The organism is Streptomyces sp. NPDC030820 (assembly GCF_055572075.1).
In genome coordinates this window covers 1-55,366 of sequence record NZ_JBVIEB010000018.1, presented here as the reverse complement: position 1 = coordinate 55,366, position 55,366 = coordinate 1, and the positions used below count along the sequence as shown (strand labels likewise).

Annotated in this window: 51 protein-coding genes and 2 pseudogenes (1 of these 53 cut by a window edge); 25 read left to right on the top strand and 28 right to left on the bottom strand. The window is 72.8% G+C overall.

The annotated features are described in order from the left end of the window. Positions 1 to 1,117: the 5' portion of a glycoside hydrolase family 15 protein gene (locus ACZ418_RS36695; protein WP_468371582.1), read on the bottom strand. 734 nt of this gene lie to the left of the window's left edge; only the first 1,117 of its 1,851 coding nucleotides appear in the window; its start codon is at positions 1,115 to 1,117; the stop codon falls past the left edge of the window. A gap of 153 nt (positions 1,118 to 1,270) precedes the next feature. Here ACZ418_RS36695 and ACZ418_RS36690 point away from each other — a divergent pair, with 153 nt between their 5' ends. After that, on the top strand, positions 1,271 to 1,477 hold the full coding sequence (locus tag ACZ418_RS36690) for a hypothetical protein (RefSeq protein WP_388625588.1): 207 nt from the start codon (positions 1,271 to 1,273) through the stop codon (positions 1,475 to 1,477). Positions 1,478 to 1,576: 99 nt separating this feature from the next. On the opposite strand, the gene ACZ418_RS36685 is transcribed toward ACZ418_RS36690, so the two are convergent. After that, a complete protein-coding gene (locus ACZ418_RS36685) occupies positions 1,577 to 2,710 on the bottom strand; it encodes a molybdopterin-dependent oxidoreductase (protein WP_468371580.1) in 1,134 nt (377 codons plus the stop codon). 133 nt (positions 2,711 to 2,843) lie between these two features. Here ACZ418_RS36685 and sthA point away from each other — a divergent pair, with 133 nt between their 5' ends. Beyond that, the gene (gene sthA / locus ACZ418_RS36680) at positions 2,844 to 4,250 is read left to right on the top strand and encodes a Si-specific NAD(P)(+) transhydrogenase (RefSeq protein ID WP_468371578.1); all 1,407 of its coding nucleotides are present in this window, start codon (positions 2,844 to 2,846) and stop codon (positions 4,248 to 4,250) included. A 127-nt stretch (positions 4,251 to 4,377) separates the two neighbouring features. Here sthA and ACZ418_RS36675 read toward each other — a convergent pair whose 3' ends face one another. The 4 genes from ACZ418_RS36675 to efeU form a co-directional block, all read right to left on the bottom strand. After that, positions 4,378 to 4,854, bottom strand: coding sequence for a DUF5709 domain-containing protein (locus ACZ418_RS36675; RefSeq protein ID WP_468371577.1), 477 nt, complete (start codon positions 4,852 to 4,854; stop codon positions 4,378 to 4,380). Between the two features lie 70 nt (positions 4,855 to 4,924). After that, on the bottom strand, positions 4,925 to 6,082 hold the full coding sequence (nicT, locus tag ACZ418_RS36670; RefSeq protein WP_468371575.1) for a Nickel transporter NicT: 1,158 nt from the start codon (positions 6,080 to 6,082) through the stop codon (positions 4,925 to 4,927). A 103-nt stretch (positions 6,083 to 6,185) separates the two neighbouring features. Continuing rightward, positions 6,186 to 7,457, bottom strand: a complete 1,272-nt coding sequence (gene efeB / locus ACZ418_RS36665) for an iron uptake transporter deferrochelatase/peroxidase subunit (RefSeq protein WP_468371574.1) — start codon at positions 7,455 to 7,457, stop codon at positions 6,186 to 6,188. 56 nt (positions 7,458 to 7,513) lie between these two features. Next, positions 7,514 to 9,544 (bottom strand): iron uptake transporter permease EfeU, encoded by a 2,031-nt coding sequence (efeU, locus tag ACZ418_RS36660; protein ID WP_468371573.1) that lies wholly within the window; start codon positions 9,542 to 9,544, stop codon positions 7,514 to 7,516. Positions 9,545 to 9,792: 248 nt separating this feature from the next. On the opposite strand from efeU, the gene ACZ418_RS36655 reads away from it, so the two are divergent. Genes ACZ418_RS36655 through ACZ418_RS36640 form a run of 4 tightly spaced genes read left to right on the top strand, consistent with a single transcriptional unit; the run spans position 9,793 to position 12,125 of the window. Then, entirely contained in the window at positions 9,793 to 10,452 is a 660-nt protein-coding gene (locus ACZ418_RS36655) for a DedA family protein (protein WP_468371571.1), read from the top strand. After that, entirely contained in the window at positions 10,452 to 10,751 is a 300-nt protein-coding gene (locus tag ACZ418_RS36650; RefSeq protein ID WP_468371570.1) for a hypothetical protein, read from the top strand. The genes ACZ418_RS36655 and ACZ418_RS36650 overlap by 1 nt, the downstream gene beginning before the upstream one ends. Then, positions 10,748 to 11,503 carry a phosphatase PAP2 family protein gene (locus ACZ418_RS36645; RefSeq protein WP_468371569.1) on the top strand — a complete coding sequence of 252 codons (756 nt, stop codon included), beginning with the start codon at positions 10,748 to 10,750 and terminating at the stop codon, positions 11,501 to 11,503. The genes ACZ418_RS36650 and ACZ418_RS36645 overlap by 4 nt, the downstream gene beginning before the upstream one ends. Then, on the top strand, positions 11,457 to 12,125 hold the full coding sequence (locus ACZ418_RS36640) for a response regulator transcription factor (RefSeq protein ID WP_468371568.1): 669 nt from the start codon (positions 11,457 to 11,459) through the stop codon (positions 12,123 to 12,125). The genes ACZ418_RS36645 and ACZ418_RS36640 overlap by 47 nt, the downstream gene beginning before the upstream one ends. A 379-nt stretch (positions 12,126 to 12,504) precedes the next feature. Here the strand turns inward: ACZ418_RS36640 and ACZ418_RS36635 are convergent, their stop codons facing one another. Then, entirely contained in the window at positions 12,505 to 13,452 is a 948-nt protein-coding gene (locus tag ACZ418_RS36635; RefSeq protein WP_468371566.1) for a lysylphosphatidylglycerol synthase domain-containing protein, read from the bottom strand. Between the two features lie 29 nt (positions 13,453 to 13,481). Continuing rightward, positions 13,482 to 14,969 (bottom strand): hypothetical protein, encoded by a 1,488-nt coding sequence (locus tag ACZ418_RS36630; protein WP_468371714.1) that lies wholly within the window; start codon positions 14,967 to 14,969, stop codon positions 13,482 to 13,484. A gap of 168 nt (positions 14,970 to 15,137) precedes the next feature. Between ACZ418_RS36630 and ACZ418_RS36625 the strand changes: the two genes are divergently transcribed. Beyond that, positions 15,138 to 15,521 carry a BlaI/MecI/CopY family transcriptional regulator gene (locus ACZ418_RS36625; protein ID WP_468371565.1) on the top strand — a complete coding sequence of 128 codons (384 nt, stop codon included), beginning with the start codon at positions 15,138 to 15,140 and terminating at the stop codon, positions 15,519 to 15,521. After that, a complete protein-coding gene (locus ACZ418_RS36620; RefSeq protein ID WP_468371563.1) occupies positions 15,518 to 16,411 on the top strand; it encodes a M48 family metalloprotease in 894 nt (297 codons plus the stop codon). Before ACZ418_RS36625 ends, ACZ418_RS36620 begins: the two co-directional genes overlap by 4 nt. Before the next feature lie 103 nt (positions 16,412 to 16,514). Here ACZ418_RS36620 and ACZ418_RS36615 read toward each other — a convergent pair whose 3' ends face one another. Then, positions 16,515 to 18,878: a glycoside hydrolase family 65 protein gene (locus ACZ418_RS36615; RefSeq protein WP_468371562.1), complete on the bottom strand. Its 2,364-nt coding sequence runs from the start codon at positions 18,876 to 18,878 to the stop codon at positions 16,515 to 16,517. Continuing rightward, on the bottom strand, positions 18,875 to 19,615 hold the full coding sequence (locus tag ACZ418_RS36610) for an HAD family hydrolase (RefSeq protein ID WP_468371561.1): 741 nt from the start codon (positions 19,613 to 19,615) through the stop codon (positions 18,875 to 18,877). Before ACZ418_RS36610 ends, ACZ418_RS36615 begins: the two co-directional genes overlap by 4 nt. Positions 19,616 to 19,700: 85 nt before the next feature. Between ACZ418_RS36610 and ACZ418_RS36605 the strand changes: the two genes are divergently transcribed. Next, positions 19,701 to 20,363 (top strand): nucleoside/nucleotide kinase family protein, encoded by a 663-nt coding sequence (locus tag ACZ418_RS36605; RefSeq protein ID WP_468371559.1) that lies wholly within the window; start codon positions 19,701 to 19,703, stop codon positions 20,361 to 20,363. A 6-nt stretch (positions 20,364 to 20,369) separates the two neighbouring features. Here ACZ418_RS36605 and ACZ418_RS36600 read toward each other — a convergent pair whose 3' ends face one another. After that, complete coding sequence (locus ACZ418_RS36600) at positions 20,370 to 22,199, bottom strand: hypothetical protein (RefSeq protein WP_468371558.1); 1,830 nt, start codon at positions 22,197 to 22,199, stop codon at positions 20,370 to 20,372. Between the two features lie 5 nt (positions 22,200 to 22,204). Next, positions 22,205 to 22,354 carry a hypothetical protein gene (locus ACZ418_RS36595; protein WP_468371557.1) on the bottom strand — a complete coding sequence of 50 codons (150 nt, stop codon included), beginning with the start codon at positions 22,352 to 22,354 and terminating at the stop codon, positions 22,205 to 22,207. Between the two features lie 138 nt (positions 22,355 to 22,492). Between ACZ418_RS36595 and ACZ418_RS36590 the strand changes: the two genes are divergently transcribed. The 5 genes from ACZ418_RS36590 to ACZ418_RS36570 all read left to right on the top strand — a co-directional run bounded on the left by ACZ418_RS36590 (position 22,493) and on the right by ACZ418_RS36570 (position 30,825). Then, positions 22,493 to 24,400: a phosphatase PAP2 family protein gene (locus ACZ418_RS36590; protein WP_468371556.1), complete on the top strand. Its 1,908-nt coding sequence runs from the start codon at positions 22,493 to 22,495 to the stop codon at positions 24,398 to 24,400. 92 nt (positions 24,401 to 24,492) lie between these two features. Then, a complete protein-coding gene (locus ACZ418_RS36585; protein WP_468371554.1) occupies positions 24,493 to 26,412 on the top strand; it encodes an ArnT family glycosyltransferase in 1,920 nt (639 codons plus the stop codon). 78 nt (positions 26,413 to 26,490) lie between these two features. Beyond that, positions 26,491 to 27,408, top strand: coding sequence for a MurR/RpiR family transcriptional regulator (locus ACZ418_RS36580; protein ID WP_468371552.1), 918 nt, complete (start codon positions 26,491 to 26,493; stop codon positions 27,406 to 27,408). Between the two features lie 450 nt (positions 27,409 to 27,858). Then, on the top strand, positions 27,859 to 28,233 hold the full coding sequence (locus ACZ418_RS36575; protein ID WP_451003076.1) for a hypothetical protein: 375 nt from the start codon (positions 27,859 to 27,861) through the stop codon (positions 28,231 to 28,233). Positions 28,234 to 28,395: 162 nt separating this feature from the next. Beyond that, positions 28,396 to 30,825, top strand: a complete 2,430-nt coding sequence (locus ACZ418_RS36570; RefSeq protein WP_468371550.1) for a SpoIIE family protein phosphatase — start codon at positions 28,396 to 28,398, stop codon at positions 30,823 to 30,825. Positions 30,826 to 31,125: 300 nt separating this feature from the next. Here the strand turns inward: ACZ418_RS36570 and ACZ418_RS36565 are convergent, their stop codons facing one another. Together ACZ418_RS36565 and ACZ418_RS36560 are read right to left on the bottom strand one after the other, a co-directional pair. Continuing rightward, the gene (locus tag ACZ418_RS36565) at positions 31,126 to 31,599 is read right to left on the bottom strand and encodes a flavin reductase family protein (protein WP_468371711.1); all 474 of its coding nucleotides are present in this window, start codon (positions 31,597 to 31,599) and stop codon (positions 31,126 to 31,128) included. Positions 31,600 to 31,855: 256 nt separating this feature from the next. Beyond that, complete coding sequence (locus tag ACZ418_RS36560; RefSeq protein WP_468371549.1) at positions 31,856 to 32,506, bottom strand: peptidoglycan-binding protein; 651 nt, start codon at positions 32,504 to 32,506, stop codon at positions 31,856 to 31,858. A gap of 148 nt (positions 32,507 to 32,654) precedes the next feature. Between ACZ418_RS36560 and ACZ418_RS36555 the strand changes: the two genes are divergently transcribed. Then, entirely contained in the window at positions 32,655 to 35,072 is a 2,418-nt protein-coding gene (locus ACZ418_RS36555) for a polysaccharide lyase 8 family protein (protein ID WP_468371548.1), read from the top strand. Here ACZ418_RS36555 and ACZ418_RS36550 read toward each other — a convergent pair. Continuing rightward, on the bottom strand, positions 35,059 to 35,901 hold the full coding sequence (locus tag ACZ418_RS36550; protein WP_468371546.1) for an ATP-grasp domain-containing protein: 843 nt from the start codon (positions 35,899 to 35,901) through the stop codon (positions 35,059 to 35,061). The genes ACZ418_RS36555 and ACZ418_RS36550 overlap by 14 nt on opposite strands. A 216-nt stretch (positions 35,902 to 36,117) precedes the next feature. On the opposite strand from ACZ418_RS36550, the gene ACZ418_RS36545 reads away from it, so the two are divergent. The 3 genes from ACZ418_RS36545 to ACZ418_RS36535 all read left to right on the top strand — a co-directional run bounded on the left by ACZ418_RS36545 (position 36,118) and on the right by ACZ418_RS36535 (position 37,942). Next, the gene (locus ACZ418_RS36545) at positions 36,118 to 36,288 is read left to right on the top strand and encodes a hypothetical protein (protein WP_468371544.1); all 171 of its coding nucleotides are present in this window, start codon (positions 36,118 to 36,120) and stop codon (positions 36,286 to 36,288) included. Between the two features lie 329 nt (positions 36,289 to 36,617). Then, positions 36,618 to 37,364, top strand: coding sequence for a TetR family transcriptional regulator (locus ACZ418_RS36540; protein ID WP_468371543.1), 747 nt, complete (start codon positions 36,618 to 36,620; stop codon positions 37,362 to 37,364). 158 nt (positions 37,365 to 37,522) lie between these two features. Then, a complete protein-coding gene (locus ACZ418_RS36535; protein ID WP_468371542.1) occupies positions 37,523 to 37,942 on the top strand; it encodes a Zn-ribbon domain-containing OB-fold protein in 420 nt (139 codons plus the stop codon). Between the two features lie 176 nt (positions 37,943 to 38,118). Here ACZ418_RS36535 and ACZ418_RS36530 read toward each other — a convergent pair whose 3' ends face one another. After that, a complete protein-coding gene (locus ACZ418_RS36530; RefSeq protein ID WP_388625503.1) occupies positions 38,119 to 38,505 on the bottom strand; it encodes a PPOX class F420-dependent oxidoreductase in 387 nt (128 codons plus the stop codon). Between the two features lie 43 nt (positions 38,506 to 38,548). After that, a complete protein-coding gene (locus ACZ418_RS36525; protein ID WP_468371541.1) occupies positions 38,549 to 39,727 on the bottom strand; it encodes a MalY/PatB family protein in 1,179 nt (392 codons plus the stop codon). Between the two features lie 144 nt (positions 39,728 to 39,871). Between ACZ418_RS36525 and ACZ418_RS36520 the strand changes: the two genes are divergently transcribed. Together ACZ418_RS36520 and ACZ418_RS36515 are read left to right on the top strand one after the other, a co-directional pair. Further along, positions 39,872 to 40,702 carry an SAM-dependent methyltransferase gene (locus tag ACZ418_RS36520; protein ID WP_468371709.1) on the top strand — a complete coding sequence of 277 codons (831 nt, stop codon included), beginning with the start codon at positions 39,872 to 39,874 and terminating at the stop codon, positions 40,700 to 40,702. 132 nt (positions 40,703 to 40,834) lie between these two features. Further along, positions 40,835 to 42,229, top strand: a complete 1,395-nt coding sequence (locus ACZ418_RS36515) for a S1 family peptidase (RefSeq protein ID WP_468371540.1) — start codon at positions 40,835 to 40,837, stop codon at positions 42,227 to 42,229. Positions 42,230 to 42,328: 99 nt separating this feature from the next. On the opposite strand, the gene ACZ418_RS36510 is transcribed toward ACZ418_RS36515, so the two are convergent. Then, positions 42,329 to 42,514, bottom strand: coding sequence for a hypothetical protein (locus ACZ418_RS36510; protein ID WP_153537178.1), 186 nt, complete (start codon positions 42,512 to 42,514; stop codon positions 42,329 to 42,331). Positions 42,515 to 42,613: 99 nt separating this feature from the next. Beyond that, positions 42,614 to 43,762 (bottom strand): ROK family protein, encoded by a 1,149-nt coding sequence (locus ACZ418_RS36505; RefSeq protein ID WP_468371538.1) that lies wholly within the window; start codon positions 43,760 to 43,762, stop codon positions 42,614 to 42,616. 127 nt (positions 43,763 to 43,889) lie between these two features. On the opposite strand from ACZ418_RS36505, the gene ACZ418_RS36500 reads away from it, so the two are divergent. Continuing rightward, positions 43,890 to 45,092 (top strand): Gfo/Idh/MocA family protein, encoded by a 1,203-nt coding sequence (locus ACZ418_RS36500; protein ID WP_468371536.1) that lies wholly within the window; start codon positions 43,890 to 43,892, stop codon positions 45,090 to 45,092. 42 nt (positions 45,093 to 45,134) lie between these two features. On the opposite strand, the gene ACZ418_RS36495 is transcribed toward ACZ418_RS36500, so the two are convergent. Beyond that, positions 45,135 to 45,830 (bottom strand): L,D-transpeptidase family protein, encoded by a 696-nt coding sequence (locus tag ACZ418_RS36495; RefSeq protein WP_468371535.1) that lies wholly within the window; start codon positions 45,828 to 45,830, stop codon positions 45,135 to 45,137. Between the two features lie 241 nt (positions 45,831 to 46,071). Between ACZ418_RS36495 and ACZ418_RS36490 the strand changes: the two genes are divergently transcribed. Further along, positions 46,072 to 47,460 (top strand): pyridoxal phosphate-dependent decarboxylase family protein, encoded by a 1,389-nt coding sequence (locus ACZ418_RS36490; protein ID WP_468371533.1) that lies wholly within the window; start codon positions 46,072 to 46,074, stop codon positions 47,458 to 47,460. 13 nt (positions 47,461 to 47,473) lie between these two features. Here the strand turns inward: ACZ418_RS36490 and ACZ418_RS36485 are convergent, their stop codons facing one another. From ACZ418_RS36485 to ACZ418_RS36470, 4 genes and pseudogenes are all read right to left on the bottom strand, one after another. Continuing rightward, positions 47,474 to 48,262, bottom strand: a complete 789-nt coding sequence (locus ACZ418_RS36485) for an SDR family NAD(P)-dependent oxidoreductase (RefSeq protein ID WP_468371532.1) — start codon at positions 48,260 to 48,262, stop codon at positions 47,474 to 47,476. A gap of 31 nt (positions 48,263 to 48,293) precedes the next feature. Further along, positions 48,294 to 48,749, bottom strand: a pseudogene (locus tag ACZ418_RS36480) (short-chain dehydrogenase); the annotation flags it as partial. Between the two features lie 41 nt (positions 48,750 to 48,790). Continuing rightward, entirely contained in the window at positions 48,791 to 49,420 is a 630-nt protein-coding gene (locus tag ACZ418_RS36475; RefSeq protein ID WP_468371531.1) for an MBL fold metallo-hydrolase, read from the bottom strand. Next, positions 49,420 to 50,505 carry an S-(hydroxymethyl)mycothiol dehydrogenase gene (locus tag ACZ418_RS36470; RefSeq protein WP_468371530.1) on the bottom strand — a complete coding sequence of 362 codons (1,086 nt, stop codon included), beginning with the start codon at positions 50,503 to 50,505 and terminating at the stop codon, positions 49,420 to 49,422. The genes ACZ418_RS36475 and ACZ418_RS36470 overlap by 1 nt, the downstream gene beginning before the upstream one ends. 235 nt (positions 50,506 to 50,740) lie before the next feature. Here ACZ418_RS36470 and ACZ418_RS36465 point away from each other — a divergent pair, with 235 nt between their 5' ends. Further along, the gene (locus ACZ418_RS36465; RefSeq protein WP_468371529.1) at positions 50,741 to 51,532 is read left to right on the top strand and encodes an acyltransferase domain-containing protein; all 792 of its coding nucleotides are present in this window, start codon (positions 50,741 to 50,743) and stop codon (positions 51,530 to 51,532) included. A gap of 92 nt (positions 51,533 to 51,624) precedes the next feature. Here ACZ418_RS36465 and ACZ418_RS36460 read toward each other — a convergent pair whose 3' ends face one another. Then, complete coding sequence (locus ACZ418_RS36460) at positions 51,625 to 51,930, bottom strand: hypothetical protein (RefSeq protein ID WP_468371527.1); 306 nt, start codon at positions 51,928 to 51,930, stop codon at positions 51,625 to 51,627. Positions 51,931 to 52,107: 177 nt separating this feature from the next. Here ACZ418_RS36460 and ACZ418_RS36455 point away from each other — a divergent pair, with 177 nt between their 5' ends. Next, entirely contained in the window at positions 52,108 to 52,473 is a 366-nt protein-coding gene (locus ACZ418_RS36455) for a nuclear transport factor 2 family protein (RefSeq protein ID WP_468371525.1), read from the top strand. Positions 52,474 to 52,523: 50 nt separating this feature from the next. Here the strand turns inward: ACZ418_RS36455 and ACZ418_RS36450 are convergent, their stop codons facing one another. The 3 genes and pseudogenes from ACZ418_RS36450 to ACZ418_RS36440 all read right to left on the bottom strand — a co-directional run. After that, complete coding sequence (locus ACZ418_RS36450; RefSeq protein WP_468371523.1) at positions 52,524 to 52,943, bottom strand: MarR family winged helix-turn-helix transcriptional regulator; 420 nt, start codon at positions 52,941 to 52,943, stop codon at positions 52,524 to 52,526. A 19-nt stretch (positions 52,944 to 52,962) separates the two neighbouring features. Then, positions 52,963 to 53,952: a CU044_5270 family protein gene (locus tag ACZ418_RS36445; protein ID WP_468371521.1), complete on the bottom strand. Its 990-nt coding sequence runs from the start codon at positions 53,950 to 53,952 to the stop codon at positions 52,963 to 52,965. Positions 53,953 to 54,493: 541 nt separating this feature from the next. Then, a pseudogene (locus tag ACZ418_RS36440) lies at positions 54,494 to 54,994 on the bottom strand (RNA polymerase sigma factor); the annotation flags it as partial. A gap of 49 nt (positions 54,995 to 55,043) precedes the next feature. Here ACZ418_RS36440 and ACZ418_RS36435 point away from each other — a divergent pair. Beyond that, positions 55,044 to 55,366, top strand: a 323-nt coding sequence (locus tag ACZ418_RS36435) for a cbb3-type cytochrome c oxidase subunit I (RefSeq protein WP_468371520.1), incomplete at its 3' end; no start/stop codon positions are given.

Here is a 55,366-nt window from a genome sequence, read left to right as displayed (position 1 = left end):
AGATGTCCAGCTGGAGCTGGCCGGCGGCGTCGTTGCCGACCCGGACCGGGGCGGAGCCCAGATGACCCTCCAGGTGCGGCAGCTCGCGCTCGGGCAGGTCGGTGCGGCCGTCGATGCCGTACATGATCTGCAGCGGCGGCGCGGGGCTGTCCGTGTCGCAGGGGCTGACGTGCGTGGTCAGGAAGCGCATGAACGCCTCCGCCTCCCCGGCGAAACCGAGCCGCAGCAGCGCGTACACGGCGAAGGCGGCGTCCCGCACCCACACATACCGGTAGTCCCAGTTCCGCTCGCCGCCGAGCTGCTCGGGCAGGCTGGTGGTGGGGGCGGCGACGATGGCGCCGGTGGGGGCGTAGGTGAGCAGCTTCAGGGTCAGGGCGGAGCGGTGCACCATCTCGCGCCAGCGGCCCCGGTAGCGGGACTGGTGCAGCCAGTGCCGCCAGTAGGCGACCGTGGCGTTGAACTGGTGCTCGGCCTCGGCGTGGGCGCAGCCGCGGGGGGCCACCGCGTCGCCCACCTGGTCGAGGGCGAACACCGCCGACTCGCCTTCGCCGAGCTTGAAGTCGCCGCGCGCGTCCCGGTCGTCGCACTCCAGCTCGACCGTGGAGATCAGCGCCAGGGACCGCTCGGCGGACTCGAAGACGATGGTGCCGCCCATGGTGAGCAGGGTGTGCGGGGCCGCGCCGTAGTCGAACCGCGGGGCGACCAGCACCCGGAAGGGTACGGTGCCGCGGACACAGACCACGCGCCGGATCAGCCGGTGCCGGCCCTCCTCGCCCGGGCCGGCCGCGTCGTCGGAGGTGACCGGCATGAAGTCCTGCACCTCGCCGACGCCGTCCTCGGTGAAGAACCGGGTGATCAGTACGTTGGTGTCGGGGAAGTAGAACTGCTTGGTCCGCGCGGGTACGGCGGCGGCCAGCTCGAAGCAGCCGCCGCGCTCGGCGTCGAGGACGGCCGCGAAGACGCTCGGGGAGTCGAAGGACGGACAGCAGTACCAGTCGATCGTGCCGTTCGTGCCGACCAGGGCCACACTGCGCAGGTCGCCGATGAGTCCGTGCTCGGCGATCGGCAGGTAGCGGGGGTGGGAGCGGACGTCCTCGGGAAACGGGGTCTCGGCCATCTGCGGCCTCCCGGTGGGCGGTGCGAGATGTTTTCCAGCTTAGGTGCGAGTGCTCTCGGGTGGCGTGGGAAGGCGCTGCGGGGAATGGTGAGAGTGTGCCCCGTTCGGCGGCACCGGCACGGATGCGGTCATCCGGACCGAGGAGGAGGCATCATGTCGACGATCACACCCGACGAGTCCCGGTCGTCCGACGACCACTGCACCCCGGACGCCCTGCTCCACTCCGCACCCTCCAGGGATGTCACCCCGGAGGATCTGGTGATGGCGGCGGGCAGGGACGTCACACCGAAGAACCTCGACTGGGCACGCCGCAAGATGGAGAAGGAGGGCCCGACAGCCATCGAGAGGCTGATGCCGTAGGGCGGTCCGGGGAAACAGAGGGCTCATTGCCAACGGGGGCACGTCAGCCGACGCGCGGGGCCGTATTCATGTGCGGCCCCGCCGCGGGCCGCGATCCCCCTACGGCGAGTGGTCGTCGGCCACGCACACCACCCGCACCCAGCACACCGCGTTGTTGCCGAAACCACCCCGGTTCCAGCACTGGTCGAGTGGCTGGCTGCGACCACCGGCGTCGGTCGCCCGCGCGCCCACCGCGTATTCGCCGGGCACCGCGACCCAGTCGTGATGCCAGCGGCGCCACGCCCACCTGTGCCCGTCCGCCGCCGGCTCAAGGTGGGCCGGCGCCCAGTGGGCACCACCGTCCGTGCTGGCCTCCACCGCGGAAACGGGCGCCCGCCCGGACCAGGCCCGGCCGAAGAGCCGCACCGGCCCCGGCCGCAGCACCCGCGTCCGGGACATGAAGTCGGGAAACCCCGGCGGGACCAGCAGCGCGCGCGGCGCGATCCGCGTGACCGGCTCGCCCTGCTCGTCGGCGGTACGCCTGATCCGATACGCGACCGACTGCTGGAAGCCTGTGAACGGTACGGCACTCACCGTGACCGAGCGCAGCCACTTCACCTGGGCCATGCCGTACCAGCCGGGCACGATCAGCCGTAGCGGCCGGCCGTGCTGGGGCGGCAGCGGCGCGCCGTTCATCGCGGTGGCGACCAGCACCGCCGGATCGTCTCCGGCGGCGACGGCCAGGGGGAGGGCGCGCTGGTAGTCCTGCTCGACACCGCGCTCGACTCCGTGATCGGCGCCGGTGAAGACGACGTCGGCGGCCGCCGGGTCCGCGCCCGCCTCGGCGAGCAGCAGCCTGAGCGGCACGCCGGTCCAGTCGGCGGTGCCGACCGCCTCCACCAGCCAGGGCTGGCTGACCGGCCGGGGGGTGAGCAGGGCCCGGCCGTTGCCCGCGCACTCCATGGTCACCCGGGTGGTCACCTGCGGGAAGGAGAGCAGGTCGGCGAGGGACAGGTCGAGCGGGGTGCGCACCTGGCCGTCGACGGTCAGCCGCCAGGCACCGGCGTCCGGCACGTAGGGGATGTCGTAGTGCGTGAGGACGTAGTGCAGTCCGGGCGGGGTGACGTCGTGCCGCAGCGCCTCCAGGGGCAGACCGTGGTTGCGGGTGGCGAGCGCGAGTTCGTCGGCACCGATCCCCTCGTCGGGACCGGCCAGCCGGGCGGGGCAGCTCACGTCGCCGGATCGCTGGCCCATGGCGTCATTGTCCTCCCGGGGCACCGGCGCGGCGACAGAAGCCGGCACCGGCGGCAACTCCCCCGCGGCTCCGGGGATTTCGACGGCGGCGATCCCTTCCGGAGCGGGCCGGAGGGCTGACAGACTCCCGAAGGTGCCCGACTTCGACTTCGACATGCTCGTCATCGGATCCGGACCCGGCGGTCAGAAGGCCGCCATCGCCGCGGCCAAGCTGGGCCGCCGGGTCGCCGTCGTCGACCGCCCCGACATGCTCGGCGGGGTCTCCCTGCACACCGGAACCATCCCTTCCAAGACCCTGCGCGAGGCGGTGCTGTACCTGACCGGTCTCACCCAGCGCGATATGTACGGGCAGAGCTACCGGCTGAAGGACGACATCACCGTCGCCGATCTGACCGCGCGCACCCGGCACGTGGTCGGCCGCGAGGTGGACGTCGTGCGCAGCCAGCTCGCCCGCAACCAGGTGACCGTGTACGCCGGCACGGCCCGCTTCGCCGACCCGCACACCGTCGCGCTGTCCGAGGTCTCCGGCCGGGAACGGCGGCTGAGCGCCGGACACATCGTCATCGCCACCGGCACCCGGCCGGCCCGCCCGGACACGGTCGAGTTCGACGGGCGGACGATCATGGACTCCGACAACGTGCTCTCGCTGGAGCGGGTGCCGCGGTCCATGGTGATCGTGGGTGCCGGCGTGATCGGCATGGAGTACGCCTCCATGTTCGCCGCGCTGGGCAGCAAGGTGACGGTGGTGGAGAAGCGGCCCGGGATGCTGGACCTGTGCGACGTCGAGATCGTGGAGTCGCTCAAGTACCACCTGCGGGACCTGGCCGTGACCTTCCGGTTCGGCGAGACGGTCGCCGCCGTCGAACGCCATCCGCGGGGCACGCTGACCGTGCTGGAGAGCGGCAAGAAGATCCCCGCGGACACGGTGATGTACTCGGCGGGCCGGCAGGGCCTCACCGACGAACTCGACCTGGACAGGGCCGGGTTGGCGGCGGACGCGCGAGGCCGGATCGAGGTGGACGAGCACTACCGCACCGAGGTGGGGCACATCTACGCCGTCGGTGACGTCATCGGCTTCCCCGCGCTCGCGGCGACCTCGATGGAGCAGGGCCGGGCGGCGGCGTACCACGCGTGCGGGGAGCCGGTGGCGCGGATGCACCATCTGCAGCCGATCGGGATCTACACGATCCCGGAGATCAGCTTCGTCGGGCGGACCGAGGACCAGCTGACCGAGGACCGGGTGCCGTTCGAGGTGGGTGTGGCCCGGTACCGGGAGCTGGCCCGCGGGCAGATCATCGGGGACTCGCACGGCATGCTGAAGCTGCTGGTCTCCCCGGTCGACCGCACACTGCTCGGGGTGCACTGCTTCGGCTCCGGCGCGACGGAGCTGATTCACATCGGGCAGTCGGTGATGGGCTGCGGGGGGACCGTGGACTACCTGGTCAACGCGGTGTTCAACTATCCGACGCTGGCCGAGTCGTACAAGGTCGCTGCGCTGGACGCGACGAATCGGCTCCGCCAGGTTGACCGGTTGGGGTAGCGCCGTTGGAGGTGCGGATTCGTCGCCGGGTGCGGGTGGTGCGTGGCTGGTCGCCCCCACGCGGCGGAGCCGCATATCGATACACCCCCGCGCCCCTGGGTGGGACCAGTCCCGTCCGCCCAGAGGCTCAGGTTTCCTCCTCCACCACGTGAACGGCCGCTTCCTCGGCGCCCGCCGCTCCGCCGTCGATGCCCACGTCCCGGGCGATCTCTTCCTTGACGGTGTCGGTGTGCGCGCCCTCGTCCGGGGCGACCAGGCGGCCTGCGCGGGACTCGCCGGCCTCGGGGTCGACCGGTTCGCCCTCGCCGCCGGGGAGGTCGCCGATGTCGTCGCCCGGTGGTGCGGTCACGTCCGGTACCTCCTGGGCGAGGCGTTCGTCCAGGGTCTCCCCGGCGTGCTGCTCGGCGGCGGTGGTGCCGTGCTTGGTGACGGCCAGGGGGCGTTCCGGCGGGGAGTAGCCCTCGTCGAGGACGTCGTCGTAGGTGCGCTCGTCGACCGCGTCCTGGAGGTCCAGGGGACCGGCGTCCTGCTGTTCCTCGTTGGTTCCGGTGGGCTGGTAGGCGTCGTCCGCCATCGGGCTCTGCTCGGACTGCTGGTCGCTCATGGTCGCCTCCCTCTGGACTCGCGGGCGGTCCCGGTCCGCGTTTCCCGCCAGGCGGGTGGCTAACCCCCGGTCAGGACCCCGACTGCTCCGCCGTGGCCAGGCCGTCCGTCCACTTCTCCTCGATGCGGCCCGCCTTCCACACCAGCAGGGCGACGGCCCAGGTGGCGATGAACAGGCCGACGATGACGAAGCCGACGGTGTTGAGGTCGAGGCCGGAGATCCAGTCCCAGAAGGCGCCGTGCAGGCCGAGCTTGTCGGCGAGGAGGCCGAGGAGTTCGACGGTGCCGATGATCAGGGCGACGGCGACGGACAGGCCGGTGATGGTGAGGTTGTAGTAGACCTTGCGGACCGGCTTGGAGAACGCCCACTCGTAGGCGAAGTTCATGAACGAGCCGTCGATGGTGTCCAGCAGGGACATGCCGGCCGCGAAGAGGACGGGCAGGCAGAGGATCGCGTACCAGGGCAGGCCGGAGGCGGCGCCGGAGCCGGCGAGGACCAGCAGGGCGATCTCCGTGACGGTGTCGAAGCCGAGGCCGAACAGCAGGCCCAGCGGGTACATCTGCCACGGCTTGCTGATCGAGCCGGTGACCCGGCCGAGCAGGCGGTTCATGAAGCCGCGGTTGTTCAGCTGCGTCTCCAGCGCGGCCTCGTCGTAGGCGCCGGAGCGCATCTGTCGGAAGACCTTCCAGATGCCGGCCAGGATGACGAGGTTGATGCCGGCGATGAGGTAGAGGAAGGTGCCGGAGACCGTCGTACCGATGAGGCCGGTGACCTCGTGGAGGTGCGAGTTGTCGGCGCGGACCGGGCCGGCCAGGGTCTTCATGCCGAGCGAGAGCAGCAGACAGAAGCCGAAGACGATGCTGGAGTGGCCGAGGGAGAACCAGAAGCCGACCGACAGCGGGCGCTGTCCCTCGCCCATCAGCTTGCGGGTGGTGTTGTCGATCGCCGCGATGTGGTCGGCGTCGAAGGCATGCCGCATGCCGAGGGTGTAGGCGGTGACGCCGATGCCGATGCCGAAGGACTGGGTGCCGACGCTGAAGTGCTGCGGGGCGATGATCCCGACCAGGGTGCCCCAGCCGATGATGTGCAGGGCGAGCACGAAGGCGGCCATCGAACCGACCCTGATCCACTCCTGCCGCGTCATGGAGCCGCGGACACGCTGCCAGGCCGAGCGCTTGGCGTCGGCCTGGGCGGGGAGGGACGGAGCGGAACCAGGGGCGGCCGTCATCAGGAGGGGCATCCTTCTGTGGTGCGGGTACGGCTGCACAGCACAGCCGTGCGCCATCAAACCGCACCTGCAACAGATGTGCAATAAGGTCGCCGGGTGCCCGTCAGGCGGAGAGCATGCCCCGGCCCAGCCAGTCCTTGGTGTCCCGGACGCCGGGCAGGGCGAAGAAGTAGCCGCCGCCCGTCGGGGAGATGTAGTCCACCAGGGGCTCGTCGATCAGCCGGGTCTGCACCGCCTCGAACTGGCGCTTGACGTCCTGGTTGTAGCAGCAGAAGACCAGGCCCATGTCGAGGTTGCCGACGCTGTCCACGCCCCGGTCGTAGTTGTAGCCGCGGCGCAGGATGCGGGAGCTGTCGGTCTGTGCCTTGCGCGGGTTGGCGAGGCGGATGTGGGCGTCGAGCGGGATCGCGGTGCCGTGCGGGTCCTTGGCGTAGTTGGGGATGTCGGTCTCCTTGGCCCCGTCGAGAGGCGCGCCGGTGTCCTTGCGGCGGCCGAACATCTTCTCCTGCTCGGTGAGCGAGACCCGGTCCCAGAACTCGACCAGCATCCGGATGATCCGGATGACCTGGTAGCTGCCGCCCTTGGTCCAGGCGGGCTCGCCCTGGCCGTCGCCGACCCAGATCAGCTTGTCCGTCTCGCGGGCGGAGGTGACGTCCGGGTTGGCGATGCCGTCCTTGAAGCCGAGCAGGTTGCGCTGGGCGCCGGTGCGGCGCGGTGCGTTCTGGAAGCCGTCGATGCGCCACTTGATCTGCATGGCGCCGCGGGTGTGCCGGGCGATGTCGCGCAGCGCGTGCAGCACGGTGTCCTGGCTCTGGGCGCAGATCTGCAGGGACAGGTCGCCGTGGCACTCGGCCGCGTTCAGGTTGTCGTTGGGGAAGGTCCGCATCGGGGTGAGCCGGGCGGGCCTGGCCTTGGCGAGGCCGTAGCGGTCGTCGAACAGGGAGGCGCCGACGCCGACGGTGACGGTGAGACCGTCGGAGGGGACCTCGGGGCCGAGGATGCCGTTGTCGGAGGGCGGCGCGCCGACGCCCAGGTCGGCGGGGGCGCCCCCGGAGGTGAGGAAGCGGGCCCGCTCGGTGATGGTCTTCAGCAGGTCGGTCAGGCCCTTGCGGTCGTCGGCTATGACGTCCAGCGAGACAAAGGTGGCGGCGGCCGGTGCCGGGGTGACGATGCCGGCCTGGTGGGCCCCGTGGAAGGGGACCTTGGCCGTGCCGTCGGCGTTCGCCGACTGCGCCTGCGCGGTGCCGCCGCTCTCGCCGAGGGCGAAGCCGCCGCCGGCCAGCACCGCTCCGGCGGCACCGGCGCCCAGCGCGGTCCGCACGAAGGAGCGGCGGGCGGGGCCGACGGGGCAGGCCGACGGTTCGGCAGTGGACATCGCAGGGTTCCCTTCGGGGTGCGGGTGCGCGGACATCATCGGGCGGGCTTCGGACATCAGGCGGACTTCCGGATCTCGAGCAGGTCCGGGATCGGGGCGAGGTCTTCCAGCAGCTGGCCGGTGGCGCCGTTGAGGTGCTGCCGGTCGGCCTGGGCGAGCCGGTCGACGGGGGTCCAGTGGCTGCCGTCGTGGGCGGCGTCCAGGAGTTTCTGCACACGGGCGATGTCGGCGTCGACCGTCGGGAGCAGCTTCGGCGCGCGGCTGGTGAGCAGCGGCTTGAGGACGGTGAGCAGCTCGCGGGTGCCGGCGAGGTTGGCGTCGGCGGTGGCGAGGCCCGTGCCGCTGCCCTCGTCGGTGTCGCCGGTCAGCTCGAACTGGAGGGTGTTCTCCAGGATCTCGTGTGCGCGCAGCGGCAGGTCGCCCGGGTCGAAGTCCTGGCTCGGGAACGCCTTCTGCAGTCCGGCGGAGTCGGTGGCGAGCTGCTGGGCGGGGCCGGTCAGCTCCTTGGCCGACTGGCCGTGCCACAGGCCGTACTCGATGCGGTGGAAGCCGCTGAAGTCCTTGTCGTTCACGCCGTCGGTCAGTCCGTCGGCCCGGCCGTTGATCTTCTTGTCGAAGTCCTCGAAGGTGCCGTAGGCGGCGCCGAGCGAGGAGTAGGTCAGGTGTGCGGTGAGCCAGTCGGTGCGGGCCTTGTCCAGGTGGTTGGCCCGGATGTCGTCGGCGAGGGTCCTGGTCTGGCCGACGAGGGTGGCCAGGCCCTGGCCGACGTACGCCTTGTACGCCTTCAGGGGCGCGGCGAGGTCCTGTTCGGAGACGGGGACGACCGGCTTGGCCGCGCCGCCGCCGCTGACGGTGACCGACTTGGAGGTGACGGCCTTGCCGCCGGTGGGGACACAGCGCCAGGCGTAGGTGCCGCCGGCGACGGTGGCGACGAGGTCGCGGGTGGTGCCGGGGGCGAGGCCCTCGATCTCGCCGTAGACCGCGCTGGTCGACGGGTCGATCAGATACACCTCGGAGGTCTTGCTGCCGGTGTTCTGCATCTGGAAGGTCTGCCGGCCGGGCTTCGGCGCGGTGAAGCCCTTGCCGCACTCGGTCTCGGAGACGGCGACGGTCTGGTCCCCGGCGGGCTTGGGCCGGGAGAGGGCGACGACGAATCCGGCGATCACGGCGGGTACGGCCACCACCGCGGCGGGCACCACCCAGACCGGCCGGCGCCGCTGCGGCCGGACGGCCTGCGGCTCGCGCTCGGGGCGTTCCTGCGCCTGCTTCGGAGCCGTGGTCCGCACGCCGCGCACGAACAGGGTCATCACGGCCGCCAGGTAGGCGACGTAGGCCACGGCCTGGAGCCAGGTCATGGTCGGGGTGAGGTTGAGCACGCCCTGGATCAGGGTGCTGTACCAGGAACCGGCGTCGACGCTGCTCGCGAGGTCGACCGCGAAGGCCGTCTTCCCGGGCAGCACGCCGCCCTCCTGGAGATCGCGCAGGCCGTAGCCGAGGACACCGGCCGCGATGACGATCAGCACGGCGCCGGTGGCGGTGAAGAACTTCGTCAGGTTGATCTTCAGCACGCGCCGGTACAGGCCCCAGCACAGGCCCGCCGCGAGGACCAGGCCGATGGCGGCGCCGGTCAGCGGTCCGGCCGACTCGCCGGCCGCCTGCGCGGTGGTCCACAGGAACAGGGCGGTCTCCAGGCCCTCACGGCCGACCGCGAGGAACGAGGTGAGGACCAGCACACCCGAGCCCATGGCGAGGGCGCCGGTCACCTTCTCCTTCAGCTCGCCGGAGAGGCTGCGGGCCGAGCGGCGCATCCAGAAGACCATGGCGGTGACGAACGCGACCGCGATCACGCTGAGGGTGCCGCCGAACGCCTCCTGGGCGGTCTGCGGCATGGAGGCCGCGGTGAAGGTGAGCACCGCGCCGAAGCTCATCGCCACGGCGACGGCGGCCAGGACGCCGGTCCACACCTGGGGCAGCCGCGAGCGAGCCTCGGCCCGCACCAGGGTGGCGACCAGGATGGAGACGATGAGTCCGGCTTCCAGTCCCTCCCTGAGTCCGATCAGGAAACTCGGAAACGCGTCGTCCCACATGCCCTGCTGCCCTCCCTGCTAGTTAGTGAAGGCATACCTTACCTTCGCGGACCATCATGACCATGGTCATGTAGTCGGCCGGTCATAAAGCGGCAATGGACAGGCAAAGTCCGGGAACGTTCGCCACTCTCCGTTCGTCGACAGGTCGGTAGACCGTCTACAAATGTGTAGTCGGATCTTGCCGAAGTCGAAGTCGAAGTCGCACAGTCACAGTCGAAGTCACAGTCGAAGGAAAGGGCGTACGGCGAATGGCCACTCCCCCACACCTGGCGTCGCAGCTCGCGGTCAACGTGCTCGACGCCCATTCGCTGCTCGCCGCCTTCGGTGTGCTCGGCGTCGGCGTGGTGCTCTTCGCGGAGACGGGCCTGCTGATCGGGTTCTTCCTGCCCGGAGACTCCCTGCTGTTCACGGCGGGGCTGCTGTGCACGGGCAGGTCCGACAGCGGGGTGCACCTCTCGCTCGGGCCGCTGCTCGTCACGGCGGCCGTCGGCGCGCTGGCCGGCGCGCAGTGCGGGTTCCTGCTCGGCCGGAAGGCGGGCGGCGCGCTGCTGGCCCGCAGCCGGTCGGCGAAGCTGCGCGAGGGCGCACAGCGCGCCGAGGAGCTCCTGGAGCGGTACGGCCACGCGAAGGCGATCGTGCTGGCCCGCTTCATCCCGGTGGTGCGCACGGTGCTGAACCCGCTGGCGGGCGCGCTCGAGGTGCCGGCCCGGACCTTCACCCTCTGGCAGGTGGCGGGCGGGCTCGTGTGGAGCCTCGGCGTCACGCTCGCCGGATACGCGCTGGGCTCCTCGATCCCGAGCATCGACAAGTACCTGCTTCCGCTGATCGCGCTGATCGTCGTCGTGTCCCTTCTCCCGCTCGCGGCCGAGGTGCTGCGCTCCCGCAGGGCGGCCAGGGAGACCCGCTGATGACGTCCGCTCTGTCCGCCTCCTCGGCCGACGGGTCGTGCTGCCGCGACGCGGCGGGCTGGTGGCGGGCCCGCCGCGACGGGGCGAACGCAGCCGTGATGACGGCGCTGACCGTGCCGGTGGCGGTGGCGGTGGTCGTGGCCTTCGCCGCAGCGGTCGCCCTGCTCTTCGCCTCCCGGCGACCGGGCCCCCTCGTCTCGGTGTGCGCACTCGCCATGGCGGCCTCCGGGGTGTGGGTCGGGGTGCACCATCCGGCGAGGACCCGGCTGCGCCCGCTGCTGGTGGCGACACCCCTATGAAGCCCGGAAGGCTCGCGGAGTCGGCGGGCACGGTGGCCCTGGGCGCCTGGATGGCGTTCGCGGTGCTGGCCGCCGTGGTGGTGAGCGACCAGGGCGGCCCGCTCGCCCCGGACCGGGGCCTGCTGTCCTGGTCCGTCGGGCATCGCCCGCCGGTCGCGGTGGCGGTGGCCCGCGGCCTGACCGACACGGGCACGGGTGTCGTGCCGTACGTCCTGGTGGTCCTGGCCGGGCTGATCGTGGGACGCACCGGGCGGCAGCGGCTGGTGACCGTGCCGCTCGCCGCGGTCTGCCTGGGCGCGGGCCAGGCGGTGCGGTACGGCGTGATGGAGCTGGTCGCCAGGGCCCGGCCGCCGCAGTACGACTGGCAGACCCAGGCCTCCGGCTGGTCGTTCCCCTCCGGTCACACCACCACGGCCGCGCTGACGGCAGGCCTGCTGATCACGGCCCTGTGCCTGCGGGCCCCGCGCGGCCGGACCGTGCTGTGTCTGCTGGTCGCGTGCTGGGGGGCGGGGGTCGGGCTGACCCGTGTCTTCCTGGGCGTGCACTGGTTCACCGACGTGGTCGGCGGCTGGCTGCTCGCCGTCGGCTGGCTCGGTGTCTTCGTCTGCGTGGTGGCCCGGTGGCTGCCCGGGCGATACCTCCCCCGTGCCCCGGAGCGGGGCATATCCCACCCGAACAACGCGGCCGACGGGCCGGTGGAGAGACATGCGCCCCAGGATCCTCATCGTCGAGGACGATCACGCCCTGCGTGACGTGCTGCGCCGTGGTCTGCAGGACGAGGATTTCGACACGGTCTGCGCCGGCGACGGCGCCACCGCACTGCGGCTGGCGACACCGGACGTGTCCGCCGTCGTGCTGGACGTCGGGCTGCCCGACGCCGACGGCCGCGACGTCTGCCAGGCGATGCGGGCCAACGGCTTCCTGGCCCCGGTCCTCTTCCTGACCGCGCGGCAGGGACTCACGGACCGCCTGTCCGGCTTCTCGGCCGGCGGGGACGACTATCTCCCCAAGCCGTTCCACCTCGCCGAGCTGGCCGCCCGGCTGCGCGCGGCCCTGCGCCGGGCCGCGCGCCCGGTGGCGTCCGCCGCCGACGGTGGCGGACTGGTGCTGGACGCCGTCCGGCACAGCGCCACCGTGTCCGGCAGGCGCGTCGATCTCACACCGACGGAGTTCCGGCTGCTGGCGGCGCTCAGCGCGGCCGGCGGCGAGCTGGTGCGCCGCCGCGAGCTGCTCCGCGCGGGCTGGCCGGAGGGGGCACAGGTCAGCGACAACACGCTGGACCAGTATCTGACCCGGCTGCGCCGCAAGCTGCGCACAGCGGGCAGCGAGCGGACCATCGCCACGGCACGCGGGATCGGCCACCGCCTGACATGAGGCGGTGGCGCAACGGCCCGAGGCGGTCCGCCTTGGGCGAGGAGTTGCGTGCGGTGGATGACGGACCAGGCGGCGCGGTGCTGCGGCACGAGCGGCAGCCGACTGTGCGCTACGGCCGTACGACGGCCACGCACGCCGCGCCCCGCCCGGCCCGCTCCGCCCGCGGCGAGGTGCGTGGTCACCCCGCCCGCGGGACGACCGCCGTCAGACGCCCTGCTCGGCCGGACGCTCGTCGGTGACGTCCTTGCGGGTCACGATCAGGAAGAACGCCTCGCCCGGCAGCCCCGCTGTGTCGTTCCCCGACATGGCTCTCCCCCTCCTGTACGGCATCGACACCCGACTCCTACCTGTGGCGGGCGTGCGGGAAACTCCCCGTCCCTCACAGGGCCTTGCGCCGCACCAGCACGCCGAGCACCAGCAGCCCCGGAAGCAGGGGCAGCCACACGGTCAGCAGCCGGTACCCGAGCACGGCGGAGGCGGCGGCCGCGCCGGGGGCGCCGGAGACGGTGAGGGCGAGGGCGAGCGCCGCGTCCAGGGAGCCGAGGCCGCCCGGGGTGGGCAGCAGGGCGGCGGCGCTGCTGGCGGCGAGGTACAGCAGGGCCACCTGGAGCGCGGGCAACGGCAGTTCGACCGCCTGGGTGACGGCGATGAGGACCAGCGAGTGCAGCGCGGCGAAGGCGAGGGAGCCGCCCCACAGGGCCGCCGCTCGCGCCGGGCAGGTGTGCAGGGCACGGATGTCGGCCAGGACGGCCGTGAGGGCCCGTCGGCAGCGCGCCCACCAGGGGGTGGCCGGCAGGGCCATGAGGAGCACGAGTCCGCCGAGGGCGACGGCGAGGGTCGTCGGGGTGAGGTGCGGCGGATGCAGCAGTCCCGGGCAGGCGGGGGCGAGCAGCGCGATCAGTGCCAGGCGGACGGTGGCACCTGCGGTGGCCTTGACGGCGAGGGCGCTGGCCGAGCGGCCCGCGGGCAGTCCGCAGCGCATCAGGAACCTGAGGTTCACCGCGCCCGCGCCGAGCCCGGCGGGCAGCAGATGGTTGGCGGCGGAGGCGGCGAACTGGGCGGCGACCAGCCGGTGTCCCGGCAGCCGTCGGAGCACCGCGCCCTGCTGGGCGAGCGCCGAGGCCGCCCAGGTGCCGACGGCCGCCGTCGCGCCGACCAGGAGCCAGCCCTGGTCGGCGCCGGCCAGCCGCCCTGCCCCGCTCTCCAGGGCGGGCCAGTGCCGGCGGGCCAGGTAGAGCCCGCCGAGCAGGACGGCGAGCAGGACGCCCGCGTGCCAGAAGGCGTGCCGACGTCCCAGGGACGTGGCGAGTTCCGGCGGGGACTCCATCGGCCGTTCCCCGGTAGGGAGCGGGGACGTCATCGGCCGCCCCTGGGTACGGAGTAGTACAGCCGCTGTCCGTCGACCGGTTCGGACGGCCAGTCGCGGGCGTATCCCGGCGGCCTGGTGCCGTCGGGCACGAGCACGGCGACCGGGATCCGGCGGGCGGTCCCGATGATGGCCTCCTCGGTGCTGTTGGCGTTGTGCCCGGCCGTCGCGGCCGAGGCACAGCCGGTGTAGAACGCGACGGGGATCGCCCCGTCCCCGGTGAGCAGGCAGGGCGGGCGGACGCCGAGCCGGTGCAGGGAGGCGGCGGTGCGGGACCAGCCGCGGTGGTCCGCAGTGGCGTTGCGGACCGTGTTCTCCAGGACGGCCAGTTGCACCGCGAGATGGGCGGCGAGTGCGAGGCAGAGCAGTGTGGCGACGACCGGGCGCCAGGGCCGGGGTGGCGCGGCGAACAGGTACGCCAGGGCGCCGGCGACCGGGAGTGCCAGCAGGGCGTAGGCCGGCAGCAGGAAGCGCGGGGCGGCGTAGCCGATCATGAACAGATAGGGGAAGGCGGCGGTGGCCGCGCAGGCGAGCGGCAGCAGCGTGGCCGTCGTACGCCCGGCGCGGACGGCGACGACGAGCCCGAGCACGGCGAGCAGGGGCAGGACGAACCACCAGAGGGTGACCACCGGGTTGGGGACGTGACCGGTGCACGGCCGGCACAGCGCCCGGCCGCCGAGGCTGCGCAGCTGGTCGACGACGGCGGAATGCCAGCCGAGACCGCCCTGGATCTCCGAGCCCTCGGACAGCCGGCGCTCCGGGCCGCCGTAACCGGCGTACGCCTCTATGACCCACTCGGCGCTGCCGGCCGCGAGCCCGGCGAGCAGCACCGCGAGCGCCCGCCAGTGGCGGCGTGCGAGGCCGAGGACGAGGAGCGGCAGCACCGCCCAGACGGCGTCCATGGGCCGCATCAGGGCCATGAGCGCGGCACTCGCCGCCAGGCCCCACAGGGCGGCCCGGTCGGCCCGGTCGGCGCGGGCGCGCAGGAAGCAGGCCACGGCGGCCAGGGCGCCGACGGCGACCCAGTAGTTGGGCATGGCCTGCGGGCCGTAGAACAGGGTGACCCACAGGGAGGCGAACAGGGCGCCGGCGAGGGCGAGCACGTGCATCGGGAACAGGCCGCGCCAGGCGCGCAGGGCCAGATACAGGGCGAGGCCGGACAGGACGGCGAGGTAGACCCGCAGCAGTGCCGTGGAGGTGGACCAGGAGGCGACGGGCGCGACGAGCAGCGGGACGCCCCGCGCACGGGGTGCGCTGAAGAAGGCGGCGGGGGCCTGGGGACTGACCTGGCTGACGTACACCGTCTCGTCCCAGCCGAGGCCCATGCCGGGCCGGACGAGGAGGAGTTGGGCCAGGGTGAAGGCCACGGCGACGGCCGCGAGCGGGGCGGTGGCACGGACCGATCGGCGGCCGCCGGACGTGCGGAACGAGCGCGAGCGCCGGATTCCGGCGAGTGTGGCATGCGCGCTGCCGGCCATCATCACCCCTCTGCCCCCGCGGCGTGTGGGGACCCTTGTCACCCTACAACCTGTAGGGGTCGCGAACGGGAGTCGGGGAAAACACCGCCAAACTACCCCGAACCCGGGCCTCGCGCCGGGAGGATGGGGCCATCCGGCCGACGGCACTACGCGCTGTAAGGTTGGGACATGGCTGGCACAGGGTCCCGCGGCAGGGCGGAGCGGCGCAGCGCCGGTGAGCTGGAGAGCGAGGTACTGGCCGCACTCTGGGCCACCGAGCGGCCGCTGACCCCGGCCGAGATCCAGGCCGAGATCGACGGGGCGCTCGCCTACAACACGGTGCACACCATTCTCAAACGCCTGTACGACAAGGGGCTGGTGCTGCGGGACGCCGACGGGCGGCGCGGCGCGTACCGGCCGGCGAAGAACGCGGCCGAGCTGACCGCCGAGGCGATGCACGAGGCCCTGGACCGGGGCCCGGACCCGATCGCCGCGCTCCAGCAGTTCGTCACCGGGCTGAGTCCCGAGGAGGAACGGGCGCTGCGCGAACTGCTCGCCGGAGGCGGCACATGAGGTTCGACGTGTACACCCCGCTGGTGCTGTCCCTACTGCTGTCCGTGGCCGGCCCGCTGGTCGCCCGCCGGGTCGCTCCGGCGCTGGCCGCGCGGGTGCTCACCTCGGCGGCCGTACTGACGGCCGCGGCCACCACCTGGTCACTGGTCCTGCTGGCCGCAGCGCTCCTCGGGGACGCGCCGCCGGTCATCCGCGAGGCCCGCGAGGACGGGCATCCGGTGACGGACCCGGTGCCCGAGGCGATCGGCCTCGCCGCCTGCCTGGCGCTGGTGGCGATCGCGGTACGGGTGTACCGGGCCCTGCGCGCCGAGCGCCGCACCCGCCGCGCCCTGCGCCGGCTGTGCGCGGGACATCCGGCGGGCACCGAGCTGATCGTCGCCGCCTCCGAGGTGCCGCAGGCGTTCGCGATCCCGGGCCGGCCGGGCCGGATCCTGGTCACCTCGGCGATGCTGCGCGCGCTCCAGCCCGCCGAGCGGCGGGTGCTCCTCGCGCACGAGCGCGCCCATCTCGCCCACCGGCACGGGCCATTGGTCGCGGCGGCGACGCTCGCGGCGGCCGCCGACCCGCTGCTCGGTCCGGTGCGCAAGGCCGTCGGCTTCCTCGTGGAGCGGTGGGCGGACGAGCAGGCGGCGGCCACGGTCGGCGACCGGGGGACCACCGCCCGGGCGCTGGCCCGGGCCGCGCTCACCGCCGGCCGGGCCCGCACCGCCTGCGCCCTGCACTTCACCGACCGCGCCGTCACCCGCCGGATCGCGGCCCTGCAGACCAGCCCGCCCCCACGGCTGTGGCCGGCCGCGGCGGCCGTCCTCCTCCTGGGCACCCTGTCCGCGCTGCTCGCGGCCGACGCGACGGGTGACTTGCTGCGGCAGCTGTCGGGCGTGCTGAACTGAGAGGGCCACCGAACCGCCCGAGGTGCCGGGATGTGCCGTCGGTCGTCTGCCGCGCCGTCGTGGCTGGTCGCGCGGTTCCCCGCGGCCCTGCGGGGCGCCTGGCTCAACCCCCGTTCGGCGCCCGGTGCAGCGGCTGCTCGGGCGTCGGTCGGCGGCCGGCCGGTGGCACCGCCCGCACCGCCGGCTCATCGGTGCTCACGGTGAGCCGCTCGCCATGGTGCCGCAGGGTCAACGGCGGCCCGTCCAGCAGCGCGTACGTCGCCTTGTCCGCGCCGATGTCCACGCGCAGTCGCCGGCCGCGGAACTCGACGTTGAAGGCCAGCCGGCTCAGCCGCTCGGGCAGGCGCGGCGCGAACCGCAGGCGCTCGCCGTCGCGACGCATTCCGCCGAAGCCCGCCACCAGCGCCATCCAGGTACCGGCCAGTGAGGCGATGTGCAGCCCGTCGCGCGTGTTGTGCTCCAGGTCCTGCAGATCCATCAGGGCTGCCTCGGCGGTGTAGGCCCAGGCGAGGTCCAGATGGCCCGTCTGGGCGGCGATCACGGCCTGGCAGCACGCCGACAGGGAGGAGTCCCGCACGGTCAGCGGCTCGTAGTAGGCGAAGTTCCGGGCGACCTGCTCGGCGTCCTCCTCGGCGTGTCCGGTGTCGAAGAAGTCCCCGCAGGTGTACATGGCCAGCACGAGGTCGGCCTGCTTGACGACCTGCTTGCGGTAGAGGTCGAAATAGGGGAAGTTCAGCAGCAGCGGGTACTGCTCGGGGCGGGTGCCGGCGAAGTCCCAGCGCTGGTAGCGGGTGAACCCGGCGTGCTGCTCGTGGACGCGGAGTTCGTCGTTGTAGGGGACGTGCATGGCCTCGGCGGCGTCCCGCCAGGCCGCGCTCTCCTCCTCGTCCACGCCGAGCCGGGCCGCCTCACGCGGATGGCGTTCGGCGGCGTCGGCCGCGGCGAGCAGGTTCTGCCGGGCCATGAGGTTGGTGTAGGTGTTGTCGTCGGCGACCGCGCTGTACTCGTCGGGGCCGGTGACGCCGTCGATGTGGAAGACGCCGTGCCCGTCGTGGTGTCCCAGCGAGCGCCACAGCCGGGCCGTCTCCACCAGCAGTTCCACGCCGGCCTCGCGCTCGAACAGGGTGTCGCCGGTGGCCTCGACGTACCGGACCACCGCGTCGGCTATGCCGGCGTTCACGTGGAAGGCGGCGGTGCCGGCCGGCCAGTACGCCGAGCCCTCCGGTCCCGCGATGGTCCGCCACGGGAACGCGGCGCCGCCGAGCCCGAGTTGGGCCGCGCGTTCGCGGGCCTCGTCCAGGGTGTTGTACCGCCAGCGCAGCGCCTCGGCGACCGCCGCGGGCGCGGTGTGGACGAGCACGGGCAGCACGAACATCTCGGTGTCCCAGAAGGCGTGCCCGTCGTAGCCCGAGCCGGTCAGGCCCTTCGCCGGGATGGCGCGCTGCTCGGCACGGGCCCCGGCCTGCAGGACGTGGAACAGGGCGAAGCGTACGGCCTGTTGGACCTGCTCGTCGCCCTCCGCCTCGACGTCGGCGCGGGCCCAGAAGTCGTCGAGGCAGGCCCGCTGGTCCGCCAGCAGGCCCTGCCAGCCGTCGTGCGCGGCGGCGGCGAGCGCGGCGTCGACCTGGTCGGCCATCGCGGGCAGCGAACGGGTGCCGGACCAGCCGTGCGCGACCAGCTTCTCCACCCGCAGGATCTGCCCTGGCTCCAGCACGGAGGTGACCGTCAGCCGGGCCACGTCGGCGCCGCTCTCGCCGCGGGTGGTGGTGCGCTCGGGGCCGCTGACGACATGGTCGGCGGCCACCGCCACCCGCAGGCCGCTGCGCCTGGTGCGGTGCACCAGCCGCAGCCGGCTGCCGGAGGCGAAGTGGTCCTCCTGCTCCAGCGGTGCCTGCAGCGCCATGGCCGCCCGCGGATCGCCGTTCGACCCGGGCAGGGTCTCGTTGGCGACCAGCTCGGACTGGATCACCACCCGGCTGCGGCCGCCGACGGCCTCCACCTCGTAGGCCACCGCGGCCACCGCGCGCTGGGTCAGCGACACCAGCCGGGTGGAGCGCACCCGGACCGTGGAGCCCGCCGGGGAGGTCCACTCGCAGGTCCGCTCCAGCACCCCGCGCCGCAGGTCCAGGACCCGCTCGTGGGAGACGAGCCGGCCGTAGCGCAGGTCGAACGGCTCGTCGTCCACCAGCAGCCGAAGGATCTTGCCGTTGGTGACGTTGATGACCGTCTGGCCGGACTCCGGGTAGCCGTAGCCGGCCTCCGCATATGGCAGCGGGTGCACTTCGTGCACGCCGTTGAGGTAGCTGCCGGGCAGGCCGTGCGGTTCGCCCTCGTCGAGGTTGCCGCGCCAGCCGATATGCCCGTTGGACAGCGCGAACACCGACTCGCTCTGTGCGAGCACATCGAGATCGAGGGCCGTCTCCCGGACCGCCCACGGCTCCACGCTGTACGACCGGTCGGTGATCACTGCTTGCCTCCCAGCTCGGCCAGATCCTGCACCACGATGCTCGCGCCGTGCGCGTACAGGGCCTCGGCCTGGCCGACGCGGTCCACGCCGACGACATATCCGAAGCCGCCCGCGCGGCCCGCGTCCATGCCGGCCAGCGCGTCCTCGAAGACGGCCGCCCGGGACGGCTCGACGTCCAGGTCGTGGGCGGCGGCGAGGAAGGTGTCGGGGTGCGGCTTGCCCGGCAGATGCCGCTCGGCAGCCACGACACCGTCGATCCGTACGTCGAAGAAGTGCTCGGCGCCGACGGCGCGCAGCACGTCACGGCAGTTGGCGCTGGAGGAGACGATCGCCGTGCGCAGCCCTGCGGCACGGACCGCCTCCAGATAGCGCAGGGTGCCCTCGTAGGCCTCCACGCCACCGGTGCGGATCCGCTCCAGCAGCAGGACGTTCTTGCGGTTGCCGAGGCCGTGCACGGTGGGTGCGTCCGGCGGGTCCTCCGGGGTGCCCTCGGGCAGGTGGATGCCGCGCGAGTCGAGGAAGGCGCGGACGCCGTCGGCGCGGGGGCGCCCGTCGACGTACTCGTCGTAGTCGGCGACCGCGTCGAACGGCCGCCCCTGCTCTCCCGCGTAGTCCCGCAGGAACGCGTCGAACGTCTCCTTCCAGGCGGCGGCGTGTACGACGGCCGTCTTGGTGACGACCCCGTCGAGGTCGAACAGACAGGCCTGGATGGTGTCGGGCAGACCGAGCTGAGTCATACCCAGCACTGTTCCCCATGGGACGCGGTCCAGTGAGTGGCACACGCCACACACTGCGCGAACTCCTGGTGAGACACTCTGCAGTGTGCCGCTGACCTTCGACGACCTCCTCGACCGTGCCCGTGGCCTCGTCCGGGTCGACCGGCGTGCCGTGCTGGGCATCGCCGGCAGCCCCGGGGCGGGCAAGACCACCCTCGCCGAGCGCCTGGTGCGCGCCCTGAACGCCGACGGGCCGCCCTGGGCCGCGCACGTGCCCATGGACGGCTTCCACCTCGCCGACGCCGAACTGGACCGGCTCGGCCGCCGGGACCGCAAGGGCGCGCCGGACACCTTCGACGCGGCCGGGTACGCGGCGCTGCTGCGGCGGCTGCGCGAGGAGACCGACGAGGTGGTGTACGCGCCCGGGTTCGAGCGGGTGCTGGAGCAGCCGATCGCCGGCGCGATCCCGGTCCCGCCCGCCGCCCGGCTGGTGGTGACCGAGGGCAACTACCTTCTGGTGACGGAGGGTTCGTGGGCGCGGGTGCGGCCGTGTCTGGACGAGGTGTGGTTCTGCGAGACGGACGAGGACCAGCGGATCCGCCGGCTGATCGCCCGGCACGAGGAGTTCGGCAAGGACCACGGGAGGGCCGTGGCCTGGGTGCTGGGCACTGATCAGCGCAACGCCGACCTGGTGGCGACGACGCGGGGGCGGGCGGACCTGGTGGTGCCGGCGGGCACGCTGCCGGCGCCGGTTCTCCCCGAGCGCTGACGAGGCTCAGCGGTGGAGGGTGAGGGACGGCTCCCCACGGCTGTCGCCCGCCACCGCGCCGACCACCGCCCTGAACGCCTCCGTGCGGACGATGAACCGTCCGGACCCTCCTCGAACGCGGGTGCGAAGGGGCCGCCCGGGCCCGTACCGCACGGCGAACACATGCAGTCCCTCCGGCGCGCCCGGCGCCGGTTCGGCCTCCAGGGCGCTGGAGGAGACCAGGTGGCGCCAGCCCTCGTCGGGGTCGCCATAGCCGCGCGGGTCGGCGGCGAGCGCGAACGCGGCCTGTTCCTGGGTGAGTTCGGCGCGGGCGTCGAAGTGGTCGGGCCCCGGGTCGGTGGGGTGCGTGAGGCGCAGGCCCCCCGCCGAGGTGACCTCGCCCTCGGCGGTACGGCGCACCCGGTCGCCGTCGTCGGCGGCGTACGGCAGCCCGGACAGCAGGTACGGCGCCCCGTCGAGCCGCTCCACGGCGACCGTCACCCACAGGCTCGTACCGTCGGTGACGTACAGTGAGCGGACATGGCGCAGGACGTGGTCGTTGCCGACGACGGGCTTGGTCACCAGTTTCGCCGTGAGCCCGTCGGCGCGGACGTCCGCGACCCGGACCTCGCCCATGGGGCGGCACAGCAGGAAGCCGTCCGTGACCGGCCCGAACCCGTGCCGGCGGCGCACGGCCGCGGGCAGGTAGTAGGTGCCGCCCGCCTCGATGAGCGAGGGGGTCATCCGGCCGTCGAAGGCCACGGACACCGTGCCGGAGCGCAGTTGGTGCCGGTGGGGGGTTTCCGATGGCGCGCGGTGCCACGGAGTGGTGTCGTGGATCTGCCAGACCAGCATGAACGCGAAGTGCCCGTCGATCCGGCCGTCCCGCTGGACGGCGTGCCGGCCCCAGCGGGTGTCACCCCGGTAGCGGCCGAGGTCGGAGCCGATGCGTGCGCCGAAGTAGCGCAGTCCCAGGACGGATTCGAAGCCGGAGTGCTGTTCGCTGTAGCGGGGGCCGCCCTTGTCGTAGCCGCCGGACGTCAGCCGGGCGTCGATGTAGCGGGCGAGGGTGTCGCCGTCCTCGGCGAACATCTGCTCTGCGCTGACCCGGTGCGCCTGGGCCAGGAAGGACAGGGAGATCGGGCCGTAGTTGTTGTCGTAGGGTCCGCCGTGCTCGGGGGGCAGGAGGGCACCGCGGTCGCGTACGCGGTGGGCGCGGATCTCGTCGGCGTACAGGCTCAGTGCTCGCGCCCGGACCGACTCGCCCTGACCGTCCGGGAGATGACGGGCGAGCATCAGGCCGCCGACCACGCAGCCGATGGCCTGGTTCCCCGCCATCTGCGGGTTGAAGAAGGTGGCCTCGGTGAGCCACCGCCAGTAGCCGCGCGCCACCTCCCGCAGTGCCGTGCGCTGTTCGTCGTCCAGGAGGCCGTCGGCGGCGTCGAGGATGTTGACCGCCTGGAGCAGCGCCCAGACCGTGCTGGGCCAGTCGCCGATCGGGTGGGCGCCCGCCTCGAGCACGTAACGGGCATACGGCAGGCCAGAGTTGGTGACCCTGAGATTCGGGTATCCGGGGTTGTCCGTATGGTAGACGCGCTCACGCAGATGGAAGGTGAGGCTGCGGCGGACGGCCTCCGGCAGCCGGGCGTCCTTGCCGCGCTGCCAGGCGAGGGCGAGCAGTGAGGTGATGCCGAGGGAGGTGTCACCGATGTCGTCGTGGGCGTGGGGGTGTTCGAGGCTGCCCTCGGGGGTCATCCGGGCGAGGGCCTGCTCGGTGACGTCGGCGAGGACGGCGTCGTACGCGTCCCCGGTATCCGGCAGGTCGTGCAGCGGGCCGCGCTGGTAGGGCAGATGCACGCTGTTCAGCCCTTCGTTCCGGTGGTGGCCAGGCCTTGCACCAGTCTCTTCCGGAAGACGAGGAAGCAGATGAGCGTCGGGGCGAGCGCGAGTGTCGACATGGCGAACATCGCACCGCAGAAGGCGCGTTCACCCGCCGACCACGCGGAGATCACCGGGGCCTCCCCCGTGAGACACACCGCAGCCCTAGATATTCAGCAGTTCAACTTCTTCTCCCTTCTTCTCCACGGGATCGCACAAGTCGGCACATCCCGCCGGCCACCCCCCGTGGCCGACTCCTGAGAGGCACAGGCATGCCGTCACCTGCCGGGCACCCCTCCTCCGTGCCGAACCGGCGCGGGTTCCTCAAGACCTCGCTGGCCGCCTCGGCGGGCATGCTCGCCGCCCCGGCCGTCGCCGCCTGGCTGCCGGCGGCCGACGCGAAGGCCGCCACCGCACCGGCCGCGTTCGTGGACGACTACAAGACCAACGTCATCGCCAACCTCACGCCCGAGACCAACGCGGTGGTCCGGATCCTCGGCGGCTTCGCCCAGGTGTGGAAGACCGGCTCCGCCTGGAACACCGGCGCCCCGCTGCGCCCCGAGGTGCTGCGCGCCGACCTGGACTACTGCGTCCGCGTCACGCAGACGCGCACCGACGCACAGGCGAAGGAGGCGTTCGTCTACGACCGCCAGCACCAGAGCTATGCGCTGATCGCCGGCCTCGGCCCGCTCGCCGGCCTCTACCAGGCGGGCGCGAAGGCGGTCACGTCGATCACGAGCGCGCCCGACGGCACACCCGCGACCACCGTCAGCGACTCCGTGCCCGCCGATGCCCCGGCCGGCTCGGCGCTCGGCGCCGGCGCCCACGACTCGGCCCTCGGCAAGGTCGCCGAACTGGTGGACACCGTGCGCGGCCCCTACGCCTCCGGCAACCCCGCCAAGTACGCCTATCAGTACCCGCGTCCGTGGCGCCTGACCGAGGACAGCGAGGTCGTCGACACGGGGCGGACGGACGCGTTCGGCTGCCCCGTGTACGACTCGCCGGTGGTCGTGGCCCCGCAGCTGCTGCGCCAGCGCGGCACCTCCCCGGCCGACGACGGCGGCTTCCCGAGCGGCCACACCAACGCCTTCCACCTGGCCGCGCTGGCCTACGCCTACGCCGTACCCGAGCGCTTCCAGGAGCTGGTGACCCGCGCGTTCGAGCTGAGCCACACCCGGATCGTGGCGGGCATGCACCACCCCGTCGACGTCATCGGCGGCCGGATCATGGCCACCGCACTCGCCGCGGCCACCCTGGCCGACCCGGCCAACGCAGGTCTGAAGGCCGCCGCCCGCGCCCAGGCTCTCGCCTTCTTCACCGCGCAGACCGGCACCACCGCCGACACGCTGTACGCCTACGCCCACACCGGCACCGACCCGTACGCCGACCGGGACGCGGGCGCCCGCGCGGTCCGGCCCCGGCTGACGTACGTCCTCACCCGGCAGGGCCGCGATCTGCCGCTGGCCGTGCCGAAGGGCGCGGAGGTGCTGCTGGAGACCCGGCTGCCGTATCTGACGGCCGATCAGCGCCGCGAGGTGCTGCGCACCACCGGTCTGCCCTCCGGGTACGTCCTCCTCGACGGCTTCGAGCAGTGGGGGCGGCTGAACCTGTTCGCCGCGGCGGACGGTTACGGCGCCTTCGACGCGGACGTGTCGGTCACACTGGACGCGGCGGCGGGCGGTTTCTCGGCGGCCGACGCCTGGCGCAACGACATCGACGGGCGCGGCGGCCTGACCAAGCGCGGCACCGGCTCACTGACGCTGACCGGCCGCAACCGCTACACGGGCGGGACGGTGCTGGCCGAGGGCACGCTGGTCGCGGGTTCCGAGGACGCCCTCGGCCACGGGGACGTGCGGGTCGCGGGCGGCACCCTGCAGGTGGCCGAACGGCTGCGGGTGCGGGGCGCCTACGCCCAGGACGCGGGCACGCTGGAGGTCACCCTGCGGGCCGGCCGCAAGGCACCGGTGACGGTCGGGCACCTCGCCGTGCTCGGCGGCTCGGCGGTGCTGTCGCTGCGGCTGGACAACGGGCGGCCGCCCGCCGAGGGCAGCACCCTGCCGGTCGTCGACGTGCCCCGGCTGCGCGGCCGGTTCACTCGGACAGAGGTGAACTCCGACCGGCTGCGGGCCGTACCCGTGTACACGGCAGAAGGTCTGTCGGTACGACTCGTGAAGCGGTGACGCCTCCGGCGGCGGGAACGGTGCGACAGTAGGGCCATGATCCGGCCCACGACCGTTTCCGCCGCGCCTCGGCCGGTGCCACCGCGGGGCGGATGATGGCGCGCGAACAGCACTTGCTCCTCACCCGTGCGGCTGCCGCCGAGGGCCCGCGACGGGCGGCTCCCGCCCGCCTTCACGCCCGGCTGCGCCGCCATCGGCGGTGGCTGGTGCCGCTGGTGGCCGCGCTGTTGCTCGCCCAGATGGCCGCGGCGATGGTCACCACGGCCGTCCAGCAGACCCCGACCATCGACGAGCCGGTGTACGTCGCGACCGCCACCGACTATCTGCACGAGCACCGGATCCGCTACAACCCCGAGCACCCGCCGCTCGGCAAACTGCTGATCGCACCGGGTGTGGCGGTGGCGAACCCGCACTACCACCCGTCGTACACCGGCACCCAGGGGGATGTGGGCCGGCATCTGCTGTACGAGTCGGGCAACGACCCCTGGCGAGTGATGCTGTGGGCACGGCTTCCGGTGATCCTGCTGACGCTGCTGTTCGGCCTGGTCGCCTTCGCGTTCGCCCGCGACCTGACGGGCACGGCGGGCGGCCTGGTGGCGCTCGCGCTGTACGCCTTCTCGCCCGATCTGATCGCCCACGGCTCGCTGGCCACGCTGGACGTGCCGATGGCCGGGTTCGTGCTGACGTCGGCCTGGCTGGTGTGGCGGGCTCGGCGCCGGCCCCGGCTGTACCTGCCGCTCGCCGGGGTGGCTCTCGGCGCGGCCGTGGCGACCAAGATGAGCGCACTTCCGGCGGTCCCGGTGCTGATGGCGCTGGCCGCGGCGTCGGTCCTGGTGGCGCGCCGGGGAGCGGCGCCGCCGCCGGGGGGCCGGCCCGAGGCGGGCACGGGCCGGGTACGGGCCAAGCGCCCAACGGGCGGCCCGCACACGGACATCGACCGGGAACGGGCCACGCACCCGGCCGACGCGCGGCCGGACGCGGACGTCGGTCCGGAACGGGACACCCATCCGACCGATGGGCGGTACATGAGTACAGGCCGGTTCCAGCGGGTCCTGTCCGCGTTCACGGGCCCGGCAGAGCGACGCCGGGAAGCGCTGTCGGCGCTGGGCGGTGCGGTCGTCGTGACGGTGGTGGCGGTCGCTGTCGTGTGGGCCGCGTATCTGGCCGTAGATCCCGGTCTGCGGTTCTCCCCCGCCGAACCGGTCCCGGCACTGCACGGGCTGCGCGGCCGGCTGGTGGACCTGCTGCCGGTGCCCGATGCCTACCGGGCGGGGATGCGGGTGCAGTTCGGGCTGGAGGACCAACCGTGGCAGGGCTTTCTGTTCGGGCACCTGTACACCGGCTCGCTCTGGTACTACCTGCCGGCCGCCCTGCTGGTGAAGACGCCGCTCGGGCTGCTGGCGCTCGGCGCGGCGGGCGCGGCGGCGGTCGTGGCCGTGCGGCGGCTGCGGCCCGCGGCGCCGTATGTGCTGCTGCCGCCCGGGGTGCTGCTCGCGGCGGCCATGACGGGGTCGCGGGACTTCGGCACTCGGTACGCGCTGTTCGTGCCGATGTCCCTCGCGGTGGCGGCGGCCTGTGTGCCCCGGCCCGGCCGGCGGTGGACGGCCGCCGCGACGGCCGCGCTGGTGCTGTGCACGGCCGTGAGCTCGCTGCGGACGTTCCCGTACTACCTGCCGTACTCCAACGAGGCCTTCGGCGGCCCCGCCCACACCCACCGGCTGCTGCACGACTCGAACGTGGACTGGGGACAGGACCTGGGCCGGCTCGCCGACCGGCTCCGGCAGCGGTACCCGGGCGAGCGGGTGTGGCTGGTGTACAAGGGCAGCGGCGTGCCGTCGTACTACGGCATCCACGCGGCCGATCCGCGCACCGTGCCGCCGGAGCAGGTGCACGGGCTGCTGGCGGTCTCGGACTCCGCGCTCGCCAAAGCGCGCGGACGGCTCGCCGAGCTGGTCGTAAGCAGCCGGCCGGCCGGTGAGGTGGGCCATTCGATCAGCCTCTTCCGGCGCTGAAACCTCCTGCTCACCCCCCTGTTCCTGACGGTGGGTGAGCTATGTTGAGTGCTTGTGGCAGACAAAGGAGGCGGACCGGTGCCCTCGCCGCAGCAGGCACGCGCACAGGCATCAGCGATCACGTCCGGCAAGACCGTGCCTGCGGCCGAGGCCGCCCCGACCTCGCAGCTCAGGGAACTCTTCGACGGCCCCCGTCTGTCGCCGGGGCAGCGGCGCATCGCGCAGTACCTGATCGAGCACATCACCGAGGCCGCGTTCCTGTCCATCACCGAGCTGGCCGACCGGGTCGGGGTCAGCCAGCCCTCGGTGACCCGTTTCGCCGGCGCCGTCGGCTTCAGCGGCTACCCCGCGCTGCGCGAGAGGCTGCAGTCGATCGCTCTGAGCACGCTGGCCGGCGGACCGGGCGAGGAGAACCGGGCCAACGAGCTGCAGGCGGCCGTCGACGCCGAGATCGAGAACCTGGAGAACCTGCGGCGCGACTTCGCCGACCCCGACCAGATCATCCGCGTCGGCCGCGAGCTGTCCCGCTCCACCCCGCTGACGGTGCTGGGCCTGCGCATCTCGGAGTCGCTCGCCGAGTACTTCGGCTACGCCGCCCGGCGCATCCATCCCGACGTGCGGCTGGTCACCCGGGGCGGCAGCGTGGCCTACGACGCACTGCTGCAGTGCCGTGAGGCGGGCGGCACCTGGGTGCTGGCCTTCGCGATGCCGAGGCACTCCCAGGAGACGCTGCAGGCCGTCCGGGTGGCCCGCGGCGCGGGTCTGAAGGTCGCCCTGGTGACCGACCTGGCGCTCGGGCCGGTGGCCGACGAGGCCGACGTCACCTTCGCCACCGGCACCGGCTCCCGGCTGGTGTTCGACTCCTACGCCGCGCCGGGTGTGATGGCGGCCGCGTTGCTGCAGGCCATGACCGACGCCGATCCGGAGCGCACCCAGGCCCGGCTGGAGAAGTACGAGCAGCTCTCCGACCAGCACCAGTTCTTCATGAAGGACTGAATCCGGCGTATTTATGCGCCGCGGGGCCGGATGCGGTGAAGATCCTGCGGTCTCCCCTGCCATGGACGGGGATCATCCACGACAAATCACGCATGAATGTTTTCATACGTCTTGCAAACCGGACGGCATATATAAATACTGCTCACGGATCGCGCCCGGCCCGCTCCGGGCACGTTCCGCACCCGCGGACTCACCGCTCGCACACCGCCCCGAGAAAGCCGACGGACCGCCCATGCGTATGCCAGTCACCGCGCAGCGCCGGTTTCCCGACGCCCGGGGCCCCGCACGGACACCCCCAGCCGCCGTCCCCTACCCACGTCGGCGCCCGGGGTGTACCGGGGCGCGCCGTCTGCGCGACGCGCCCGTGGCGGCCCCGGCCATCCCCTAGGCCGGGGCCGCCCCGCACCCGTCGGACCACCCTCACGACGCCGCACACCGGAAGCGAAGACCATGCCCCTGACCAGCACCCGTATCAGCCCCGACTGGCCCTGCCAGGTCAAGACGCCGGGCTCGTACGACTGGGAGCGCTCGGCGGCCAAGTGGCTGCGTGAGCTGATCCCCGCGCGTTACGCCAGCTACCCGGCCCTCATCCGCCACCCCGTCCTACTGGCCCGGCACGCCCAGCTGCAGGTCCAGCAGGAGATCCGGGTGGCCCGGACGGCACTGCAGACCGCGCGGGCCGAGCTGCCGATGCTCGGCCTGCCCGAGTCGGTCATCGAGCACACGATCAAGCTGTACGCCGCCGAGGTCCTGCAGCTGCAGCACATCGCCCGCAGCGTCCGCGCGGTCAGCGAGGCCCTGGCCGGACGCGGCACCGGCCGCTGATCCGCAGGCCTCCACCGGCTCCGTCGGTCGACGGCGCACCACCCGCCCTCGTCGTGCGGGGTTCGCGCGGACGACTCGCGCGTGCCTCCGGGCGATCGTACGAAGCTTGTGTGAAGCTCATACGAAACCCGACCCGCCAGAAGAGTGATCGAGCGGGCCCCGATGTGCCATGCTCGTCGCGTGACGAGCGAGCCCGTTCACCCGGCGAATCCCGCCGGTGGCGACCCGGCCGCACTGGCCAGACTGGTGGCCCGGCAGCGCGCGGAGATGGAACGGCTGCGGGACCTGGCCGCCACCTCGGCGGTCCAGGAGCGGGCCAAAGGCGTACTCATGGCCGTCACCGGATGTTCCCCGGAAGCCGCGCACGAGGAGCTGCTGCGGCGCGCCGCGGACGGCAACCGCACGCTCCTCGAACAGTGCTGGCTCACGCTCGGCGCCCTGCCGCCGCCGAAGGCGCAGCCGGACGGCACGTCGCCCGAAGAACCGCCGGCCGCCGGCCCCTGGAAGGTCGCGCCCACCGGCACGGTGGACCTCGCGAAGACACTCGGGCACATCGGCCGGGACCTGGTCCGGGTCGGCACGCCGCACGAGCTGGCCTGGTGCCTGCTGGACCACCTCGCGCCCGAGACGGACGCCGATGTCGTGATGCTGTACGCGCGGCGGCCCGAGGGCGGGCTCGAACTGATCGGGCACGCCGGCGTCGACACGACCTTCGCCGCGCAGTGGCGGTACCTACCCCCCGTGACCGGAATGGCCCCGCTCGACGCCCTGCGCTCCGGCGAGCCGCAGTGGCTGGAGGACCTCTCCGGGGACCACGACCGGTACCTGATGATCGGGGAGGCGCCGGCGCGCTGGCCCAGCCGGGCCTGGCTGCCCATGCCGGCCGGGGACAGCGCGTGTGTCGCCCTCGGCGTGTGGCGCAGCCGCGGCGGGCCGTTCGAACCGCGCGAGCGGCGGCTGCTGCGGGCAGTGGCCAGGCTGTGCGCGGGCCGGCTGCGCGCCTTCGACTCCCCGCAGGAACACACCGGCGACGCCGTCGCCCTGACCGTGCAGGCGGTGTTCGAGGCGCTGCCGGGCGCGGCGATCCTGCTGACTCCGCTGCGCGCCGCCTCCGGCGAGGTGGCGGACTACCGCATCGAGGCCGCCACCTCCGAGGCGGTCGACGTGCTCGGCCGGTCCGCCCGGGAGCTGGCCGGCAGACAGGTCCTGGAGAGTTGTCCGGCCCTCGCGTACGAGCCGCTGTGGCAGGGCTGTCTGCAGGCGCTGGAGGCGGGGGTGCCGTTCGAGAGCGAGCCGTTCGTCCACCAGGAGGTGGTCGGCGAGCTGCCCGTGACCGCCATCTACTCGGTGCGGGCCGCCCCGCTGGGCGAGGGACTGCTGGTCACCTGGCTGCGGCATGATCCGGCCGAGCGGCAGGAGCAGCGCCTGGCCGATGTGCAGCGGCTCGGCAACCTCGGCTGGGCCAACTGGAACCTGGTCACCCGGGAGGTCTCCTGGTCCGAGCAGACGTACACCGTGCTCGGCCGCTCGCAGGCCGAGCCGCCGCTCGCTCTGGAACGGCTCCCGGACATCGCCCTGCCGGACGACGCGGGCCCGCTCACCCACGCGATCGCCGAACTCGTCCGCCACGCCCGGCGGTTCGACGTGCCGTTCCGCATCGACACGCCCGAGGGGGTCCGGCATCTGCGGCTGGTCGCGGAGGCCGTCACGGCGTCGGACGGCACCACCGTCGAGGTGCACGGCTTCGTCCAGGACCTCACCCGGCAGCGGTGCGCGGAACTGGCGCTCGTGGAGAGCGAGCGGGCGATGCTGCTGCAGCGCGGGATCCTGCAGGCGGAGCGGGCCCTGGCCGCCCGGCTGCAGCACGCCCTGCTGCCGCTGCCGAGCAAGCCGGTGCGGCTGGCCGGGCTGCGCATCGAGGTCGCGTATCTGCCCGCCCAGTCCGGCATCCATGTGGGCGGCGACTGGTTCAGCGCCATCGAACTGCCCGACGAGAACACGCTGTTCGTGGTCGGTGACGTCGCGGGCCACGGCGTCGACGCCGTGGCCACGATGGCTCAGCTCAGGTTCAGCGCGAAGGGCATGGTCACCACCGGCTCCTCGCTGACCGGGGTGCTGACGCGGCTCAACTACCTGCTGCTGCACTCCCGCGACAGCCAGACCACCGCCACCATGGTGCTCGCCCGCTACGACCCCCGTCGGCGCCTGCTCGCCTGGGCGCAGGCCGGGCATCTGCCGCCGCTGCTCGCGCGCCGGGGCGAGGTGCGCTATCTCGACCGGCCCGGCGGCATGCTGCTCGGCGCGAGCGCGGCCCCGGTCTTCGAGGCGGCGGAACTCGGTCTGGAGCCCGGGGACCGGCTGCTGCTGTACACCGACGGCCTGGTCGAGCGCCCCGGCGAGAGCCTCGAAGCGGGCCTTGGCCGGCTGGCCGAGGCGGTGCGCGACCAGGGCTGCGGCGCGTCCGGATCCCTGGACGCGTTGCTCGCCACGATGCTCGCCGAGGAGGGGCGCGACGATGTGTGCGTGCTGGACATCAGGGTGCCCCTGGAGGACGTGACGGACGTGGCGGACAAACGGGACACGGACGACTAGGTCCTGTCGTCGAACTCCCGCCGTCCGCCCGGAGGGCGGGTGGCCCGGTGACGCCGCCGGGGGCGGGGCCGGGATCAGTCGTCGTTGCGGTGTCGCCAGTACCAGAGCACCCCGACGACGAGGGCCAGCAGGAAGACGGCGGGCACGAGCAGGCCGGGGATGCGGGAGCCGGTCATCGGGCTGACTTTCGGTCGTGGTGCGGCGGTACGCGCGGCCGTCGGCCGCGGGCTGCCCATGATGACGCCGGGCCACCGCCGGGGCAATGTCTCCCCCGGGGTGTCTCGCGGTGTTCGAATCCGTTCAGTCCACAGGGTGACCGGCCTTGATGCCGGCCGCGTCGGACAGGCGCAGCAGCGGCCCGCCGCGTCCCGCGCCCCACTGCACCGGGTCCAGGACGAAGCCGACGTGGTCGCCGCCGTCGGTGCGGTGGAGGATGGTGCCGACGAACCAGGCCGCCGAGTTCCGCAGCACCACCGCGCCGCCGTAGCCCTCCGTCCACTCCAGGCGCGCGAACTTGTCGATCTTGTCGCCGGTCTCGCCGCCGAGGAGTTCCGCGAGGTCCCGCTGGTCGCGGGTGAGCAGATGGACGCCGAGGTGCTGGGCGGCCCGGGCGACGCGGTAGGTGTGGTTGGCCTTGGACAGCCAGACGGTGAACCGGGGCGGCCGGATGGAGCACTGCGAGGCGAAGCCGACCAGACACCCGGCCCGCTCACCATCGGCCACGGCCGTGACCACGCACATGTCCGGGTCCAGCCGTGCGAAGAAGCCGGCCATGGAGCCTTCCGCGGACCCTTCCGCAGAGCCGTCCGTGGCGCCGTTCCTGCCGGCCTTCGGGCCGCCGCCCGCCACGCTCGGCGCACCGACCACGTCTGCCGGTCCCGCCCCGCCGTCCACGTCCCCCGTGCTCCGCGTCCCGTTCACGTCCGTCATGGCACCGCGCTCCCGTCCGCCGCTACGGCCCGGCCTCGGCGTGCGCAGAAAGGCCCGGACGCGGTCCGCGCCGCTCTCCCGGGGTTTCCCTGCGCCCCTCTCATGAATCGTCGCCCAGGCTGGTCCGCGACTCCAGCGCACGGCGCGTGTCGTCGCCGTAGACGCCGGTCTCGTCGCCGCTGATGCCGTACCAGAGCTGGAACCGGGCCACGGCCGCGGTCAGGTCGGCGTCGTAGGTGCCGCTCGTGGAGCCGTCGCGGTAGACGTCCGGGATGCGGAGCAGCCGTTTCTGCAGTTCGGTGACCTCGGGGCCGGTGTCGCCCGGGCGGAGGGTGCCGGGGCCGTCGGGGTCGGTGGCCGCGGTGGCGGCGGTGGGCGCCGGGGATGCGGTGCGGGTCGGTGCCGGTGCCGTGGCGGGCGGTGCGGTCGCCGCCGGCCGGTGCGGGGGCGCGGTCGCCGCGGCCTGCTGGCGGCCGGTGAGGAGCAGGGCGCACCCGAAACCGAGGAGAGCTGCGGCTGCCACGGCCCCGGCGACGGCGGTCCGGCGTAGAGCGGGCATGGTGCGGGGCCGCGCCGGTACGGGCGGGAGCTCCTGTGTCTCCGTCTCGTCCGGCTGCGCCGTTCGCGCCGGAAGGCTCTCCATCTCGCGCATCAGCTCCGCGAGGCCGTCGAGGCGGCGGGGCCGCAGGACCCGGACGGGTTCCAGGACCGGGCGGGAATGCGGCAGTTCGGGATCGGGCGGTGTCGGCACCTGGCTCTCCTTCCGTCGTCCCCGTGCTGAGATACGACGACGGGGGTGCCGCCGTTCAGGTGCGGCCGACCTCCCTCGAACGCTCGAAACGCTCAACTCGGCCGGAAGCGTTGAGCGTTTGAGAAAACGCATGCTAGAAAGCGCCGCCATGACGACTCCTTGGTCACGCCGTGGTTTTCTGGCCGCCTGTTCGGCAACCGCTGTCGCCCTGGGTAGCGGGCCCCGGGCGTTCGCGGCGCCGGACGAGTTCGCCACGCTCCGGGCGAGATGGCGCACCCTGATCCTCGGCGAGGGCTTCGACCCCACCGCCGAACCGTTCAAGAGCCGGCTCGCCGACCTGGGCACGACGGCGGGCCGGTACCGGGCCACGATGGCCCCCGCCGCCGGCTCCCTGTGGCCCGACCTGGTCTACGCCGACCCGGATCCGGACACCGACCAGGAGTCGTACGGCTACTCGGGCAGCATGAACACCAGTTACACCCGGCTGAGCACACTCGCGCAGGCCTACTGCCAGCCCGGCGCCGGCCAGACCGGCGACGCGGATCTGCGGGACGCGATCCTCACCGGCCTGGACCACCTCCACGACGACGTCTACAACGCGCACCAGACCCGCTACGGCAACTGGTACAGCTGGCAGATCGGCGCCCCGCAGGCGCTGCTGGACGTGTGCGTGCTGATGTACGACGCCCTGCCGGCCGACCGGCTCGCCGGACACCTCGCCGCCGTGGACCACTTCGTGCCCGACTCGGCGGTGGCGAGCTACAGCGGGACCAGCACCGGCGCCAACCGGGTGGATCTGTGCCGGGTGCTGGCGCTGCGCGGTGTCGTCGGGGCGAGCGCGGCCAAGGTGGCACTCGCCCGCGACGCCCTCTCCCCCGTGTTCCCGTACGTCACCTCCGGCGACGGCCTGTACGCCGACGGCTCGTTCATCCAGCACACGACGGTGCCGTACACCGGCTCGTACGGCTCGGTCCTGCTGGGCGGTCTCGGGCTGCTGTTCGCGCTGCTGGCGGGGTCGAACTGGGAGGTGACGGATCCGAACCGGCAGATCGTGTTCGACGCGGTGGAGCACGCCTGGGCGCCCTTCCTCCACAACGGACTGGTGATGGACGGCGTCGCGGGCCGGGCGATCAGCCGTGGGCTCTCGGCGGCGGATCCCAAGCAGATCCAGCAGGACGACCATCTGCGCGGGCATCCGATCCTGGCCTCCATCGTGCTGCTGGGCCAGGGGGCGAGCACGGCCGAGAACGCCCGCTGGCGCGCTCTGGTGAAGGGCTGGATGCAGCGCGACCACTACAGCCCGCCGCTCGCCGACCCGGTCCTGAGCCTGCCGCATCTGGCCCGGCTCAAGGGGGTCCAGGACGACGGGTCGGTGAGGGCGGTCGCCGAGCCGGCCGGGCACCGGCTCTTCCCGTCCATGGCGCGGGCCACACACCGCGGACCGGGCTGGGCGGCCGCGCTGAGCATGGCGAACAAGAGGATCACGTACTACGAGACCGGCAACGGCGAGAACCTGCGCGGCTGGCACACCGGGTCCGGGATGCTCTACTGGTGGGGCGACACCTTCGCAGGCGGCCAGTACAGCGACGCCTTCTGGCCCACCGTCGACCCCTACCGGCTGCCCGGTACGACCGTCTCGCGCAAGGCGCTGGCGGACGGGGCAGGCGGGGACTGGGGCGCCTCGATGCCGGACGTGAACTGGGTGGGCGGCGCGACGGACGGACAACGGGCGGCCGTCGGGCAGTACCTCAAGGGACTGCAGTCGACGCTCGTGGCGAAGAAGTCGTGGTTCTTCCTGGACGACACGGTCGTCTGTCTCGGCGCGGGCATCACCTGTACCGACGGCACGGCCGTGGAGACGACCGTGGAGAACCGCAACCTGGGCCCGACCGGTGGCGCCCCCTTCACCGCCGACGGCACGGTCCAGCCGGCCTCCTACCCCTGGTCCGCGACGCTCGCCGGGGCGCAGTGGGCGCACATCGGCGGGCACGGCGGTTATGTCTTCCCCGGCCGGGCGACGGTGCACGCCCTGCGCGACGCCCGGGACGGCAGCTGGAGCACGATCAACAAGGGCGGCTCGACCCGCGTCCTGAACCGCAGGTACCTGACGATGTACGTCGATCACGGCACCGACCCGGCGAACGCGTCGTACGCCTACCAGTTGCTGCCGGGTGCCACCGCGGCCCGTACGCAGGCCCGGGCAGCGGACACGAACTGGCTGACGGTGCTCGCCAACACCGACAGCCGGCAGGGCGTGTCGGTGCCCTCGCTCGGCTTCACCGCCGTGAACTTCTGGTTCGGCGGAACGGTCGGAACGCTCACCGCGAGCGATCCGTGCTGCGTGATGATCAGTGAGAGCGAGGACGGCACCGCCGTGATCGCGGTGAGCGATCCGATGCGTATGCGCACGAGCCTCACCCTGACCTGGCGGCGGGCGGTCGCCGCGGTGACGTCCGCGCCGCGCACGCTCGCCTCGGCGGCCACCGGCTCCACGCTGACGCTGGCCTTCGGCGACCTCACGGGCACGGCCGGGGCCACCCAGCGGGTCACCGTCAGGCTGGGCTGAGCGCCCCCTGCACAAAGCGGCCCAGGGACGCTGTGAACGCGGTGACGAAGGCGTCCCTGGCCTCCTCCGGCAAGGCCTGAAGGGACAGGTAGGGGTTCAGGTCCTCCAGTTCGACCAGCAGGAGGTCGCCGTCGCGGGTACGGCAGGCGTCGACGCGCTGGATGCCGTGGCGGAGGTCGTTCCAGTCGATGAACCGCCGGGCGAACTCCAGGTCGGCGGCGGTGGCCGCATACGGCTTCAGCTCCCAGCGGCGCTCCGGGTCGGGGGCGTACAGGGCGTACTGGTAGTCGTCGTCGACGAAGTAGAACGACACCTCGTGGACGAAGTCGACACAGGGCTGGATCAGGACCTGGCCGGTGGCGAGCGCGGCGACCTGGCCTGCGGGCACGATCCGCAGGCCGAGGGAGTCTGCGCCCAGCATGGGCTTGACGACGTACCGCTCGGCGGCCGGCAGCAGGTGCAGCTCCTCGGCGCGGCCGACCGTCGGTATGACGGGGAAGTCCGCCGCGCTCAGGTCGAGCAGGTACCGCTTGCCGGCCATGTCCGCCTTGCCGGTGAGCGGGTTGTACACACGGGCGCCGGCGGCGAGGGCATGCGCGCGGAAGGCGTCGTACGCGCGCTGGTAGCCGAGGACGGGCCCGCTGTTGCGGACGACCACGGCGTCGAAGCCGTCCATCAGCGCCTCGGCGTCCAGCGGATGGCACAGGGCGAGGTCGAAGCGGGCGCGCAGCCGGGAGCTGAGGAAGATGTCCTCGTCGCAGTAGCGGCGCCCGCGGGCCTCGTACGCCAGGTCGGTGACGTAGAGCAGGCGGGGGCGGGCGGCGGGCATACGGGGTCTCCTCGGGCGGGTGCGGCCGTGTCGGCGGCGGGCACGGAAAGGTGCCGTGTCGGCGGTGGATGCAGAAAGGTTACGTCGGGGTACGGACGCTCCCCTTCCCGGCCCTGACCTCCCTACAACCCGCACTCCGCCCGCGCGGCTCGGACCCCGGCCCGAGGACCGGGGGCCTCACAGCCTGGCGACCACAACTCCCTGACTCCCACGCCCGTGGGGCCCCGGCGCACGGTGCGCCTGGGGCCCGCCTCGATCGGCGTGTACGACGGCACGGCGAGCGCCCGGCAGCCGGCCGCCTCGGCCGCGGTGACCTCGGCGGGCGAGTCCTCCGCGGCGACACACACGGCAGGACCGGCGGCCAGGGTGCGGGCGGCGGCCAGGTAGGGGTCGGGGGCGGACTTGGTGCGGGCCGTCCCGCCCTGCGGCGGCGTCCACCACGGTACGGGAGGACGCCGGGACGAGGGCCGTCGGTATCTCCGACTCCCTGAGCAGATCGAGGAGTTCGCGTGCTCCGGGCAGAGGGTTCGCTTCCTGCCGCACGGCCGCGGGGCGGCGGGGCCGACGCCGGGGCCGGCGGCCGGCCAGGCGGGGCGCTCGGCGGTCGATCGTTCCCGGTGTCCGGCGGCCTGCGCCCACAGCACTCAGTTCCCCCACAGGCCCACTCACACTGCACTGAGTGTCATCGAGCCCATCCGGGTGCTACGTTCCCCTCCATGAGCTCCAGCAGCGCGGCGCCGACCGCGAAGCCGCCGATGCGCGACGCCCTCGTCGCGGCGGCCTTCCAGCTCTTCCTGGAACGCGGGTACGAGCAGACCACCGTGGACGACATCGTGGCCCTGGCGGGGGTCGGCCGGCGTTCGTTCTTCCGCTACTTCCCCTCCAAGGAGGACGTGGTCTTCCCCGACCACGAGCGCTGCCTGGCCGACATGACCGCCTTCCTCGCCGCGAGCGAGGAGGAGCACGAGCCGGTGCGCCGGGTGTGTGACGCGGCCCGGCTGGTGCTGGGGATGTACGCGGAGAACCCGGCGTTCTCCGTGCAGCGCTACCGCCTCACCAAGCAGGTGCCGGGCCTGCGGGCCTATGAGCTGTCGGTGGTGTGGCGTTACGAGCGCGCGCTCGCCGAGTATCTGCGCGGGCGGTTCGCGGGCCGGCCCGACGGAACGCTGCGGGCGGATGTCATCGCTGCCGCCGTGGTCGCCGCGCACAACAACGCCCTGCGCTCGTGGCTGCGTTCGGACGGCCTGGGCGACGCGGAGGCGGCCGTGGACCACGCGCTGGGATATGTGCAGCGGGCGTTCGGCCACACTGCCGAGCCCGTCGCGGCGCCTGCCCGGATCGGTCGGCCGCCGGCCGGCGGGGCGGAGGGCGGCCCCGAAGACGTGGTGGTGCTGGTGTCCCGCCGGGACGCCCCGCTGTGGCGGGTGGTGCAGGAGCTGGAGACGGCACTCGGTCGCACCTGACCCACCCCGGCCACATATTGGGGGTACGCAGTGCCTTTACGAGTGACACTGAGTGCCATACCCTGTCGGCGTGCACGGTGGCACGGCTGCCGCGCACGCGTGTGCCCGGTGCGCGCCGGACACGCGGGATTCCGGCCGAGCGCAGGGAGTTGACCAGCGTGTACCACTACTCAGCAAACGCCTCGCATCCGGCGGCCGGTTCCGCGGCGGGTGTTCTCGACCCCGTCTCCGCGGACTCCAGGGACGCCATCGTCTTCCAGCGCTGCACCTGGTGCGGCACCGCGATGTACCACCGGCTGCTGTGTCCGGTGTGCCAGGGCAGCGAACTGCGCACGGAGCGCAGCGAGGGCGTCGGCACGGTCCGGCACTCCACCGTGGTGCACCGCAACACGCCCGCGGCACGCAATGTCTCGCTGATAGAGATGGCCGAGGGATTCGTCGTACGGGGCCGGGTCATGGGCCCGCCGGTCGGCATCCACAGCGGCGACCGGGTCCGGCTGTCCACCGCCAAGGATCCGGTGCGGGGCGAGCCGGTCTTCCAGCTGCTGGACGAGCCGTACCGGGGCGCCTGGACCTGACGGCGCCGGGCCGCCGTCACCGGCGCCCCGGCTCCGGGAGCAACTCCCTTGCGGCGACCGGCTGTCCCGGTCACGAAGGCCCGGTTGGCGCCGAGGCCGACGCCGAGGGCGAGCGCGCCGTCGCGTTCCGGGGCGCAGGCCCGGTTCCGGGCGGCCCTCACTCCGCGAGGGTCCCTTCACTCCGCGAGGGTCACCCGGATCCCGACCGTTCCGTCCAGTCCGCGCCGCAGCCGGCTGCCCAGCAGGGTGAGGCGGCCGACGATGCCGTACTTGCGGGCGATGAGGTCCCGGTAGCGGGCGGTGGTGGCGGCGTCGGTGATCTCCGCGGCGGCGGGCACCTGGTCGCCGGTGGGGTTGCCGCGCAGGTCGCAGGGGCCGACGAGGACGTCGGCGCGGCGGCGGATCCGCTTGACCTTGAAGCTGTCGGCGGTCGTCCAGACGCCGAGCGTGTCACCGTCCCGGACCACCCACACCGGGGTGGCGACGGGTGTGCCGTCCCTGCGATGGCTGGTCACCAGCAGGTACTTGCCGGAGCCGAGCCGGTCCAGCCGCGTGTCGTCCATGCACGGCAGTCTAGGAAGCCGCCCGCTCGTGCGCCCCGCTCGGTCATGCCAGGGCCGCGGCCATGCGCCGTACCCCCTCGGTGAGGATGTCCGGCGAGGTCGCCAGATTCAGCCGTACGTGCCCCGCGCCGCCGGTGCCGAAGGGCAGGCCCGAGCTGACGGCGACCCGTCCGCGGTCGAGGAAGACCTGCGCGGGGTCGTCGCCGAGGCCGAGGGCGCGGCAGTCGAGCCAGGCGAGACAGGTGGCCTCGGCGGGGTGCAGTCGGATCGCGGGCAGGTGCTCGGCGAGCAGGCCGGCGAGCAGTCGCCGGTTCGCCTGCAGTCCGGTGAGCAGGGCGTCGAGCCAGCCGGTGGCCTCGCGCAGGGCGGCGGTGTGGGCGATGACGCCGAGGTGGCTGGGGCCGTGGCTGACCTCCTCGGGCAGCCGGTCGAGGTCGGTGGCGGCCTTGGGCCCGGCGAGGGCGACGGCGGCTTTGAGGCCGGCCAGGTTCCAGCCCTTGGAGGCCGACATCAGGGACAGGCCGTGTTCGGCGCCGGGGACGCTGAGGTACGGCACGAACGTGACGCCGGGGAAGACGAGCGGGGCGTGGATCTCGTCGGCTACGACCCGGACGCCGTACCGCTCGGCGAGGGCGGCGACGGCGGCCAGTTCACCGGCGGTGTGCACGGTGCCCGTGGGGTTGTGCGGGCTGCACAGCAGGAAGGCGGCGCGGCCGGTCCCGGCGATCGCCTCCCGGAAGGCCTCCTCCAGGGTGGCCATGTCGATGCGCAGGTCAGTGCCGAGCGGGGCTTCGACCACCCGGCGGTCCATGTTGGTGACGAACTGGAAGAACGGCGGATACACCGGCGGGTTGACGATCACCGGATCGCCGGGCCCGGTGACCAGTTTGAGCATCTCGACCACGCCGAGCATCACGTCCGGAACGATCGCGGTGCGCTCGACGGCGATCCCGTCCCAGTTCCAGCGTTCGGCGGCGAACGCGGCCAGCGCCTCGGCGTAGGCGGTGCCGGCGGGGTATCCGGTGTCGCCGAGGGCGAGGGCGTCGGTCGTGGCACGGACGACGGGTCCGGCGAGGGATACGTCCATCTCGGCCACCCACAGCGGCAGCACGTCCTCCGGGTAGGTGCGCCACTTCATGCTCGTACGGCGGCGCAGCTGCTCCAGGCCGAGGGTGTGCAGCGGGTCGGGTTCGCCGGAAGCGGTGTGCGGGATGCTGGTCATGGGGCTCACGATAGGAGCCCGTGCGGGGCGCGGGAACGACCGGAACGCCGGGATGCGAGCGGAGATCAACTCGGGCGTCTGGATTGCGTCTTGAACGGTGTGTCCCTCGTCCGGCAACTCATCCGCACCCAGGAGCTGACCCACGTGACCGACAACCCGGCAGCCACCGACGACGTGGCCGTGTCGCTGCGTGCCCGTATCAACACCAGCCAGCCGCACACCGCCCGGATCTGGAACTACTGGCTCGGCGGCAAGGACAACTACGAGGTCGACCGAGCGGCGGGCGACCAGATACGCCAACTGCATCCCGGCATCGGGGAGTACGCGCGTGCCGACCGGCTGTTCCTGGGCCGGGCGGTGCGTCATCTGGTCGGCGAGGTGGGCATCCGGCAGTTCCTGGACATCGGGACGGGGCTGCCCACCGCCGACAACACGCACGAGGTCGCCCAGCGGATCGCGCCTCAGGCGCGGATCGTGTACGTCGACAACGACCCGCTGGTCCTCGCGCACGCGCGTGCCCTGCTGACGAGCACACCCGAGGGCCGCACCGACTATCTGGACGAGGATCTGCGCAATGTCGACGCGATCATCGAACACGCGGCGAAGACACTGGACTTCAGCGAGCCGGTGGCGCTGATGCTGCTCGGCGTCGTCATCTTCATCGGCGACGACGAGGACCCGTACGGCCTGGTGCGGCGGTTGACGGACCGGTTGCCGGCGGGCAGCCACCTGGTGCTGTCGCACACCGTCACCCACCCGGCGATGCCGGACGTGGACGAGGCGGTGAAGTTCTGGAACGAGCACGGCACCCCGAAGCTGACCCAGCGCACCCCCGAGGACGTTGCCCGGTTCTTCGACGGCCTTCAGCTGCTGGAGCCCGGTGTCGTGTCCTGCTCACGCTGGCGCCCGGAGGACGACCACGGGGCCGAGCCGGAGGAGGTCGCGATGTTCGGCGGGGTGGCCCGCAAGGGCTGAGCCCTGCCCCCGGAGTTCAGCGCTGAACGCCCGGGCCCTCGGCCACGTATGGAGGTGCGGGCCCTCGACGACCCGAGGCCCCGCGCCGCCGGCACGGGCGGCGCGCGTTCGGTTCGGCTTCGGGAGCCCTGCATGCGGCACGCACGACGACGGATCGTCAGGCGGGTGACCCGCCTGGCGGCGGTCGGCGGACTCCTCCTGGGCGGCACGATGGTCGCCCAGGCGGCCATGGCGAGCGAGACACCCCCGGCCACGGCCAGACCGCTCGCCTCCCCGTCCGGCGCGTCCGGTGCCGGGGGCACCGGGGCCGCGCTGGTGGCGCGGCTCGGCACGGCACGGACGGCGGGCAGCTGGATCGGCGCCGACGGGCGGCCGGTCGTGGCGGTGACCGACGAGGTGGCGGCGCGGGAGGTGCGGCGCGCGGGCGCCGAGGCGAAGGTCGTGTCGCACAGCATGGACGAGCTCAAGTCGGCTACGGCCGCACTGCGTTCGGCGCCACGGGTGGCGGGCACCGCGTGGACGGTGGACTACCGGACCAACCGGGTCCTGGTCAGCGCGGACAGCACGGTGTCCGCGAGCGACTGGTCCAGGATGAGGCAAGTGGCCGCGAAGGCGGGGAGCTTCGTGCGGATGGAGCGCACGAAGGGCACGTTCACCACGCGGCTGAACGGCGCCCAGCCGATCCTGTCGACCGGGGGCCGCTGCTCGGCGGGATTCAACGTGACGAACGGGCAGAGCGACTTCATTCTCACGGCCGGCCACTGCGGTCCTGCGGGATCCACCTGGTTCGCCGACAACCAGGGGAACCAGCAGCTCGGCCGGACGGTGGCCAGCACCTTCCCCGGCAATGACTTCTCGCTGGTGCAGTACGCCTCCGGCAGGGCCGGTGACGGCGCCGACATCGTCGCGATCGGCGGCGGCAACGGGGTGCGGATCACGGGGCTCGCGGATGCGGCGGTGGGACAGCGGGTGTTCCGCAGCGGCAGCACCAGCGGACTGCACGACGGGACGGTCACCGCGCTCGACGCGACCGTCAACTACCCCGAGGGGACGGTCACCGGGCTCATCCAGACCAATGTGTGTGCCGAACCCGGCGACAGCGGCGGGCCGCTGTTCTCGGACGGGATCGCGCTCGGTGTGACCTCGGGCGGCAGCGGTGACTGCACGACGGGCGGCACCACGTTCTTCCAGCCGGTGACACGGGCGCTGGCGGCGCTGAACGTGAAGCTGATCGTGTCGGCGCAGAACGCCGGTGGTGCCGCCGGGAAGGCGTCCCCCTCCCCCGCGCCGTCCGCCTCGGCCGCACAGGGCGCGGTGGCGCCGAACGCGGCCTCACCGGGTTCCTCGGCGCCGGTGACGGGCGCGCAGGGCGAGACGCTGCTGGCTCGGCTGACGGACACCCGGAACATCGGTCCCGGGCTGCTGGTCATCGCGGGCAGTCTGATCGCGCTGGTCGCGACCCGCTACATCCGGGCCGAACAGGACCGCAAGGCCTATCAGCGGTACTACTCGGCGACCTGGGGCTGACACAGGCGACGGCCTGGCACAGGCGACATGTGGAAGGGCACCCGTGCGCTCACGGGTGCCCTGAAGGGTAAGAGTACGGCGCGGTCCGCGCGAGGTCGCTCAGGCCGCCCGCTGTGACCGCGGGGTCGCGGCGGCCCACTCCATCACGAGGCGCTGGTACTCCGCGCGCTGCTCGGTGGTCAGCGTCCCGCCCGACCGGCGCCACAGGGCCCTGATCTCCTCGTTGACCTCCGCGGCCGAGCGCTCGGGAGCGGCTTCAACAGTGGTGGACATGCTGTGAAGCATATGCCGATCGAGGTGAAGGCGCTGTGAGTAAGTACACCCGAGGCGGACATTCCGGACGTGGTGCTCATCACGTCGATGTGTCAAGCCTGAGGCGGGAGTTCACACCGGGCCCTCACCCAGCACCAACACCTGGATCGCCAGTACGGCAGCGCCGCGTGCCCAGTCATGGAAGTCGGACACCTTGGTCTCCAGATCGACCGGGTCGGCCAGCGGATGCCGATGGGCGCCGATCGTCTCGCGGACCGTGTTCCCGGCCACAGCCATCAGGCCGACGCCCTCACCGGCGAGCAGGATCTTCTGCGGCATCGCGAAGTTGGCGATCTGTGCGACCAGGGTGCCGAGGGCCCGGGCGGCCTCGTCGATCACCCGGGAGGCCATGGGTTCGCCGGCGGCGGCGCCGGCGAGGATCTCCTCGTAGCCGGTGTCACGGCCGGTGGCGGCGCGGACCTGGTACTCGATGCTGGGGATGGTGAGCAGCGACACGGCACTGCCGCGCGCGCCGCTCGGGGTGAGCGGGCCGTTCGGGTCGATGATCCAGTGCCGGCCGAAGCCGTGGCCGTCCTCCGCGAACGGCACGCGCCTGCCGCCGAGCACCAGCCCGTAGCCGATCCCGGCGCCGATGGTCAGGACGGCGAAGCGGTCGAGTCCGCGGCCGGCGCCGAACCAGGTCTCGGCCTCGACCAGGGCGGCCACGTCGTTCTCCACGACGACCGGCAGTCCGGTGCGCTCGCCGACCAGCGCGGCGAGCGGCACGTCCCGCCAGCCGAGGAACGGCGACTCGGCGACCGCCGCGCGCTCGCGCACCCGGCCGCCCACGCCGATGCCGATGCCCGCGGGGGCGGGGTGCCCCTCGGACAGGGTGGCCGCCATCTCCGCGAGCAGTGCGGCGACGGCGCCCGGGTCGTGTGTGAGGAGCGGCCGGTCGAGCCGTGCGGTCACCTCGCTGCGCAGGGTGGTGGCGACGCCGTAGACCATGTCCCCGGTGATCTTGAAGCCGAGGAAGGAGCGGGCGTCGGCCACGACGTCGAGCGGCTGCGACGGACGGCCCTGGCGCGCCTGGGCCGGGCCGGCCGTCCCGGAGGTCTCGGCCAGCAGCCCGGACTCCAGGAGCGGCTTGGTCAGCCGGGTGAGACTGCCCTGGGAGAGCCCGAGGCGCCGGGCCAGCTCGGTGCGGGACAGCGGCCCGTGCACGAGCACCTCGATCGCCACGGAGCGCTCCGCAGGGCTCAGCGGCAGCCAGCTGGTCATGGACCGACCCCCTCCTTTCCTTCTGGCTCAGAAGTAATCAGCCTCACCTTACGCGACGAGAGGCGTGCGGCAGGACCTTCTTGCGCCCCCTTGACGACGTGATTCTTCCGTAGCAAAAGTAACCGGCATGACTTTCTCTCTCGGTATCGTCGGCGCCGGTCAGTTCTCCGGTCAGTTCGCCACGCTGTTCCAGGCCCATCCCGGCGTCCGTGACGTCTACGTCACCGACCTGCTGCCCGAGCGGGCCGAGCGGCTCGCCGCCGCGCAGGGTCTCGCCGGCACCTTTCCGTCGTACGAGGCCATGCTGGAGTCGAAGGCGGTCGACGCCGTCGCGGTCTTCACCCAGCGCTGGACGCACGGCCCGCTGGTCCTGCAGGGCCTCGGCGCGGGCAAGCACGTCTACTCCGCCGTCCCCATGGCGATCACCACGGAGGAGATATCCGCGATCATCGACGCGGTACGGGCGACCGGGCTGACGTACATGATGGGTGAGACCAGCCAGTACAACCCGGCGACCGTGCACGCCCGCAACCAGATCGCCCAGGGCGCCTTCGGCCGGCTCTTCTACGCCGAGGGCGACTACGTCCACGACATGGACCTGGGCTTCTACGAGGCGTACCAGTACAGCGGCGGCGAGACCTGGAAGACGACCGCCAGCTATCCGCCGCTGCTGTACCCGACGCACTCGGTGGGCGGGGTGCTCGGGGCCTGGCGGACCCACGCGGTGAGCGTGTCGGCGATCGGGGTGCGGGACGATCGCGGCGACGGCGTTTTCGATCGTTCGGTCAGCCAGTTCGACAACGACGTGTCCAACGCGACCGCGCTGTTCGAGGTGGCGGGCGGCGGATCGTTCCGTACCAACGAGTTCCGGCGGGTCGGATATCCCTCGCACATCCGCGAGTCCCGCTTCCGGTTCTTCGGTACGGAGGCCAGCATGGAGCAGCTGGCGACGGTGGCGCTGTGGCAGGACAAGAACGGGGTGAAGGACATCAGCGAGCTGCTGGAGCCCAAGCCGACCCTGGCCCCCGACGATCCGTCCCTGGCGCACATCGCGCCGGACCTGCGGGCCGCCTTCACCTCGGGTTCGGCGCCGGTGCACGACCGGGCGCGGCTGCCGCGGGAGTTCGACCACCTGCACAACGGCCACGAGGGCAGCCACCACTTCCTCGTGGACGACTTCGTCACCGCGGTCAACACCCGCTCGCTGCCCTCGGTGAACGCATGGGTGGCCGCCCGCTACACCCTGCCGGGCATCATCGCGCACGAGTCCGCGCGGCAGGGCGGGGTCCGGCTGCCGGTCCCCGACTTCGGGGACGCGCCGGAGGCGTGACGGTCCGGGCGGCGACGGACTCGGGTGCCGCTCGGGGGCCGGTCAGGTGCCCGGCTTGCGGCCGTAGACGAAGACGTCGTCGCCCGTCTTCAGCAGTGACCAGTACGCCTTGGCGTCCTTGGTCGTCATGTTGACGCAGCCGTGCGAACCCGGCGGGTTCCACATGCTCAGGTTGACCGAGTGGAAGGCCTGGCCGCCGTCGAAGAACTGGCTGTAGGGCATCGGCACGTTGTAGACGGTCGAGACATGGTCGATGTCCCGCCAGTAGATCTTCTTCAGGCCGGTGCGGGTGGTGTAGCCCTTGCGGCCGGTGCGCACGGGGACCGGTCCGTAGACGAGTTTCCTGCCGTCCTGGATCCAGCTCAGCTGGAGCGTGAGGTTCACACAGGCGATCCGGCCCTTGTTCACCGGGCACGCGCCGTCCTTGTTCGGATCGTTCCCGACGGCCTTCTGCTTGTTCATCAGGTCCATCACGCCCCAGGTGACCGGGCCGGCGTAGCCGATGTCGGGCATGATGCCGTGCTTGTCCTGGAATGCCTTGATGGCCTTGCAGTCGGCGGCGGACTGCTTGCCGTCGACGGGCAGGCCGAGGAACTTCTCCACCTGCTTCTGGTACGGCCCCGTCTGCGTGGTGCAGCTCGCGGCCTGGGCCGGTGCCGCGGTGAAGGCGAGCGTGAGCGGCGCCACCAGTCCCGTGACGCCCAGCACGACGACACCTCGTCTGCGTATGTCCCCCATGTGCATCCCCCTTCTCCCCATCTCACCCAGGGCCTCCCCCGGGTGCTCCCCTGCGCGATTCCCACGATCCCGGACTACTAGACCTGCGCGGGTGTCCGGGGGTTGTGGTTCCGGTCAGGCTGTGACGAAACGGTGACTGGCTCGGCGCTCATCGCAGGCGGCGCAGTCCGCCCCCCGCCCAGTCCAGTTCCCCGGAATTGGACCGGGCCCGCGGCTCCCCCGCCCCTCTACGCTGCGGCACATGCACCCCACCCTCGCCGAGGATCTCTCCCGGCTCCCCGAACTCCTGCAGTGCGCCCGCGATGTCGCCGTCCGCGAGACGGCGACGCTGGCCGAGCGGCCGGTCGCCGCGCCCGGCGGGGCGCCCTCGCGCGCTCCGCTCCCCGAGCAGGGGGCCGGCGGGGAGGCCGCGCTCGCGCGGTTCGCCGAGCGGTGGGCGCCCGGGTTCTCCGGCTCCGCCGGACCCCGCTACCTGGGCTTCGTCACCGGTGGCGCGACCCCCGCGTCGGTGGCCGGGGACTGGCTGACGTCCGCGTTCGACCAGAACCTGTCCGGGGCGGGCGGTTCCTGGGCGCAGGAGCTGGAGCGGGAGACGGTGGCCTGGCTGCGCGAGCTGTTCGGGCTGGGCGAGGCGCACAGCGGCGCCTTCGTGACGGGGGCGACCGCCTCCAACACGGTCGGGCTGGCGATCGGCCGGGAATGGCTCGGCGAGCGGCTCGGTGTGGACGTCTCGCGGGAGGGCGTGGCGGCGCTCGGCCCGGTCGAGGTGCTCTCCGGCAGCCCGCACTCCAGCGTGACCAAGGCGATGTCGGTGCTGGGCATCGGCCGGGACCGGTTGCGGAAGGTGCCGCTGCTGCCCGGCAACCGGGAGGCCGCGGACGTGGCCGCACTGGAGTCGGCCCTCGCGGACCTGGACGGCCGGCCGGCGATCGTCGTGGCGAACGCGGGCACCGTGAACACCGTCGACTTCGACGATCTGCGGGCGATGGCCGCACTGAAGGAGCGGTACGGCTTCTGGCTCCACGTCGACGCCGCGTTCGGCGGCTTCGCCGCGCTCTCCCCCGAGTACGCCGCGCTGGTCGACGGTCTCGACGCGGCCGACTCGGTCTGTGTGGACCTGCACAAGTGGCTCAACGTCCCCTACGACGCGGCCGTGCAGTTCACCCGCCGCCGCGACCTTCAGGTGCGGGTGTTCCACAACGCCTCCCCCTATCTCGGCCTGCCCGCCGGCGAGCCCGACTTCCTGCATCTGACCCCGGAGAACTCCCGGCGGCTGCGCGCCCTGCCCGCGTGGTTCTCGCTGGTGGCCTACGGACGTGCCGGGCACCGGGAGATCGTCGAACGGAACGTGACCCTCGCGCGCCGGCTCGGCGCGGGCGTCGACGCGCTGCCGGGGCTGAGGCTGCTGGCACCGGTGCGGCTGAACGTCGTGTGTTTCACCCTCGCCGAGGATCCCACGCAGGAGCGGGTCGACGCGCTGGCCCGGGCGGTCGCCGATTCCGGGGAGGCGTATGTGACGCCGACGGTGTACGGCGGGGTTCCCGGGCTGCGGGCCGCGTTCAGCAACTGGCGCACCACCGAGGCCGACACCGATCGGGTGCTTCAGGTGCTGGCGGCGGCCTCGGGCTGACGTTTCGGGGTGCTCAGGGCTGCCGTAGGGCCGCGCGGAAGCCGGTGTTCACCGCGGTGAGTCCGCCGTCGACCACCAGGGCGGTGCCGGTGATCCAGGCGGCGTCGCGGGAGGCGAGGAAGGCGACCGCGGCGGCGATGTCCTCGGGTTCGCCGACCCGGCCGAGCGGGTACAGCGGGCGGATCGCGGCGAGTTCGTCGTCGCGGCCCTCCCACGCCGAGGTGCGGACCGTGCCCGGCACCACGAGGTTCACCCGCACGCCCCGGGCCGCCGCGTGCCCGGCGAGGGTGCGGGTGAGCGAACCGAGACCGGCCTTGGCGGCGCTGTAGGCGTGGTTGCCGAAGTCCTGCAGCCCGTTGACGGAGCCGACGCCGACGGTCGCGCCGCGTGCGGAGGCGGCGAGGTGGGGCAGGGCGGCGCGGCAACAGCGGTAGGCGCCGGTGAGGGTGACGTCGAGGTCCAGGGCCCACGCCTCGTCGGACTCCTCCTCGAAGAGCGGGGCGTCCGGCGTGCAGTGGGCGGCACAGTTGACCAGCACGTCGAGCGAGCCGAACGCGTCGACGGCGTGGGCGACGGCCGCCTCCACCGAGTCGCGGTCGGCGATGTCGCACGCCAACGCCTCGGCGGCAAGGCCCTGTTGACGCAAGGCGGCGGCGATCCGCTCGGCCTCGGGCAGGTCCCGGTCGGTGACCAGGACCTGCCCGCCCTCCTCGGCGAGCCTTCTCGCGACGGCGGCGCCGATGCCGCGGGCCGCGCCCGTGACGAGAACTCCGTGTCCTGCGAAGCGGGTGTGATCAGTCATGCGGTGACCGTACGGCTCCGCGGGTGTTCTTTCACCGGTATCCGGTGACGTCGGCCGGCTTGCCCGCGTCCTGCACCTCGACCAGGTACCGCCAGGCGTCGGGCCGGCTGCGGTCGAGGTCGGTGAAGCCGTACACCCGGGCGAGGAAGCGGGCGACATCGGGGGCGGCGGCCAGGGCCACGACGGCGCGGCCGACGTAGCGCGGGGTCTCGGAGTTGGCGAAGTGCGGTTCGCGGTCGAGGGCGTCGCGCCGGTTGTCCTCACGGACGCCGTGCAGGTCGAGCATCAGGTCCGAGCGCAGCCAGCCCGGGGGCCGAGCGGCGGCGGTGGCGCCGCGCGGGCCGAGTTCGTGGCCGAGGGCGAAGGCCATGCGCGGTAGGTGTCGCTTTTGTGGTCGGCGGTGCCGTCGGTCATCTGCACCACCAGCCCGCCGGGCCGGCGCAGGAAGCCTGAGCCCGCCCGCCAGGTCGTGCTCCCAGACCGGTGTGGGAAAACCGGACACTTTCTGTCGGTATTGCCGGCGCGGACTCAGTGTCCGCGCCGGATCCATTCGTCCAGGTGCGGTGCCTCGGCGCCGATGGTGGTGGGCTCGCCGTGGCCGGTGAGGACCTTGGTCTCCGGCGGGAGGGTGAGGAGCTTGTCGCGGATGGAGTCGATGATCGTCGGGAAGTGCGAGTAGGTGCGTCCGGTGGCGCCCGGGCCGCCCTGGAAGAGGGTGTCCCCGGTGAACACGGTGCCGAGGCCGGGGTCGTACAGGCAGACCGCGCCGGGGGCGTGGCCGGGGGTGTGGAGCACGGTCAGGTCGGCGCCGGCCGCCTCGATGACCTGGCCGTCCAGGAGGTGCCGGTCGGGATCGCGGTGCGGGTGGGTCGTCTTCCACAGCGGCAGGTCGTCCGGGTGCAGCCAGATGGTGGCGCCGGTCAGGTCGGCGAGGGCCGGCGCGGCGTTGATGTGGTCGTTGTGGGCATGGGTGCACACGATGGCGATCAGGCGTCGGTCGTCGACGGCGCGGGCGATGGTCTCGGCGTCGTGGGCGGCGTCGATCACGATCACCTCCCGCTCGTCGCCGACGATCCACACGTTGTTCTCGACGTCCCAGGTGCCGCCGTCGAGGGTGAACTGCCCGGAGGTGACGAGGCGTTCGATGCGCACGGTCATCAGAAGACCACCACCGATCGCAGCACGTCGCCGCCGTGCATCCGCTCGAACGCCTTCTCGACCTCGTCCAGCCGGATCGTCTCGGTGACGAACGCGTCGAGCGGCAGCCGGCCCTGCAGGTGCAGGTCGATCAGCATGGGGAAGTCACGCGAGGGCAGGCAGTCGCCGTACCAGCTGGACTTCAGGGCGCCGCCGCGGCCGAAGACGTCCAGCAGGGGCAGTTCGAGCTTCATCTCGGGGGTGGGGACGCCGACGAGGACGACGGTGCCGGCGAGGTCGCGGGCGTAGAAGGCCTGCTGGTACGTCTCCGGGCGGCCGACGGCCTCGATGACGACGTCGGCGCCGAAGCCGCCGGTCAGCTCCCGGATCGCCGCGACCGGGTCGGTCTCCTTGGAGTTGACGGTGTGGGTGGCGCCCAGAGTGCGGGCCTTGTCGAGCTTGCGGTGGTCGATGTCCACGGCGATGATCCTCGCCGCGCCGGCGAGGCGGGATCCCGCGATGGCCGCGTCGCCGACCCCGCCGCACCCGATGACCGCGACGGAGTCGCCCCGGCCGACGCCGCCGGTGTTGAGGGCGGCGCCGATGCCGGCCATGACCCCGCAGCCCAGCAGGCCGGCGACCGCCGGGGAGACGGCCGGGTCGACCTTGGTGCACTGGCCGGCGGCGACGAGCGTCTTCTCGGCGAACGCGCCGATGCCCAGCGCGGGCGAGAGCTCCGTACCGTCGGTCAGGGTCATCTTCTGCCGGGCGTTGTGCGTGTCGAAGCAGTACCAGGGCCGGCCGCGCAGACAGGCCCGGCACTGACCGCACACGGCACGCCAGTTCAGGATCACGAAGTCACCGGGCGCCACATCGCTCACGCCCTCGCCGACCGACTCCACGACTCCGGCGGCCTCATGGCCGAGGAGGAAGGGGAAGTCGTCCGAGATGCCGCCCTGCTTGTAGTGCAGGTCGGTATGGCAGACACCGCAGGCCTGGACGCGCACCACGGCTTCGCCGGGTCCCGGGTCCGGCACCGTGATCGTCTCGACCCGTACGGGCTCGTCCTTTCCCGGTGCGATCACGCCGCGCACTTCCTGCGCCATGGTCTGGCCCCTTCCTCGAATGCCTTCGCTGCCGACCCTACGCGCGACCGATCGGTAGCGGGGCGGACGCCTCGCCGGGCGCGCCCGGTGAGAACGGCGCGCTGCTTTGTAAGAAATGACCCGCTCTCCGGTAAGAATTTGACCGAATAACGTCATTCCATGATGGCAATCTTTTTGCAGGGTGCATGAGTTCGCCTGGTGTGTGTACCGGCCCGGGCGTGCCTCAATGGGGGGCATGCCCAACGAAAGCCGCAATGGACGTGTCGCATTCCTTTTCTCGGCCGGCGCCGCGCCGCGTCCCGGAACAGGACGTGAACTCCTGGACGCATTCCCGGTGTTCGCCGACGCGCTGGACGACATCTGCGGGCGCCTCGATCCGTATCTCGAACTCCCGCTGAAATCCGTGATGTTCGTGGACGACGGCACGCGCACGGCGACGCTGCTGGAGCGGGAGTCGTTCGCCGGGCCCGCGGTCTTCGCGCTCCAGGTGGCGCAGTACCGGTTGCTGGGCAGCTGGGGCGTCCTGCCGGACGTGGTGTTCGGGCAGGCCGCCGGGCGGATGGCCGCCGCGTATGCCGCGGGTGTCTTCTCACTGGCGGACGCCTGCCACGCGGTCGGCACCCTGGCCCGGCTGCTGGGCGGCCCGGTGGCCCCGGAGCCGCACTCCACGCGCCTGGACGGCGTCCTCGACGCCTACGGCCGTACCCTCGCCACGCTCCACCCGGGTGCGCCGCGCCTCCCCCTGGTGTCCGACGTCACCGCCCGTCCGGTGGGCGCGGAGACCGCCGAGCCGGAGTTCTGGGTGCGGCGCGCACCGCTGCGCTTCGCGGAGGCGGTCGGCCGGCTGCACCGCGACGGAGTCCGCACCTGGCTGGAACTGGGTCCTGATGACGGGCTCACCCGCCTGCTCCCGGAATGTCTCCCGGACGGCCTGCCGGGCGGTACGGCCTCGGCTTTCGCGCTGTCCCGGGACTGGCCGGCGCTGCGGTCGGGGCCGAGCGCCGACTCCGGGGCCGTACAGCGGTGAGGGCCGCCGCCGGGGCCGTACAGCGCTGAGGGCCGTCCCGCCGGGGTCGGCCCTCGCACATCCGCCCTGCGCCCCTCGTGTCCGCGTGCGGCTCAGGCCTGGACGGCCGGCAGCAGGCCCGTCACGGGTGCCACGAGGTCGGTGACCTGGTGCAGTTCGTTCAGCCGGTTCAGCTCGCCGACCTGGTTCAGTGAGCGTACTTGCTGGGAGACCCGCGGGACCTGCGCCTGGTGCTGGGCGGGGATGTCGCTGACGGTGAGCGAGTCGAGCACGGCCATGGGGTTGATCTGCCCCTGGTGCGGTGCGCTCGCGTCGGCCGCGTTCGCCAGCGGTGCGGCAAGGCCCGTGACCCCGGCGGCGAGGCCGAGGGCGGCGACGATACGTCGTGTTGAGATCATGTTCTCAGCAACGGCGGCGCACCCCGTCCGGACACGGGCGGCGGCCCTCGCTCACTCGTGAGGCGGAGCCCGCCGTCTGCGCTTGCCGTGGCCGCCGGGCCGGGGGAATCTCGAAGGGTGGGGGCGTCCGTGCGGTCCGCGCCCCGCCGGGCCGCGGACGCCCGAAGGAGGTCACCGATGGGCAGCGCGACAGATTCCGCCTTCGACATCGAGACACTGCGCCGGGGAATAGAAGGGAACACGGGGAACACCCTTCTGTCGCTCTACGCCGACGACGCGGAGATCCGTATCGTCGACCGCAACAACCAGCCCAGCCACCCCACCGTCCTGCGCGGGCGGGGTCAGATCGCCGAGTTGCTGGACGACATCTACAGCCGCGACATGACACACAAGCTGGACCGGTGCGTCGTGCAGGGCGATCACGCCGCGTTCAGTGAGTCCTGCCAGTACGGGGACGGCACCCGCGTCCTCGCCGAGTCGATGGTCACGTTGCGCGACGGCAAGATAGCCGACCAGCTGATCATCCAGGCCTGGGACGAGTAGGCACACCCCCGGTATGACAGGCGGCGGAAGGAGATTCGCGACGATCCGGGTCACCTCCCGGCTGACCTGGACCTTCTCGGCGCGGGCGAGCCTGGGGCGGATGTCCCGGGCTCGCCCTCGACGGCCAGCACCAGCTTCCGCAGCAGATCCGCCAGTGTGCACCGCTCTGTTTCGGTCAGCGTTGAGAGCAGCGCGCCTTCGCCCGCGTCCTCCGCTGCCGCGTGTGCTTCGAACGCGGCGTGGCCGGCCTCGGTGAGCCGGACCCGCACGCGCCGGCGGTCTCCGGTCTCCGGCGTACGCGTGATCAGCCCGGCGTCCTCGACCGGCCCGAGCCGGGCCGACAGCGCGCCCCGGGTCAGGCCCAGCCGCTCGGCGAGCCCCGAGGGACTGCACTCGTACGGCGGCCCGGATCTGCGCAGCATCAACAGCACCTTGTACTGCCAGTACTTCAGGCCGTCGGCGTCCAGCACCTCCCGGAGACACAGAGGGTCAGCGCATCCAGGCTCTGTACTCCATCACGTCCCCGGCCTTCACCCGGTACCGGGGATCGTCCCGGGTGAAGGTGGTCTCCAGACCGAGGACGGCGCCGGTGCGCGGATCGAGGACCAGCATGCGCCGCGCCCCCGGGACGTCGTACGTGTACGCCTGTCCCGGACGCCCGAGCCGGTCCGTCACCTGCCCGACCGGGCGCAGGTCCTTGGCGTCCGCAAGGATCCGGACCAGCGCGGCGGACTCCCGGGCGCCGAGGGTCCAGTGGTCCAGCAACTCCTGGATGCCATCCAGGAGTTCGGAGGTGGTCGGGGTGCCGGTGCCGCTGCGGGCCGTCTCGGCGAGGTAGGCCCGCAGGGCGGCCGGCGCGTGCGGGGGGCGCGCCTCGGGCGGGGCATCGCTCCAGCTCGGCGGGTAGGTGGTCCGGCTCAGCACCTGTCCGTCCGCCACCAGGTGCGGCGTGGCGCCCTGGTCGGTGAGGACCGGGCGGCCCGGGTGGCGCGGATCGGTCGCCACGACGAGCTCGGTATGGCTGTCGTCCGCGTTCCACCGCACCACGCGCTCCTCGGGGAGGGTCACCGGCGGCCTGTCGTCGCTCATGCCGAGGCTCCACAACTGCACATGGGTGCCCTTGCGCAGGCCGGGCGAGCCGTCCGAGGCGGCCGCGGCGGCCAGTTCGGCCATCCGGTCCAGCGGTACGGTCGTGGAGTGGGCGCGGACGGCCAGCGGGCGGGGCGCGGCCACGGCGGGCTGGCCGCTCGGGCCGCCGAGCAGCGCGGTGAGCGTGGTGGCCAGCACGACGGCGGTGGCGGCGAGGCCCCACCACAGCCGGGCACGCGGAGCGGGGGGCCGGGCGGGCCGGGGTTCGTCCGCGCCCAGCAGCAGCTCCAGCCGCCGCTCGGCGGAGTGGTCGAGCGGACCGTCACCGAAGTACGGGCCGTGGGCCGGCGCCGGGTTGGCCCGGCGCAGGAGGTCGAGTTCGTCAGTCATGGCGGGGGTCCTTGCACAGGGGTGCGCCGACGGGGCCGGCGGAAGCGGAGGACGACGAGCGCCGACCCGGACCGCTCTCCCCGCCGGGCGTCTCGTCGTCGGTGCGGGCGGAATCGGACGGCAGCGTGCCGTCGCCGTCACCGGGCACCGGCCCGGCCGGCGAAGAGGTCACCGACGTCCCGGCAGACGCGCGGGGCCCGGACGGCGAGGGATCCCCGGGCACCTCGGAATGCGACCGGTGCCCCGGGAGCGTCACGCCGTCCGGCGCCCCGGGACGCACACGGCCGTCGGAACGCGAGTCGCCCGCCCGCGGCCCGGAGCCCGCCCACCCATCGGGGGCCGGAACGCCCCCGGATGCGCCGGAAAGCGTCCGCCCATCGGAGCGCGACAGCACCACCGGCGTCCTGGAACGGGCGAGTTGACGGGGCGGTGGCCCGCCCGCGGACGCTTCACCACGCGACCGGTCGCCGGAGCGCCACGCACCCTGCCACATCCCGGAACGCGAGCGGTGATCGGCCGGGGTGCCGGGGGCCTGGGCGGGTGGCCGCAGGCGGTCGATCTCGGCTCGCAGCCGGCGGCGGGCGCGGTGCAGGCGCATGGTCGCCGCGCGTCTGCCGCAGCCCAGGGCGACCGCGATCTGCCCGGCGTCGAGTTCCTCCCAGGCCGCGAGGCGCAGTACCTCCTGGTCATCCGGGGAGAGCCGGTCCAGGGCCTCGTGCACCCAGGCGCCGGGCGTCTCCGCGTCCGGGCTGTCCACGATGTGCCGGCTGTGCGCGGCCTCGTCGTTGCCCAGCCGGTCCACCAGCCGGCGCCGGCGCCCGTGGCCGCGTACCGCGTTCGCCAGGCAGTTGCGGGCCACCCCGTACAGCCAGGGCAGCGGTGCGTCCGGCAGGTCGCGCCGACGCCGCCAGGCGACCGTGAACACCTCCGCCACCACTTCCTCCACCTCGTCGGCACGTCCGGGCAACCGCCGCGCGACATAACGGCTGACCGCCCAGTAGTGCTCGCGATAGGCAGCGGCGAAGATCTCGTCGTTGCTCATGTTCCGTTCGTGTCCGGCACCGCCCGGATCGTCACACCCTTCTTCCGTGATGCTTCTCGCGTCGTCCGAGTGTGACCGGTGGGCCGGGCACGGACACAGGCGGGGCGTGAAGAGGATCAGAGACTTCAGGCGCCTGCGCGCCGTGCGGTGGCTGACGACCACCGATCACAAGACGATAGGAACGCTCTATTTGGTCACCGCGTTCGCGTTCTTCCTGATCGGTGGCGTGATGGCGCTGCTCATGCGCGCCGAGCTGGCCCGTCCGGGCCTGCAGATTATGACGAACGAGCAGTTCAACCAGGCGTTCACGATGCACGGCACGATCATGCTGCTGATGTTCGCGACGCCGCTGTTCGCCGGCTTCGCGAACTG

Excerpts from the sequence above, each read along its gene's own strand:
- efeB (WP_468371574.1), bottom strand. The coding sequence starts at position 7,457 with ATGTCCACTGCCGAACCGTCGGCCTGCCCCGTCGGCCCCGCCCGCCGC.
- efeU (WP_468371573.1), bottom strand. The coding sequence starts at position 9,544 with ATGTGGGACGACGCGTTTCCGAGTTTCCTGATCGGACTCAGGGAGGGA.
- ACZ418_RS36530 (WP_388625503.1), bottom strand. The coding sequence starts at position 38,505 with ATGGACGACACGCGGCTGGACCGGCTCGGCTCCGGCAAGTACCTGCTG.
- ACZ418_RS36525 (WP_468371541.1), bottom strand. The coding sequence starts at position 39,727 with ATGACCAGCATCCCGCACACCGCTTCCGGCGAACCCGACCCGCTGCAC.
- ACZ418_RS36655 (WP_468371571.1), top strand. The coding sequence starts at position 9,793 with ATGGCCACTCCCCCACACCTGGCGTCGCAGCTCGCGGTCAACGTGCTC.
- ACZ418_RS36445 (WP_468371521.1), bottom strand. The coding sequence starts at position 53,952 with ATGACTGACGAACTCGACCTCCTGCGCCGGGCCAACCCGGCGCCGGCC.
- ACZ418_RS36515 (WP_468371540.1), top strand. The coding sequence starts at position 40,835 with ATGCGGCACGCACGACGACGGATCGTCAGGCGGGTGACCCGCCTGGCG.
- ACZ418_RS36495 (WP_468371535.1), bottom strand. The coding sequence starts at position 45,830 with ATGGGGGACATACGCAGACGAGGTGTCGTCGTGCTGGGCGTCACGGGA.
- ACZ418_RS36565 (WP_468371711.1), bottom strand. The coding sequence starts at position 31,599 with ATGGCCGGCTTCTTCGCACGGCTGGACCCGGACATGTGCGTGGTCACG.
- ACZ418_RS36455 (WP_468371525.1), top strand. The coding sequence starts at position 52,108 with ATGGGCAGCGCGACAGATTCCGCCTTCGACATCGAGACACTGCGCCGG.
- ACZ418_RS36485 (WP_468371532.1), bottom strand. The coding sequence starts at position 48,262 with ATGACTGATCACACCCGCTTCGCAGGACACGGAGTTCTCGTCACGGGC.
- ACZ418_RS36460 (WP_468371527.1), bottom strand. The coding sequence starts at position 51,930 with ATGATCTCAACACGACGTATCGTCGCCGCCCTCGGCCTCGCCGCCGGG.
- ACZ418_RS36690 (WP_388625588.1), top strand. The coding sequence starts at position 1,271 with ATGTCGACGATCACACCCGACGAGTCCCGGTCGTCCGACGACCACTGC.
- ACZ418_RS36610 (WP_468371561.1), bottom strand. The coding sequence starts at position 19,615 with ATGACTCAGCTCGGTCTGCCCGACACCATCCAGGCCTGTCTGTTCGAC.
- nicT (WP_468371575.1), bottom strand. The coding sequence starts at position 6,082 with ATGACGGCCGCCCCTGGTTCCGCTCCGTCCCTCCCCGCCCAGGCCGAC.
- ACZ418_RS36490 (WP_468371533.1), top strand. The coding sequence starts at position 46,072 with ATGCACCCCACCCTCGCCGAGGATCTCTCCCGGCTCCCCGAACTCCTG.
- ACZ418_RS36550 (WP_468371546.1), bottom strand. The coding sequence starts at position 35,901 with ATGCCCGCCGCCCGCCCCCGCCTGCTCTACGTCACCGACCTGGCGTAC.
- ACZ418_RS36685 (WP_468371580.1), bottom strand. The coding sequence starts at position 2,710 with ATGGGCCAGCGATCCGGCGACGTGAGCTGCCCCGCCCGGCTGGCCGGT.
- ACZ418_RS36505 (WP_468371538.1), bottom strand. The coding sequence starts at position 43,762 with ATGACCAGCTGGCTGCCGCTGAGCCCTGCGGAGCGCTCCGTGGCGATC.
- ACZ418_RS36470 (WP_468371530.1), bottom strand. The coding sequence starts at position 50,505 with ATGGCGCAGGAAGTGCGCGGCGTGATCGCACCGGGAAAGGACGAGCCC.
- ACZ418_RS36620 (WP_468371563.1), top strand. The coding sequence starts at position 15,518 with ATGAGGTTCGACGTGTACACCCCGCTGGTGCTGTCCCTACTGCTGTCC.
- ACZ418_RS36510 (WP_153537178.1), bottom strand. The coding sequence starts at position 42,514 with ATGCTTCACAGCATGTCCACCACTGTTGAAGCCGCTCCCGAGCGCTCG.
- ACZ418_RS36500 (WP_468371536.1), top strand. The coding sequence starts at position 43,890 with ATGACTTTCTCTCTCGGTATCGTCGGCGCCGGTCAGTTCTCCGGTCAG.
- ACZ418_RS36645 (WP_468371569.1), top strand. The coding sequence starts at position 10,748 with ATGAAGCCCGGAAGGCTCGCGGAGTCGGCGGGCACGGTGGCCCTGGGC.
- ACZ418_RS36650 (WP_468371570.1), top strand. The coding sequence starts at position 10,452 with ATGACGTCCGCTCTGTCCGCCTCCTCGGCCGACGGGTCGTGCTGCCGC.
- ACZ418_RS36640 (WP_468371568.1), top strand. The coding sequence starts at position 11,457 with ATGCGCCCCAGGATCCTCATCGTCGAGGACGATCACGCCCTGCGTGAC.
- ACZ418_RS36585 (WP_468371554.1), top strand. The coding sequence starts at position 24,493 with ATGATGGCGCGCGAACAGCACTTGCTCCTCACCCGTGCGGCTGCCGCC.
- ACZ418_RS36675 (WP_468371577.1), bottom strand. The coding sequence starts at position 4,854 with ATGAGCGACCAGCAGTCCGAGCAGAGCCCGATGGCGGACGACGCCTAC.
- ACZ418_RS36630 (WP_468371714.1), bottom strand. The coding sequence starts at position 14,969 with ATGGCCGGCAGCGCGCATGCCACACTCGCCGGAATCCGGCGCTCGCGC.
- ACZ418_RS36465 (WP_468371529.1), top strand. The coding sequence starts at position 50,741 with ATGCCCAACGAAAGCCGCAATGGACGTGTCGCATTCCTTTTCTCGGCC.
- ACZ418_RS36635 (WP_468371566.1), bottom strand. The coding sequence starts at position 13,452 with ATGGAGTCCCCGCCGGAACTCGCCACGTCCCTGGGACGTCGGCACGCC.
- ACZ418_RS36575 (WP_451003076.1), top strand. The coding sequence starts at position 27,859 with ATGCCCCTGACCAGCACCCGTATCAGCCCCGACTGGCCCTGCCAGGTC.
- ACZ418_RS36540 (WP_468371543.1), top strand. The coding sequence starts at position 36,618 with ATGAGCTCCAGCAGCGCGGCGCCGACCGCGAAGCCGCCGATGCGCGAC.
- ACZ418_RS36570 (WP_468371550.1), top strand. The coding sequence starts at position 28,396 with ATGTGCCATGCTCGTCGCGTGACGAGCGAGCCCGTTCACCCGGCGAAT.
- ACZ418_RS36475 (WP_468371531.1), bottom strand. The coding sequence starts at position 49,420 with ATGACCGTGCGCATCGAACGCCTCGTCACCTCCGGGCAGTTCACCCTC.
- ACZ418_RS36555 (WP_468371548.1), top strand. The coding sequence starts at position 32,655 with ATGACGACTCCTTGGTCACGCCGTGGTTTTCTGGCCGCCTGTTCGGCA.
- ACZ418_RS36590 (WP_468371556.1), top strand. The coding sequence starts at position 22,493 with ATGCCGTCACCTGCCGGGCACCCCTCCTCCGTGCCGAACCGGCGCGGG.
- ACZ418_RS36625 (WP_468371565.1), top strand. The coding sequence starts at position 15,138 with ATGGCTGGCACAGGGTCCCGCGGCAGGGCGGAGCGGCGCAGCGCCGGT.